The organism is Mycobacterium sp. NGS49 (assembly GCF_059812565.1).
This window is the reverse complement of sequence record NZ_JCALCX010000032.1, coordinates 1-57,671: the sequence shown is the minus strand read 5'-3', so window position 1 is coordinate 57,671 and position 57,671 is coordinate 1. Positions and strand designations below refer to the sequence as shown.

At 71.5% G+C, this 57,671-nt stretch carries 33 protein-coding genes and 1 pseudogene (1 of these 34 running past the window's edge); 19 read left to right on the top strand and 15 right to left on the bottom strand.

Features of this window, described 5'->3' with window-relative positions; all coding sequences use genetic code 11:
* Positions 1–449, top strand: the 3' portion of a protein-coding gene (locus AC5Y7D_RS25495) for a hemophore (protein WP_499928601.1). 70 nt of this gene lie to the left of the window's left edge; the window shows 449 of its 519 coding nt (coding positions 71–519); its start codon lies off the left edge, out of view; the stop codon is at positions 447–449.
* 52 nt (positions 450–501) lie between these two features.
* Here AC5Y7D_RS25495 and AC5Y7D_RS25490 read toward each other — a convergent pair whose 3' ends face one another.
* Positions 502–1,677 (bottom strand): lysylphosphatidylglycerol synthase transmembrane domain-containing protein, encoded by a 1,176-nt coding sequence (locus tag AC5Y7D_RS25490; RefSeq protein WP_499928600.1) that lies wholly within the window; start codon positions 1,675–1,677, stop codon positions 502–504.
* Between the two features lie 183 nt (positions 1,678–1,860).
* Between AC5Y7D_RS25490 and AC5Y7D_RS25485 the strand changes: the two genes are divergently transcribed.
* Positions 1,861–2,994 carry an AI-2E family transporter gene (locus AC5Y7D_RS25485; RefSeq protein ID WP_499928599.1) on the top strand — a complete coding sequence of 378 codons (1,134 nt, stop codon included), beginning with the start codon at positions 1,861–1,863 and terminating at the stop codon, positions 2,992–2,994.
* 10 nt (positions 2,995–3,004) lie between these two features.
* Here the strand turns inward: AC5Y7D_RS25485 and AC5Y7D_RS25480 are convergent, their stop codons facing one another.
* The 4 genes from AC5Y7D_RS25480 to trmB all read right to left on the bottom strand — a co-directional run bounded on the left by AC5Y7D_RS25480 (position 3,005) and on the right by trmB (position 7,987).
* Positions 3,005–3,475 carry an Rv1419 family lectin gene (locus AC5Y7D_RS25480; RefSeq protein ID WP_499928598.1) on the bottom strand — a complete coding sequence of 157 codons (471 nt, stop codon included), beginning with the start codon at positions 3,473–3,475 and terminating at the stop codon, positions 3,005–3,007.
* A gap of 108 nt (positions 3,476–3,583) precedes the next feature.
* Positions 3,584–6,409 (bottom strand): trehalose monomycolate exporter MmpL3, encoded by a 2,826-nt coding sequence (gene mmpL3, locus AC5Y7D_RS25475; protein ID WP_499928597.1) that lies wholly within the window; start codon positions 6,407–6,409, stop codon positions 3,584–3,586.
* A gap of 49 nt (positions 6,410–6,458) precedes the next feature.
* The gene (locus tag AC5Y7D_RS25470; protein ID WP_499928596.1) at positions 6,459–7,196 is read right to left on the bottom strand and encodes an NYN domain-containing protein; all 738 of its coding nucleotides are present in this window, start codon (positions 7,194–7,196) and stop codon (positions 6,459–6,461) included.
* A 29-nt stretch (positions 7,197–7,225) separates the two neighbouring features.
* On the bottom strand, positions 7,226–7,987 hold the full coding sequence (gene trmB, locus AC5Y7D_RS25465; RefSeq protein WP_499928595.1) for a tRNA (guanosine(46)-N7)-methyltransferase TrmB: 762 nt from the start codon (positions 7,985–7,987) through the stop codon (positions 7,226–7,228).
* Positions 7,988–8,108: 121 nt separating this feature from the next.
* On the opposite strand from trmB, the gene AC5Y7D_RS25460 reads away from it, so the two are divergent.
* The 3 genes from AC5Y7D_RS25460 (at position 8,109) to AC5Y7D_RS25450 (ending at position 12,578) form a co-directional block, all read left to right on the top strand.
* Positions 8,109–9,077, top strand: coding sequence for a hypothetical protein (locus AC5Y7D_RS25460; RefSeq protein WP_499928611.1), 969 nt, complete (start codon positions 8,109–8,111; stop codon positions 9,075–9,077).
* The gene (locus AC5Y7D_RS25455) at positions 9,074–10,603 is read left to right on the top strand and encodes a hypothetical protein (RefSeq protein ID WP_499928594.1); all 1,530 of its coding nucleotides are present in this window, start codon (positions 9,074–9,076) and stop codon (positions 10,601–10,603) included. The genes AC5Y7D_RS25460 and AC5Y7D_RS25455 overlap by 4 nt, the downstream gene beginning before the upstream one ends.
* Before the next feature lie 145 nt (positions 10,604–10,748).
* On the top strand, positions 10,749–12,578 hold the full coding sequence (locus tag AC5Y7D_RS25450; RefSeq protein WP_499928593.1) for a phosphoenolpyruvate carboxykinase (GTP): 1,830 nt from the start codon (positions 10,749–10,751) through the stop codon (positions 12,576–12,578).
* Between the two features lie 29 nt (positions 12,579–12,607).
* On the opposite strand, the gene AC5Y7D_RS25445 is transcribed toward AC5Y7D_RS25450, so the two are convergent.
* Positions 12,608–13,891 (bottom strand): glycosyltransferase, encoded by a 1,284-nt coding sequence (locus tag AC5Y7D_RS25445; RefSeq protein WP_499928592.1) that lies wholly within the window; start codon positions 13,889–13,891, stop codon positions 12,608–12,610.
* Between the two features lie 461 nt (positions 13,892–14,352).
* Between AC5Y7D_RS25445 and AC5Y7D_RS25440 the strand changes: the two genes are divergently transcribed.
* Entirely contained in the window at positions 14,353–15,573 is a 1,221-nt protein-coding gene (locus tag AC5Y7D_RS25440) for a calcium:cation antiporter family protein (RefSeq protein WP_499928591.1), read from the top strand.
* Between the two features lie 16 nt (positions 15,574–15,589).
* Here AC5Y7D_RS25440 and AC5Y7D_RS25435 read toward each other — a convergent pair whose 3' ends face one another.
* Together AC5Y7D_RS25435 and AC5Y7D_RS25430 are read right to left on the bottom strand one after the other, a co-directional pair.
* Complete coding sequence (locus AC5Y7D_RS25435) at positions 15,590–16,567, bottom strand: nicotinamide-nucleotide adenylyltransferase (protein ID WP_499928590.1); 978 nt, start codon at positions 16,565–16,567, stop codon at positions 15,590–15,592.
* The gene (locus AC5Y7D_RS25430; RefSeq protein ID WP_499928589.1) at positions 16,564–18,057 is read right to left on the bottom strand and encodes a B12-binding domain-containing radical SAM protein; all 1,494 of its coding nucleotides are present in this window, start codon (positions 18,055–18,057) and stop codon (positions 16,564–16,566) included. The genes AC5Y7D_RS25435 and AC5Y7D_RS25430 overlap by 4 nt, the downstream gene beginning before the upstream one ends.
* Before the next feature lie 188 nt (positions 18,058–18,245).
* On the opposite strand from AC5Y7D_RS25430, the gene fadD4 reads away from it, so the two are divergent.
* Positions 18,246–19,769 (top strand): fatty-acid--CoA ligase FadD4, encoded by a 1,524-nt coding sequence (fadD4, locus tag AC5Y7D_RS25425; protein ID WP_499928588.1) that lies wholly within the window; start codon positions 18,246–18,248, stop codon positions 19,767–19,769.
* Between the two features lie 2 nt (positions 19,770–19,771).
* Complete coding sequence (locus AC5Y7D_RS25420) at positions 19,772–20,710, top strand: enoyl-CoA hydratase/isomerase family protein (RefSeq protein ID WP_499928610.1); 939 nt, start codon at positions 19,772–19,774, stop codon at positions 20,708–20,710.
* Here AC5Y7D_RS25420 and AC5Y7D_RS25415 read toward each other — a convergent pair.
* Complete coding sequence (locus tag AC5Y7D_RS25415; protein WP_499928587.1) at positions 20,704–21,084, bottom strand: CD225/dispanin family protein; 381 nt, start codon at positions 21,082–21,084, stop codon at positions 20,704–20,706. The genes AC5Y7D_RS25420 and AC5Y7D_RS25415 overlap by 7 nt on opposite strands.
* Positions 21,085–21,184: 100 nt before the next feature.
* Complete coding sequence (locus AC5Y7D_RS25410) at positions 21,185–22,318, bottom strand: acyl-CoA dehydrogenase family protein (RefSeq protein ID WP_499928609.1); 1,134 nt, start codon at positions 22,316–22,318, stop codon at positions 21,185–21,187.
* A gap of 157 nt (positions 22,319–22,475) precedes the next feature.
* Here AC5Y7D_RS25410 and AC5Y7D_RS25405 point away from each other — a divergent pair, with 157 nt between their 5' ends.
* The gene (locus AC5Y7D_RS25405) at positions 22,476–23,483 is read left to right on the top strand and encodes a MaoC family dehydratase (protein ID WP_499928586.1); all 1,008 of its coding nucleotides are present in this window, start codon (positions 22,476–22,478) and stop codon (positions 23,481–23,483) included.
* Positions 23,484–23,501: 18 nt separating this feature from the next.
* Here the strand turns inward: AC5Y7D_RS25405 and AC5Y7D_RS25400 are convergent, their stop codons facing one another.
* Both AC5Y7D_RS25400 and AC5Y7D_RS25395 read right to left on the bottom strand, forming a co-directional pair.
* Positions 23,502–39,995, bottom strand: coding sequence for a PE family protein (locus AC5Y7D_RS25400; RefSeq protein ID WP_499928585.1), 16,494 nt, complete (start codon positions 39,993–39,995; stop codon positions 23,502–23,504).
* 298 nt (positions 39,996–40,293) lie between these two features.
* The gene (locus AC5Y7D_RS25395; protein WP_499928584.1) at positions 40,294–43,035 is read right to left on the bottom strand and encodes a PE family protein; all 2,742 of its coding nucleotides are present in this window, start codon (positions 43,033–43,035) and stop codon (positions 40,294–40,296) included.
* Positions 43,036–43,382: 347 nt separating this feature from the next.
* Between AC5Y7D_RS25395 and AC5Y7D_RS25390 the strand changes: the two genes are divergently transcribed.
* Entirely contained in the window at positions 43,383–44,546 is a 1,164-nt protein-coding gene (locus AC5Y7D_RS25390) for a CoA transferase (protein WP_499928608.1), read from the top strand.
* Complete coding sequence (locus AC5Y7D_RS25385) at positions 44,540–45,853, top strand: amidohydrolase family protein (protein WP_499928583.1); 1,314 nt, start codon at positions 44,540–44,542, stop codon at positions 45,851–45,853. The genes AC5Y7D_RS25390 and AC5Y7D_RS25385 overlap by 7 nt, the downstream gene beginning before the upstream one ends.
* Here the strand turns inward: AC5Y7D_RS25385 and AC5Y7D_RS25380 are convergent.
* On the bottom strand, positions 45,838–46,761 hold the full coding sequence (locus AC5Y7D_RS25380; protein ID WP_499928582.1) for an alpha/beta hydrolase: 924 nt from the start codon (positions 46,759–46,761) through the stop codon (positions 45,838–45,840). The genes AC5Y7D_RS25385 and AC5Y7D_RS25380 overlap by 16 nt on opposite strands.
* A 211-nt stretch (positions 46,762–46,972) precedes the next feature.
* Between AC5Y7D_RS25380 and AC5Y7D_RS25375 the strand changes: the two genes are divergently transcribed.
* From AC5Y7D_RS25375 to AC5Y7D_RS25340, 8 genes are all read left to right on the top strand, one after another.
* Positions 46,973–47,638, top strand: coding sequence for a class I SAM-dependent methyltransferase (locus AC5Y7D_RS25375; protein WP_499928581.1), 666 nt, complete (start codon positions 46,973–46,975; stop codon positions 47,636–47,638).
* Positions 47,635–48,891, top strand: coding sequence for a molybdopterin-dependent oxidoreductase (locus AC5Y7D_RS25370; protein WP_499928580.1), 1,257 nt, complete (start codon positions 47,635–47,637; stop codon positions 48,889–48,891). The genes AC5Y7D_RS25375 and AC5Y7D_RS25370 overlap by 4 nt, the downstream gene beginning before the upstream one ends.
* Positions 48,888–49,397 carry a hypothetical protein gene (locus AC5Y7D_RS25365; RefSeq protein WP_499928579.1) on the top strand — a complete coding sequence of 170 codons (510 nt, stop codon included), beginning with the start codon at positions 48,888–48,890 and terminating at the stop codon, positions 49,395–49,397. The genes AC5Y7D_RS25370 and AC5Y7D_RS25365 overlap by 4 nt, the downstream gene beginning before the upstream one ends.
* Positions 49,398–49,437: 40 nt before the next feature.
* The gene (locus AC5Y7D_RS25360; protein ID WP_499928578.1) at positions 49,438–50,637 is read left to right on the top strand and encodes an alpha/beta hydrolase fold domain-containing protein; all 1,200 of its coding nucleotides are present in this window, start codon (positions 49,438–49,440) and stop codon (positions 50,635–50,637) included.
* A 43-nt stretch (positions 50,638–50,680) separates the two neighbouring features.
* On the top strand, positions 50,681–52,090 hold the full coding sequence (locus tag AC5Y7D_RS25355; RefSeq protein WP_499928577.1) for a WS/DGAT/MGAT family O-acyltransferase: 1,410 nt from the start codon (positions 50,681–50,683) through the stop codon (positions 52,088–52,090).
* 49 nt (positions 52,091–52,139) lie between these two features.
* Positions 52,140–52,928, top strand: coding sequence for a crotonase/enoyl-CoA hydratase family protein (locus AC5Y7D_RS25350; RefSeq protein WP_499928607.1), 789 nt, complete (start codon positions 52,140–52,142; stop codon positions 52,926–52,928).
* Positions 52,929–53,036: 108 nt separating this feature from the next.
* Positions 53,037–54,524: a class I adenylate-forming enzyme family protein gene (locus tag AC5Y7D_RS25345; RefSeq protein WP_499928576.1), complete on the top strand. Its 1,488-nt coding sequence runs from the start codon at positions 53,037–53,039 to the stop codon at positions 54,522–54,524.
* Positions 54,521–54,817 (top strand): hypothetical protein, encoded by a 297-nt coding sequence (locus tag AC5Y7D_RS25340; RefSeq protein ID WP_499928575.1) that lies wholly within the window; start codon positions 54,521–54,523, stop codon positions 54,815–54,817. Before AC5Y7D_RS25345 ends, AC5Y7D_RS25340 begins: the two co-directional genes overlap by 4 nt.
* Positions 54,818–54,834: 17 nt before the next feature.
* Here AC5Y7D_RS25340 and AC5Y7D_RS25335 read toward each other — a convergent pair whose 3' ends face one another.
* Positions 54,835–56,760, bottom strand: coding sequence for a PE family protein (locus AC5Y7D_RS25335; protein WP_499928574.1), 1,926 nt, complete (start codon positions 56,758–56,760; stop codon positions 54,835–54,837).
* 178 nt (positions 56,761–56,938) lie between these two features.
* Positions 56,939–57,671, bottom strand: a pseudogene (locus tag AC5Y7D_RS25330) (PE family protein); the annotation flags it as partial.

The following is a 57,671-nucleotide window of genomic DNA, read 5'->3' as shown; positions in this document are numbered from 1 at the left end:
CCGCCAGTCTTGTTTCCGGGGCTCCGGCGGCGACGGGTTCGACGGACCCGTGCGCAGCGAGCGAGGTGGCCCGCACGATCGGCGCGGTCGCCAAGTCGACCGGGGACTATCTGGATTCTCACCCGGAGACCAACCAGGTGATGACGAGCGCCCTGCAGCAGCAGGCCGGCCCCCAGTCGCTGGGTTCGCTGAAGACCTACTTCGAGGCCAACCCCAAAGTTGCACTGGACATGCAGGGACTGGCCAACCCGCTGAACAAGCTCGGTACGCAGTGCAAGTTGCCGGTCTCGTTGCCGCAGGCGCTGAGCCTGGTGCAGGCGGCGCAGAATGGCGGGTTGCCGGGCCTGCCGACCGGCGGGGCACCCGCGGCCGGCACCGGCGGGGCACCCGCGGCCGGTACCGGGCCGATGCCCGCGCCACTTCCGGGGCCGCCACCGCAGGCCCGGTGAGGTCTTCGAGGGTGCGGCCGGCCCCACATTGACCGCGCAAGCCTCAGCGCGGTCAGTTCGGACGATCCGGCGGCGGCAGCGGCCCCTGCAGTGCCGAGTCGGCCGGGTCGGTGAACGCGTGCAGGTCGGGCAGCCGTAGCTCCGGGTCGGTGGGCGGGTCGTCGTCGGAATCGGCGGCGCTGAGCTTCTCGGTGCGGAACACGAAGAAGAACACCACCCAGCCGATCGCGGCGATGAACAGCCAGCTGATCAGCCGGTAGATCAGCATCGCCGAGATCGCGTTCGGCAGACTCATGCCGCTGGACACCAGACCGGGCACCAGAACCGCCTCGACGACCAGCAGCCCGCCGGGCATCAACGGAATCGTCCCGACCGCGCGGGCCGCCGCGTAGGCGACCGTCAGCCCCGCCACCGACGCGTGATCACCGGCGGCATACGCGGCAAACCCGAGGCACGCGACGTCGGCGATCCAGTTGAGCAGCGACCAACTGAATGCCACACCCAGATCGCGCCGGCTCAAGCTCACCGATTCCAACTGCATCAGGATCTCGCGCCACTTCTCCAGACCGGTGTCGGCGGGCCGGCCGCGGATCGAATTGACCCATGACAACACCTTGCTGCCGATGCCTTCGATCAGCTCCGGGCGCGACGCCACCGCCTGCGCCAGCAGCAGCAGCGCAACGAAGCCACCCAGGGTGAACAGCAGCGAGAAGGGGTTGTTCTTGGCGCCCAGGAAGAACGCGCCGCCCAACCCCAGTACGGCCAGACCCACCGCCTGCAGTGCCCCGGACATCACCAGCTGCCACGAGGCCACCACGGTCGAGGCGCCCCAGATGCGCTGCTGGCGTAACAGGAAGGTCGCCGAAATCACCGGACCGCCGGGCAACGTGGTGCTCAGCGAGTTCGCGGCGTAGAAGGCCGCTTCCGAGCGCAGCTGTTTGACATGCACGCCCGCCGAGCGCAGCAGAGTGCGCTGAATCTGAGCGAAGCTGTGCATCGACGCGGCGGCGGCGGCCATCGCGGCGACCAGCCACCACCACTTGGCTTCAGCCAAGCTCGTCCACGCCTTGGCCAGCTGGTCGCGCACCAGAACCACCTCGACGCCGAGCACGATCACCACGACGGACAGGACCACCCACCGCAGCCACCAGTGCTTGCCGCGCGGCGCCGTCTCACCCCGGGTGAGTCGCAGCCCGGCAAACTTGCGCGGCGCGGCGTCAGATGACATCGCTTTAGGGTAGCCGTGTCGAAGTCGGGCGCATCCTCGCACGTCGGTGACGTGTCGGCGTTGTTCCTGGCTCGTAACCGGATCGTGGTGCCGGGGTTTGCGGGCGATCGCCGCCACGTCCCGCCGGCAGGCTGCGCAGCGCGTCCGTTCCGACGCGCAACCCCGCCCGGTTACGCTGGCCGAATGTCGGCAAGTGGGGACGACGAAGCCGTTAGCACTCTGGTTCGCAAGGCCGCGGCCTGGTCCTGGCGGCTACTGGTCATTCTGGCTGCGGGCGTTGCGGTGCTGTGGGTGGTCGCCAAGCTGGAGATCATCGTGGTTCCGGTGCTGCTGGCGCTGATGCTCAGCGCTTTGCTGGTACCGGCCGTCGACTGGCTGGACCAGCACGGTCTGCCGCGCGGTGCCGCCGTAACGGTGGTGTTGCTGAGCGGGTTCGCGATCCTGGGCGGCATCCTGGCCTTCGTCATAAGCCAGTTCATCGTGGGTGTGCCGGACCTGGTCAAGCAGGTGGAGCAAAGTATCGACAGCAGTCGCAAGTGGCTGATCGAAGGGCCTGCGCACCTACGCCGCGACCAGATCGACAACGCCGGCAATGCGGCGATCGAGGCGTTGCGCAACAACCAGGCGAAGTTGACCAGCGGTGCGTTGTCCACCGCCGCCACCATCACCGAGTTGGTCACGGCGGCCGTGCTGGTGCTGTTCACCCTGATCTTTTTCTTGTACGGCGGCCGCAACATCTGGCAGTACGTCAAGAAGGTGTTCCCGGCCCACGTGCGCGACCGCGTCCATCAGGCCGGTCACGCCGGGTACGGCGCCCTGACCGGATATATCCGCGCCACCTTCCTGGTCGCGTTGACCGACGCGGTCGGGGTGGGGGCCGGGCTGGCGGTCATGGGTGTGCCCCTCGCGCTGCCACTGGCGTCCATCGTCTTCCTCGGTGCTTTCGTGCCGCTGATCGGTGCCCTGGTGTCGGGTTTGCTGGCCGTCGTGGTGGCGTTGCTGGCCAAAGGCATGTTCTACGCGTTGCTCACGTTCGGATTGTTGATCGTGGTGAACCAGCTCGAAGCGCATATCCTGCAACCGCTGGTGATGGGCCGTGCGGTGTCGATTCACCCGCTGGCGGTGGTGCTGGCGATCTCCACCGGCGGGGTGCTGGCCGGCATCGTCGGCGCGTTGCTGGCCGTCCCGACGGTGGCGTTCCTGAACAACGCGATGCAGGTGCTGCTGGCCGATGACCCCGAAGTCGAGGCGCAACAGCAGCAAGACGACGAAGAGGCGTCAGCGATCCTGCAGGCGAGTCCGGACCAGCCTGGCTAGCGCCGCCTGGCTAGGAGATGAGATTCCAGCCCTGATCGACTCCATCGCCGCAGAAGCGGGTGGACACCCAGGTCCCGGGATTCGGGCCGCCGAGCACGGTGAGGCAAGCGTCCAGGCCGCCCGTGACGTGGCCATTCGGCTGAGCGGTCCAATGTTGGGCAAACGAGTTCAGGCACGGCCCGAGGTGCGCCGTCCAGCGGTCCCCGGGCTCGGTGAGGCAATTCCCGGGAAACTGCACGCTCTCCAGCTGATCACCGTTTTGATTCCAACGCTGAAAGTCCGTCCCGTTGCACGGGTTGACCACCACCGGGGGAATCCAGCTGCCGCTCGGAGCGTCCAGACACACATTGCCCAACCGGCTCTGCAACACCACCGGGCCGTCGGCCCTCGCCGGCCCGGCGCTGTGCACCGCGAAACCCGCCAGGACGCCGGCGATGACAAGCGCCCGGCCTACGCCACCTGTTGACCGTGGTCTATGCATCCCGCAGATTCTGCGCCAGACAGGGTCCGGGCATCGCGAAAGCGCGCAAATGTCCGCGAAATGCGGCGTGTCGTCAGACAACCGCGGACGCTCACCAGGCCGCGAAGGCTAGATCCGGCCCTCGCGCCGCAGCAGGTCCTGCGCGGACACCCCGCCGCCGCCGGTACGACGTCGGCGCCCGGTATCCACGGTGCTGTCCTCCTGGATGGCACCGGCATTCAGCTTCTCGGTGGCCGTCTCGGAATCGTCGCCCTCGGCCCGCTGGGCCGGGATGGCGGCGGTCTTGTCGGCCGGGTCATCCGGCGCGGGCTCCGGCCGGCCGCCGGCCGCGGGCATCTTGTTGGTCTCGCCGGCTGAGGGCGCCGGCGGCGTGGCCTTGGGTGCGGGCCCTCGCCCGGACGGACGCGGCGCGGGGCCGTTGCGGGTCGGCTGAGGTGCGGCGAGACGAGTGGTCGGTGCCTCGGTGGCTTGCGCAGGGGTACGGACCGGAACCTGCGGCGCCGAGGCCGGCCCGTTCTGTGCGGGTCCCAGTTCCGGGCGAGTCGCCCGGGTCAGCGCGGTCGGGTGCGTCGGGTCGTGCGGTTTGCGCGAGTCGGCGCCGGCGGCGACCAACCCGGCGGTCACCGGCGGCCGCACCTTGCTGGCCGGCCGCTTGCGCTCGTCGGGCAGCTGGATCTCACCCAAACCGATGCGATTCTGCAGGCGTCTCATCCACCGCGGCGCCCACCAGCAGTCGTCGCCCAGCAGCTTCATCACCGATGGCACCAGGAACATCCGGACCACGGTGGCGTCCAGCAGCAGCGCCGCCATCAGGCCGAACGCCAGGTACTTCATCATCACCAGGTCGGAGAACACGAACGAGCCCGCAACCACGGCAAGGACCAGCGCGGCCGCGGTGATCAAGCGACCGGTGGTGGCAGTACCGATCCTGATCGACTCTTGCGTGGACATGCCGCTTTCGCGTGCCTCGACCATGCGGGAGACCAGGAACACTTCGTAGTCGGTGGCCAGGCCGTAACCGACCGCGACCACCAGAGCGATGATCACCACCATCAACGGGGTGGGCGTGAAATTCAACAGTCCTGCGCCGTGCCCTTCGATGAATATCCACGTCAGAATGCCCATGGTGGACCCCAGCGTCAGCACGCTCATCACCGCCGCCTTGATCGGCAGCACCACCGAACCGAAGGCCAGGAACATCAGAACCATGGTCGTGCTGATCAGCACCAGCACCATCAGCGGCGCCTTGTCCACCAGGCTGTGAATCGAGTCCTGTTCCAGCGCCGGCGTACCGCCCACGAGTATCTCGATGCCCTTGGGGGGTGTGATTGCGCGTAGCTCTTCGAGCTTTTTGGACGAGTCGGCGGGGTTGACCAGCCCGTTTTGCAGCACTCGAACCGAAGGGTCCTTCGATCCGCCCGGTGCCTGCGGGCGTTCCTGCCACATATTCGTCGGGTCGTTGTCCTGCTCGATGAACCCGCTGATCTGCATCGCTTTACTGCGTACGTCCGCAACCTGCTGGTCGGTGACGGGCTGATGGTTGGTCGACTCGATCACCAGTGTCAGCGGGTTCGTCCGGTAGCCGGGGAAGAGCTTGTCGAAGTGTTCCTGCGACTGGCGCGCCGCGTTGTTCGGCGGCAGGTATTTCTCACTCATGCCGCCCAGCGACATGTTGCCCAGCGGGATGATCAGCAAGATCATGCCGACGACGATCGGGATCGCGAATGCCAACGGGCGCTTCATCACGAAGTTCGTCAGCTTGCCCCAGAAGCCGGCCTCGACCTCTTCGCGGGTCTTGGTCTTCTGCAGCCGGTCGGCCAGCCAGTTCAGGTAGGCCCGCGAGACCTTCCAGTTGCGCAGGAAGGGCACCCGGAAGGCGGTCCGCACGCCGAGCGCGTCCACGTGCTTGCCGAGAACACCCAGGCAGGCCGGCAGCAGCGTGATGGACAGGATTGCGGCCAAAGTGACCGCCGTGATCAGGGCGTAGGTCAGCGACTTCACGAAACCCTGAGGCAGCAGCAGCAGGCTGGCGCCCGAAGCGGCGATCAGCACAGCCGAGAACACCACGGTCCGGCCCGCCGTCATCACCGTGCGTCGTACCGCGGCCTCCGTGTCGTAGCCCTCGGCGATCTCCTCGCGGAACCGGCTCACCACGAACAGCCCGTAGTCCACAGCGATGCCGAGACCGATCAGCGAGACCACCGGCTGGGCGAAGAAGTGCACCGGCCCGAACATCGCGATCACCCGCAAAATGCCCAGCGAGCCGGCGATGCTCAGACCGCCGACCATGACGGGAAGGCAGGCTGCGACCGCGCCGCCGAAGACCAGGAACAGGACCACCGCGACCAGCGGCAGCGCCAGCACCTCCATGCGGCGCTGGTCGGTGGCGATGGTACCGGTCAACGCGCTGGCGACCGGTTGCAGGCCGGCCAGCTGGACGGTGCCCCCGTCGAGCTTCTGCAGGGCCGGTTCGATGTTCTTGTAATTGGTCAGGATGGTGTCGTCGTCATCGCCCTTGAGCGGGATCGATACGAATGTGTACTTCTTGTCGTCGGTGGCCATGCCCTTGATGACCGGGCTGGGGCTGTCGGGCGCCCGCAGGAAGCCGGCCCAGCCGAACACCTCTTTGGGGTGGTCCGAGACGAATCGGTTCAGCTCGTCGGTGATCTTCTTCGACCACGCGGGGTCGGTGACGGTCTTGCCGTCGGGCGCATGGAATATCGCGACGACGTGGCCGGTACGGTCGCGGCCGTAGACCTGGTCGCCGAGAACCGACGCTTTGACCGACTGGCTGCCGTCGTCATAGAAACCGCTCTGCGTGACGTGCTTGCCGAGGCTGAGACCGAAGATGCCGCCACCCAGGCATAGAGCCACCGTGACCCCGATCACGATGTACCGGATCCGGTACACAGTTCGACCCCACCAGGCGAACACGTAAGCTCCTTACTGGATCTCTAGCGACCCGCGTATTGATGTTTGGTTGTCATACGCGCGAGGTCAACAGCGACGACAGCGGCCGGAACGGCTGCAGCCAAGCCCCCTGCTCAGGCAGCGAATCTAGGCCGATCCGCGGCAGTGGCTCCCGGAAAACACCTGCAATGTCCTCCAGGTCGACGAACTCCAAGGTATCCGACGCTAGCGCCCAACTGGCGTGTTCACGAAATCCGAGCACTTGAACTGGCGTTCCGGCGCGGGCAACCGCTTCCAGCGGCAGCCGGAACGCCTGACCGTCGGCGGATGCGACCACCAGCCCCGCGAGACCCTGGTGGAAGCGTTGGTCGATGTGTTCGAGCATGTCGCGGTCGACGTCGCTGTCCTCGTCGATCTTGGGTTTTGCGAAGACGGCGAACCCCACGTTGCGCAGAGCGTCCACCCAGGGCCGGACCACTTCGGCGCTGCCCGGCGCGATATTGGTGAACACGGTGGCCTCCGGCTCGACCCGGACGTCCTCGGTGCCCGAGAGCGCGGCGGCGACCTCGGCGGTGCGGGCCAGCAGCCACCGGCCCAGCGCGTCGAAACGGGGTCGTTCCGCACCCGTGGGGCGGCGACCCAGGATCGAACCCAGCCCCATGTCCAGGTTCGGGGCGTCCCAGACGAGCAGCACACGCCGGACGGGTTTCGCCAGGCCGGCCAGGCCCTCCTGTGACAGTTCCGGTGCCAGCATGGACGTGCGGGCCAGCGGTTCAGCGGCTTGCGCGGCGACTTCTTCGGTAATGCTCATACGCTCACTTGTTTCGGGCCGGTGTCATGTCAAACCCGCTTCCAGACGAACTCGTAGACGCTGCTGCCCGCTTCTTGAGCTTTTGTCTCGTACTTGGTGATGGGACGACTGACGGAGATCGGAAGTGATTCGGAATCAGGGTCGACGCGGACGAGTCGTGGCTCTGCGTTATCCATCTCAGCGCCCACCGCGGCGATGTGCTCGGCGTAGCCGGGATGGTCGGTCGCGGCGTGCAGCACACCGCCAGGGAGTAGCCGATCGGCGATGAGAGAAACCGTGCCGGATTGGATAAGGCGGCGTTTGTGGTGGCGTGCCTTCGGCCACGGGTCGGGGAAGTAGATTCGGACGCCGGTCAGCGACTGCGGCGCGATCAGGTTCTTCAGCACGTCAATCCCATTGCCCCGGATCAGCCGGATGTTGCTCACCCGCTCAGAGTCGATGGCGCACAGCAGTTGCGCCAGGCCCCGGCGGTAGATCTCCACCGCGATCACGTCGATATCGGGCTCAGCCTGCGCCATCGCCAGCGTCGACGTACCGCTGCCGCATCCGATCTCCAACACCAGCGGTGCGCTGCGACCGAACCAGGCCGCGGTATTGAGGCGGGCGTCCAGGTCGGGCTCGGTGTCAGCCTGCCGGCCGAGCTCCGGCCACAGCCGCTCCCAGGTCTGCCGCTGCGCGTCCGACAGTGCCGAACGCCGTGACCGGAAGCTGGTGGCAGGCAGATAGCCCCAGGGCGCGTCGGGCCGGAACCCCACCCCGGGTTGCGCATGCATCCGTCCATCGTGGCCCATGAACGCCGGGTGTAGCCGCCTCTGGTCCAGATTGATACCCAACAGTTGCCTTCGGCTGGTATCGGGGAACACCTGGCTCGCGCCCGGTCGGCTCAAATGCCACCATTCGGTGGGGGTGCAGATCGAGAGGCAGGGGGCAGACATATTCGTCGACGAGTTGACACGATTCGCTCAACAGTCCGCTGACCAGCGGGTTACGGCGATCGCCGAACGGGTCGACGCGCCGCTGCGGGTGACGGTCCGCGGGCGCAGGGGGGTCGGTCGCAACACGGTCGCGCGCGCTTTGAGCCGATGGTTCACCGTGGTGGAAAGCGGCGCCGACCTCGAAGTCTGCGTCATTGCCGAGGTCGTCAAGCCGGAGGACCCGGTGGCGGGATCGGTGCTGGCGGTGCTGAACAAGGCGGATCTCACCGGATTCGGCGGGGACGGCCCGATGGCCGCGGCGAGCGCGCGTTGTGCCGAGTTCTCGGGGCGACTGGGGGTTCCGGTGCTGCCGATGAGCGGATTGATCGCCGCGGCCGGCGACCTGGATGCGACGTCCTGGGCGGCGTTGCGCGCGCTGGCGGATGGGCCCGCCGACTGCCTGGCCGGATCGTTCGAGGGTTTTCTGGCAGCGCAGGTGGCGGTGAGGGTGGCCTTGCGGCGCCAGTTGCTGGAGAACGTCGACCTGTTCGGGGTCGCGTTGGCGATCGCCGTGCTGCGCCGGGGCGGTGGGCCCGCGCAGGTCCGGGCGCTCTGGCGCCGGGTCAGCGGTGTCGACCAGGTTGTCGACCGGCTCGTCGCCGCCGGCGCGCCGGCACGGTACCGCAGGCTGCTGGACGCCGTCACCGAACTGGAGGCACTGGCGGTCTCGGAGCCGGTCATCGGCGACTTTCTGGACTGCGACGACACCGTCGTCGCCCGGATGGCCGCCGCGCTGGACGCCGCGCGGGCGCGCGGGCTGCCGCCCGGGCCGGACCCGCCGTTGCAGCGGGCGCTGCACTGGCAGAGTTTCAGCCGCTGCGCGCGCGATGGTCTGCACCGAACCTGCGGCGCCGACATCGCCAGGGGCGCGCTGCGCTTGTGGTCGGCCGGGCGGGGACCGCGATGACGGCAGGTGCCCCCGACAACCCGGCGGCTCGGGTGGACGCCGTCGTCGCGGCCGTCGCGCCGAAACTGACTCCGCCGGTCGTCAATCGGCGCGACGTGGTGCTGGTGACGGGACCCTGGCTGGCCGGGGTCAGCAGCGTGGCCGCGGCGTTGCGGCAACGGATCGGGCACCGCACCTTCGTGGAATCGGGTGACCTGGTGGCCGGCCAGGCCCCGATCGGGGTGGTGTTCGTGGTCTCGGCGTCGGCCCCGATGACCGATTCCGACTGCCTGCTGCTCGACGCCGCGGCCGAGAACACCGACGCGGTGGTGGCGGTGGTTGCCAAGATCGACGTGCACCTGCACTGGCCCGACGTGCTGCGTGCCAACCGGGACACGCTGGCCCGGCACGCGCCGCGCTACGCCAGGGTGCCGTGGGTCGGTGCGGCCGCCGCACCCGAGGCGGGCGCTGCTCAGGTCGACGACCTGCTCGACGCCGTCGCGGCGCTGCTCGCCGATGCCGATCTCGCCCGTCGCAACCGGCTGCGGGCCTGGGAATCGCGGTTGCAGAAGGTGGCGCAGCGGTTCGATCGGGACGCCGACGGTGCGGGCCGGCGGGCCCGCGTCGACGCGCTGCGCGACCAGCGCAGCACGGCACTGCGGGAGCGGCGGCAGTCGCGCACGGAGCGCACCATCACGCTGCGCGGCCAGATCCAGCAAGCCCGCGTTCAGTTGTCCTACGCCGCGCGCGATCGCACCGCCGCCCTGCGCACCGAACTGCAGGAGGAGGTCTCGGCTCTGTCCCGACGGCACGTGCCCGGCTTCGCTGCGGCTGCCCGGACCCGGCTCGACGAAGTGGCCGGCGAGATCGCCGCGGGCATCGACGTGCAGCTGGGCGAGCTCGCCGCGGACATGGGTGTGCCGCTGGATCTGCCGCCCATCCGGACACCGGCCGTCCCGGTGGCAGCGCCGCCACTGAAGTCACGCCGGCTGGAGATGCGGCTGATGATGGTCTTCGGCGTGGTGTTCGGGCTCGGAGTGGCGCTGACGCTGAGCCGGTTGCTGGCGGGGCTGGCTCCCGATGTGCATCCGGGGCTCGCACCGCCCGTGGTGGGAGCCGGAATCGCCGCGTGTCTGGCGGTGGGTCTGTCGACGACGGCGTGGGTGGTCAGCGTGCGCAGCCTGCTCAGCGACCGCGCCGTGCTGGAACGCTGGGTGGGTGACGCGACGTCATCCCTGCGTGCGGCCGTCGAGCAGCTCGTGGCCGGGCGCGTCGTGGCAGCCGAATCGCTGCTGAGCGCCGCGATCGCGGCCCACAACGAGGCCGAGAGTGTCCGGGTGGCCGATCAGGTCAGCCTGATCGACGGGGAACTGCGCGAACACGCCCTCGCGGCGGCCCGGGCCGCCGCGGTGCGGGACCGGGAGATGCCGACGGTTCGGGCCGCACTCGAGGCGGTGCGTGCAGAACTGGGCGAAACGGGTAAACCTCCCGGGCCGGCGGTGGTGCGCGCCAGAGCGCCGGTGAGGTACGGAAACAGACCTTTCTGAATCGGTCTTGTGAGCAGGCTTATACCCTCCTGGGACTTACGCGACAACTTATGCGCGATAATCTGAATAAGAAAGCGCTAAGTGTGCTGAAGACGCATGCCACTGGAACCGACGATTACCGAGCAGCAGAATTCAGGAGAGTTCGATGACCTCAGCGACCATCCCCGGCCTGGACACCGCACCCACCAACCATGAGGGGCTGCTGTCCTGGGTGCAGGAGGTCGCCGAGCTCACCCAACCCGACCGGGTGGTCTTCACGGACGGCTCCGAGGAAGAGTTTCAGCGCCTCGCCGACCAACTGGTCGAGGCCGGCACGTTCACCCGGCTCAACCCCGAGAAGCACCACAACTCCTATCTCGCGTTGTCCGACCCGTCCGACGTCGCCCGGGTGGAGTCGCGCACCTTCATCTGTTCGGAGCGTGAGATCGACGCCGGTCCGACCAACAACTGGAAAGACCCGAGCGAGATGCGCTCGTTGATGAAGGACCTCTACCGCGGCTGCATGCGCGGCCGCACTATGTACGTGGTGCCGTTCTGCATGGGCCCGCTGGGCGCCGAGGACCCCAAGCTGGGCGTGGAGATCACCGACTCGGAGTATGTGGTCGTCTCGATGCGCACCATGACCCGGATGGGCAAGGCCGCCCTGGAGAAGATCGGCGACGACGGCTTCTTCGTCAAGGCGCTGCACTCCGTCGGCGCCCCCCTGGAGGAGGGCCAGCAGGACGTCCCCTGGCCGTGCAATGACACCAAGTACATCACCCACTTCCCGGAGACCCGTGAGATCTGGAGCTACGGGTCGGGGTATGGCGGCAACGCGCTACTGGGCAAGAAGTGCTATTCACTGCGCATCGCCTCGGCGATGGCCCGCGACGAGGGCTGGCTGGCCGAGCACATGCTGATCCTCAAGCTGATCTCGCCCGAGAACAAGGCGTACTACTTCGCCGCGGCGTTCCCCTCGGCGTGCGGCAAGACCAACCTGGCGATGCTGCAACCCACCATCCCGGGCTGGCGTGCCGAGACCCTCGGCGACGACATCGCCTGGATGCGGTTCGGCAAGGACGGCCGTCTCTACGCCGTCAACCCCGAGTTCGGCTTCTTCGGGGTGGCGCCGGGCACCAACTGGAAGTCCAACCCCAACGCGATGCGCACCATCGCCGGCGGCAACACCGTGTTCACCAACGTCGCGCTGACCGATGACGGCGACGTGTGGTGGGAGGGGCTGGAAGGCGACCCGGACCACTTGATCGACTGGAAGGGCAACGACTGGTACTTCCGCGAGACGGAAACCGCGCCGGCCCACCCGAATTCGCGGTACTGCACCCCGATGTCGCAGTGCCCGATCCTGGCGCCGGAGTGGGATGACCCGCAGGGTGTGCCGATCTCGGGGATCCTGTTCGGTGGCCGTCGCAAGACCACGGTTCCGCTGGTCACCGAGGCCCGTGACTGGCAGCACGGTGTGTTCATCGGCGCCACCCTGGGCAGCGAGCAGACCGCGGCGGCCGAGGGCAAGGTCGGCAATGTGCGCCGCGACCCGATGGCCATGCTTCCGTTCCTCGGCTACAACGTCGGGGACTACTTCCAGCACTGGATCGACCTCGGCAAGAACGCCGACGACTCCAAGCTGCCGAAGATCTACTTCGTCAACTGGTTCCGCCGCGACGACGACGGCCACTTCCTGTGGCCCGGATTCGGCGAGAACAGCCGGGTGCTGAAGTGGATCGTCGACCGGATCGAGCACCGGGCCGGCGGGCGGACCACGCCGATCGGCACCGTGCCCGGCGTCGAGGACCTGGACCTTGAAGGCCTGGACGTTACCGAGGCCGACGTCGCCCATGCGCTGAAGGTCGACACCGAGGAGTGGCGTGCCGAGCTGCCGCTGATCGAGGAGTGGCTGGAGTTCGTCGGCGAGAAACTGCCGACCGGAATCCGGGACGAATTCGACGCGCTCAAGGAACGGCTGCGCGAAGCGGAGTAGTTCGTGAAAGACCGGCGCCGAGCGCTCAGTCAAGTTCGGTTTCGGCAGTAACTGCCCATCAGGTCATCGAAGACGGCCAGGAATTCGCGTGCGCCCTCGAGGTCGTCTTGTATCTGCGCGGCCAGGCGCTTCGCAGCATGCTGGACCCCTACGGCTCGCACCCGTTCGACGGCATCGCCGATCGCGGTAGCGGTCATGCGGTGCCGGGGGATCAGCTCACCGACTCCCAAACGATGAAGTGACCGGCCCCAAAAATGCTGGTCGAACGCTTGGCTGCACACGACGGAGGGTGTCCCGCTCGCGACCGCACTGGCCACTGTGCCGGCGCCACCGTGGTGCACGATAGCCGTGCACCGTGGGAACACCGCGTTGTGATCTACCCCCGACACGATCCGGATCCGGTCGGACGGCTCCGCCGTCGGCATCGGCTGCGACCAGCCGGTTGCCGCCACAGCGCGATAGCCACGGGACGCGCAGAGCGCATCAAAACCTTCGACCAGCCGGCTGAACTCCGGCACTGGCATGCTGCCGAAGCCCAGGTAGATCAACGGTTCGTCGGTGCTGTCGATCCACTGGTCCAGCGTGCTGGGCGGGTACAGAGCCTGCTGCTGGGTAGGGCGGATGAAACCGATCCGGCGGCAGTTGTGCTGATCGCGCTTATTGCGTGCCACGATCGCCGTTCCGAATGCCTCGACGACCAGGTGATCGCTTCGTCGGAAGGCAGTCGATGCCCGCACCAGTCGGCGCGGGTAATCGATCCGCCGCGCCAGATTTCGGGAGTCCCGCAAGGTGCTCATGTCGAATCCCCAATCCGCGAGCCAGTAGGTGAGCTTGGACATCGGATAGGGCAGGCGTTGCGCGTGGGGACCCAGCAGTGGGTGGCCCATGGGTGCGTAGGGCGACGTTGGAAAGAAGTGCACCGAGACGATCGGCGTGCCGGAAGCATGAGTGATGAGGGCCACTTTCTGCTCGAGCAGTCGTCCCGTGATCACACAGTCGGCGCCGCGGCACAGGGCGATCAAGCCTTCGTCGATTTCCGGACTGTGTTTCTGGAAAACCTCACCCATGGTCCGCAGTTGCGCGACGGTCCCACCTTCGAAGAAGGCCTTCCGGGTGATCGGAGAGATGAGTACGTCGTGGACGTCGAGCGCGGTGTAGACGAATGGGGTGAACCCGCAGCGCTGAACGAGAGGGGCCAGATCAGCGGTGACGCCCAGGGTCACGTCGTGGTTCGCCTCTTGGAGGCGTCGCGCGATCTCGATGAGGGGCAGCACGTCTCCCTGGGAACCCAGACATGCGATCGCAACCCGCATCCGATATCCCTTCGTCGTATCGCCGCCCGGAGGCGATCGAGCCCTAGGATCCTCGAGCGGAGTTGATGGTACGTAACGGATGCGCGAACGGCATTCCGAAGGTTTCTACACCGGTCGCCCCGCGCCAAGAAGAGCTTTGCCTAATCCGTTCTTTCGCCTTGCCGAACTATCGGTTTTGGCCCATTTGCCAGCTAATATCAGTCGGCAATAAGTCCGAATTCGTAGCTCCGCTAAGTTGCTATTGGTGCAGAAGCGCAGTTAGTCTCGGTAGCAGCGAAGGGGAGTAGTTCCAGATCGTCGGCGCGCAGCCGGTGACTGCGGATGATCGACATACTGGCGATTTCGGTCGCCCGGTCATCCACCGGGGAGATCCCGGCGAGCGAGACCTTCGGCCGACCAAAAGTCGGTCCGAGGTCTCGCCGTCGCCGAAGCCCCGGATCGCAGGAACCGAAGGACGCGAGATGGCTCTGATCGCCGAACGCCGTCGGACCCGGACACCCGCGGACGCGCTGGTGCGTTCGCTGCTCACCACGTTGATCTTCATCGCGCCGGCCCTGGTCGTGCGGTGTGCCGGGCTGCATCCGACGCCGGTGCTCTCGTTGGTGATCTACGGTGCGGCCGTGGTCGCCGCAAGTTTCCTGTTGGCCTGGGCGGCCGAGGCGGCGCAGCTCGACGTGTCCGGCGGTCTGGCCATCGCGGTGCTGGCCCTGATCGCGGTGCTGCCGGAGTACGCCGTCGACCTCTACTACGCCTACCGGTCCGGCTCCCACGCCGACTACACCCAGTACGCAGCGGCGAACATGACCGGGTCCAACCGCCTGCTGATGGGGCTGGGCTGGCCGGTGGTGGTGCTGGTGGCGCTGTGGGTGGCCCGCCGGATGGCTGGCCCGGCGACAGCGCTGCGCCTCGAGCGCGGCAACCGGGTGGAGCTCGGGTTCCTGCTGGTGGCGGGCGTTGTTGCGTTCGTCGTGCCGGCCACGGGACGCATCCATGTCACGCTGGGTGTCGCGCTGCTCGCCTGGTTCGGCTTTTATCTCTACCGGCTCAGCCGCGGCGTCGTGGAGCAGCCCGAGCTGATCGGCACCGCCGCGGCGCTGGGGTCGCTGCCGGACCGCGCACGCCGGGCGGCCGTCATCGCTTTGTTCGCGGCGGCCGCCGCGGTGGTGCTGGTCTGCGCCCAGCCCTTTGCGGAGAGCCTGATCGATGCCGGGGGCCGGCTCGGGATCGACCGTTTCCTGCTGGTGCAATGGCTGGCGCCGCTGGCGTCGGAAGCGCCGGAGTTCGTCATCGCGATCCTCTTCGCCGCCCGGGGCAAGGGGACCGCGGCGATTGCGACGTTGATCTCTTCCAAGGTCAACCAGTGGACGCTGCTGATGGGCTCGCTGCCGATCGCCCACCTGGCCGGCGGCGGCGGCACTGCGCTGGTGTTGGACGGCAGGCAGGTCGAGGAGATGCTGCTGACCGCGAGCCAGACGCTGATGGGTGTGGCTTTGGTCCTGGCGCTGCGCTTCCACCGCTTCACGGCATGGGCGTTGCTGGCGCTGTTCGCAGTGCAGTTCCCCCTGGCCTCGACCGAGGCCCGGATGGTGCTGAGCGGGGTGTACGCGGTGGTGGCACTCGGGGCCCTGTTGGTGAACCGCCGGTACGTGTGGCCGACGCTGCGCGCGCCGCTGCGCGGCTGAGCCCAGGGAATTCACCTCAACGACGCCGGGCACCTGAGCCAAGTTGTTCGACGGCGCGCAACGCCGTCGCGACCCGCTGCTCCAGGCTGCCGCTGACCACCACGAACGTGCGTCCCGCGGCGCGCAGCGCCCGCTCGCAGCGCGCGAAAAAGGAGCCGCTGTCGCCGGGCGGACCGGGCACGCGGTCGGTTTCCGACGGCGGATCGGGTGCGGTGAGTAGCGTGAGATCGTAAGGGCGCCAGGCCAGATCGGTGAGTTCTGGTGGGCAGCTGCCCAGCAGGTGCTCGGCCCACACGGTCGTCACCAGGGGGTCGGTGTCGCAGATCAGAATGCGGTCGGCGTCGCGCGCCAGGGCTTCTTCCGAAGCGATCTGTCCGCGCACGATCTCGGTCCAGTCCGGTCCCACCCCCGCTCCCCGGTTGAGTTCTCGTAGGGTCTCGGCCCGCGCCGGCACACACTTGGTGCCAAGCCTCTCGGCGAGCGTCCGCGCGAGGGTGGTCTTCCCGGTGGATGCGGGCCCGATGATGCTCACACGTCTGACGAATGCGGGCCGCACGCAACGTGGGATGTGGTGCCAGTGGGCAAACGGGTCCGCCCGGATATCCGTGGCGCTCACCGGAACGACGGTGCGACCGTGATCGACCGCGACGAAACGCGCTCCCAGGAGCTCGGCGAAGTCCGCGTTGTAGGAGTCGGCCCCGAACACGAAGTCGGGGCGCTTCGGCAGCACTCGCTCCAGGCTCGCCTTCCAGATGTGCCAGAAGTCCGGGTGCTCGTCCGGACGCTGCGGATTCTCGTTGGCGAGGTGGACCACGCGATCGAAGGGGAAGAGCTCCTGCATCCACGCGACGCGCTGGGTGCCCGGAATCGGCTCTGCGGCCATCGACCCGACGACGATGGTCAGGTCATTCACCCACTGCCGGGCGAACTCGCAAAGATAGACGTGTCCCGCGTGGGGCGGCATGAACTTGCCCAGCACCATCCCGTGGGTCAAGACGGCGTCCTCGACGTGACCCCCACGGCCGGCGTGCCCGGTGCGACACCAAATTCAGCTCGGTCGGCAATTTCAGCTCGGTCGGCGAGGACATCGTCCCAGGCGTCGAGCCGCGAAAAGAAGTATGCCTCAGCCCCGTCGTAGCTGGGCGGGGTGTCGGACTCGATATGGGCGACGATGTCGGCGTAGGCACGCGACGCTTCCGGATCGACGAATTCCCATTCGCCCAGCGGCCATTCGGCGGTGAGATAGCCCGCTGCCGAATACGTCTGGTACAGCGGCGTTCCCGGATACGGGGTAATCCGGCTCATCAACTTTCGGGGCATCGCATAGTTTGTCGCCCGAAGCAGGCGTGCCGTCTCGCGCAACTCGTCGGGCTGCACAGTCGGGTGGAACATGATGGTCCCCGGAATGACCTGGATGCCCAGTGCCTGCAGCGATCGAATCGTCTCGGCGGGATCCTGACCCCGAGTGAGGATCTGCTTGCGGTAAGCGCGCAGCTGATCGTAGGACCCCGTCTCCAGGCCGATGAACACCCTGCGCAGGCCCGCGGTGTGCAGGTGCTTGAACAGGTCCAGATCGACAACCGAGTCCAGCCGGATATCCACCATGAACTTGATCTCGATGCCACGGCTGACGATTGCGTTGGCGAAGTCCGCGGCGCGTTGTTGCGAACCGGGGTGCTTCGAGACGAACAGGTCGTCGGTGATGCAGGCGAACTCGATGCCGAAGTCCGCTATCAGGTATTCGATCTCGTCAACGACCGAGTCGACCGACTTCGCTCGGTAGCTGTCCTTGCCGAACATCGCCGATGCGGCCCCGGTTCCGCAGAAAGTACAGCGGTACGGGCATCCGCGGGTGGTGAACAGGGCGGCCGAGAAGCCGTCGGCAAGGACGGTGGGCAATTCGTCGCGCGCCGGCCGGGGCAGCTCGTTGAGGTCGGTCAAGACGGAGGGTGAACACACGACCCGTCCCATCTCATCGCGGCGGGCCAGGCCGGGGATGTCGTCAACCGCGGCATCATTGGCCACAGCCGCGGCCAATTTGGTGAAGGCGGCCTCGGCGTCTCCCACGATGACGAAGTCGAAGCAGTCATGCTGGCGCAGGATGCGCTCGTAGTTGAGTGTGGCGATCACATTCCCGATGACGATGTGCACGCCGTCCCAGGCTTCCCGCGTGCGCTGCGCCAACCACAACACCTCTGCGAAGGTATCGATGCACGAGAAACCGACCAGCCGCGGTGGGCCCGAGGAACGAGCGCAACTCTGCATGGCCAGCCACGTCTCCGCCACGGACGCGTGGCCGGCGACCAAGCCGTCGACAGTGCTGATGTCGATCCCGTGCGCCGCCGCGTAGGCCTTGATCGACATCAGCCCGAGGTGCTCCATGGGCAGGGAGCAATACTGCCGCGGATCGCCGAGTTTGACTGCGCTGACGAAAGATCGCCCGCCCTCGCGGGCGCCGGGAGGATTGACAAGAAGAATCGTCACGTCAGAACTCCGCGAAGTCACTCGGCTGTTGATGATCGCGCTTCACTCCCGGTCTCCACGGCCCGAACCGGGTAGACAGAGAGCGCAATCGTACCGTCGGGAATGCCCGATTTGTCCGTTTCGGCCCGCATATCGTCATCGCGGCCGGACCTTGATCGGCGCGGCCGTCTCCGACGTACAGTCGGCCCATGCAGATTCGTCCGCACGCACAGGCCCATCCCGACAAGCCTGCCGTGATCCTGTACCCGTCGGGCACCGTGGTGACCTTCGGCGAACTCGAGGCGCGCGCCAACCGGCTGGCGCACCACTTCCGGCAGGCGGGGCTGCGCGAGGGCGACGCGGTGGCGATCCTGATGGAGAACAACGAGCACATGCACGCGGTGATGTGGGCGGCGCGGCGGGCCGGCCTGTACTACGTGCCGATCAATACCCATCTGACCGCGGCCGAGGCGGCCTACATCATCGACAACAGCAACGCCAGGGCGATCGTGGGCTCCGCGGCGCGGCGCGGGCTCTGCGCACAGCTTGCCGGCCAGCTAGCGGGGGGCCTCCCCGCACTGCTGCTGCTCGCCGACGCCGACCTGGACGGCTGGCAGCGCTACCCGGAATGCGTTGCAGATCAACCGGATACACCGATCGCCGACGAGATCGAAGGCGATCTGTTGCAGTACTCGTCGGGCACCACCGGGCGCCCGAAGGGCATCAAACGCGAATTGCCGCACGTCCCACCGGAAGAAGCCCCGGGCATGATGTCGGCGCTGGTCGACTTCTGGATGGATCCCGACACGGTGTACCTGAGCCCGGCGCCGCTTTATCACACAGCGCCGTCGGTGTGGTCGCTGACAGTGCAGGCGGCCGGTCTCACCACCGTGGTGATGGAGAAGTTCGATCCGGAGGGGACGTTGGACGCGATCCAGCGCTACCGGGTGACCCACGGCCAGTTCGTGCCGGCCATGTTCGTGCGAATGCTCAAACTTCCTGAGGCCGTGCGTAATTCATACGACCTGAGCAGTCTCAAGCGGGTCATGCATGCCGCCGCGCCCTGCCCGGTGCTCATCAAGAAGCAGATGATCGAGTGGTGGGGTCCGATCGTCGACGAGTACTACGCGTCCTCGGAGGCGATCGGTTCGACACTGATCACCGCCGACGACTGGCTGGCGCATCCCGGATCGGTGGGCAAACCGATGGCGGGCGCGGTGCACATCCTGGACGAGGACGGCAGGGAGTTGCCGCCGGGCCACCCGGGCGAGATCTACTTCGAGGGCGGGTACTCCTTCGAATACCTCAACGATCCGTCGAAAACCGCTGCCGCACGCGACGCGCACGGCTGGATGACCGTCGGGGACATCGGCTTTCTGGACGAGGAGGGCTACCTCTACCTCACCGACCGCCGCCATCATATGATCATCTCCGGCGGGGTGAACATCTATCCGCAGGAGGCCGAGAACCTACTGGTCACCCATCCAAAAGTGTTGGACGCGGCCGTATTCGGCGTTCCCGACGACGAGATGGGACAGCAGGTGATGGCCGTGGTGCAAACCGTCGACCCGGCCGACGCCACCGACGCATTCGCCGACGAGCTCTCGGGTTGGTTGCGCGAACGTCTGGCGCATTTCAAGTGTCCGCGCGCGATCGCTTTCGAGACCCAGCTGCCGCGTACCGACACCGGCAAGCTCTACAAGAACGAGCTGATCGAGAAGTATTCGGTGTGAACCTGCGGGTGGTCGACCTGACCGGTGCGCCCGATCCCGATGTGGATGTGCCGCCGGGAGTGATCGTCGCGTTCGGCAACCCACACGGTGAGTACTGGCTGGAAACGGCGACTTTCACCCTCAGCGAGCAGCCGAGTGCCGATCGCCGGGTGATCACCGTCGACTCCGTCCCGCAGGCCGTGGCCGAACTGGCGCGGCGTTGCCGTCAGTGGCCACACGCCAGTGCGGTCTGTGACGACGTGCTGCGTTGGGTGGCTCCGGGCGGCGCCACGCCGGCCGGCGTGGTCACCGAATCGCTGGCCTACTCGACGTTGCAGGCCGGCCCGGAGTTCGCCCGCTGGCTGGCCGCACGCGGACCGGTCCGCCGCCTTGAGAGTCCCGATCCCGTTGTGCTGCAACGAGATGGCGACACGCTCCGGATCACGTTCAACCGTCCGGGCCGGCACAACGCCTTCTGCACCTATACTCGTTCGGCGTTGCTCGAGGCGCTGTCCGTTGCGCAGCTGGACTCGTCGGTGACCGCAATCGTGTTGAGCGGCAACGGACCGTCGTTCTGCAGCGGCGGCGACCTCGCCGAGTTCGGCACCTTCGCCGACCCGGCCGCCGCCCACCTGGCCCGCACCCGGCACAGCCCGGCTCTGGTGCTCGACGAGCTCACCGCGCGACTGGGGCGGTCCTGCCGGGCGCAGGTGCACGGCCAGGTGCTGGGCAGCGGGCTGGAAATGGCCGCGTTCTGCGGGTGGGTGGAGGCCGCGCCCGACGCCGTGTTCGGCCTGCCCGAGCTGGGCCTGGGTTTGATCCCCGGCGCGGGCGGCACGGTCAGCGTGACGCGGCGCATCGGGCGTTGGCGCACTGCCTATCTGGTGCTGTCCGGTCGTACCATCGACGCCGAGAAAGCGCTGGCGTGGGGGCTGGTGGACGAGATCGGCTTTGCTCAGTAACCGGAATACGTGGTGTAGGTGGTCGACGGCGCGTTCGAGACGGCCACCGCGATCAGCACGATGTAGAGGATGATCGACACCACGATCACGATCGCGCCGACGATGGCGCTGATGATCGCCCACTTCTTCGCGTTACGCGACGCCTCCTGCGCTTCGCCGTAGCGGCCCTGCGCCCACAACCCGGAGACCTTGGTGGAGTAGACGATCGACACGATGCCGGCCGGGAGACAGCACAACACGGTGCTCAGGATCGCCCACACCAGGTAGTTGTCCGGCTCGGGCTGTCCCCCGTAGGCGGGCGGGACTCCGTAGCCCGGCGGCGGCTGTCCCTGCCAACCCGGGTTGGCGCCGTAGGGGTCCGACGGATAACTCATGGCCGCTGCCTTCCCTTGGGTCGCCACTTTGCTGGTGCCTCGCGGCGGATAAGTCACGCAAATATAGCGCACGCGGTGCTCGCCGGGCAGTGTGAAGCGGTCAGATCCCGCCGCGGGACACCAGTTGAGCGGCGATGACGTTGCGCTGGATCTCGTTGGTGCCCTCGCCGACGATCATCAGCGGAGCGTCACGGAAATATCGTTCGACGTCGTATTCGGTGGAGTAGCCGTAGCCGCCGTGGATCCGCACCGCGTTCAGCGCGATCTCCATAGCCACCTCCGAGGCGAACAACTTGGCCATGCCGGCCTCCATGTCGCAGCGTTCGCCGCTGTCGTAACGCTGCGCTGCGTAACGGGTGAGCTGTCGGGCGGCGGTGAGTTTCGTTGCCATGTCGGCCAAGTAGTTGCCCACCGCCTGATGCTGCCAGATCGGCTTGCCGAAGCTCTCACGTTGCTGGGCGTATGCCAGCGCATCTTCCAGCGCCGCGGTCGCCACGCCCAGCGCCCGTGCCGCCACCTGGATCCGGCCCGTCTCCAGGCCTTTCATCATCTGCGAAAAGCCCTCGCCCGCAACGCCGCCCAACACGGCCGAGGCCGGGGTCCGGAAGTCGTCGAACGAAAGCTCGCAGGACTCGACGCCTTTGTAACCCAACTTGGGCAGGTCGCGCGACACCGTCAGCCCCGGCCCGTGCTCGACCAGCAACACCGAGATGCCCTTGTGCCGCGGTGTGGCGTTCGGGTCGGTCTTGGCCAGCAGAGCGATCAGCCCGGAGCGGCGCGCGTTGCTGATCCACGTCTTGGAACCGTTGACCACCAACGTATCCGGGCTCGCCGCAGCCGCCAGCGCGGTGGTGGTCATGTTCTGCAGGTCGCTGCCGCCACCGGGTTCGGTGAGCGCCATCGTTGCGCGCAGTTCACCAGTCGCCATGGGCGGAAGGTACTTTCGCCGCTGCTCGGCGGTGCCGAACAAGCTCAGCAGCTTGGCGACGACGGTGTGCCCGCCCATCGCACCGGCCAGACTCATCCAGCCGCGCGCGAGTTCCTGGGTCACCTGCACGTAGCAGGGCATCGATACCGGTGAGCCGCCGTACTCCTCGCCGATGGCCAGGCCGTAGATGCCGATGCGCTTCATCTGCTCGATCCAGGCTTCGGGGTAGGTGTTTGCGTGCTCGACGTCGCGCACGGTGGGCCGCACGTCGCGGTCGATGAACGCTCGCACGGTGGCCACCAGCATCGCTTCGTCGTCGTTGAGTTCAGTGCTCACCGGTTCCTCCCCGTTGTCGGCCGAGGGTGAACGTGGCGACGTCCAACCGGCGTGTCGCGTCGTCATATTCACTCTCGGCGAGGCGCGTGTTGACCCTCGCTGAGACAGCCTGCCAGGCTGTCATTTCGTGACGGACGGGTATACGGCGGTGCGTGCGGGCGGGCCCTTCTTCGACGACCTCGTCGTAGGGCAGGTGTTCGACTGGGCGCCCGCCCTCACCCTGTCGCCGGGGCTGGCCGCCGCCCACCAGGCCATCATCGGCGACCGGCTGCGGTTGGCCCTGGACGCCGATCTGTGCGCCGCCGTGACGGGCGCACCGGCCACCCTGGCGCACCCGGGCCTGGTGTGCGATGTGGCGATCGGACAGTCGACGCCGGCGACGCAGCGGGTCAAAGCCAACCTGTTCTACCGGGGGTTGACCTTTCACCGGTTCCCGGTGATCGGCGACACCCTCTACACCCGCACCGAAGTCGTGGGGCTGCGTGCCAATACGGCCAGGCCCGGCCGGGCTGCCACCGGGATGGCGGCGCTGCGCATGACGACGATCGACCAGGCCGACCGGTTGGTGCTCGACTTCTACCGCTGCGCGATGCTTCCGGCCGGCCCCCAGTGGGCGGCGGAAGCCGATCCCGGTGACGACCTGTCCGTTTTCAGTGCGACGCCGCCGGCCGTGGATCCCACCGAGGGTTGGGATGCCGCGGCATTCCGCCGCAAGGTGCCCGGTCCGCACTTCGACTCCGGCCTGGAAGGCGCCGTGCTGCACAGCACCGGCGATGTGGTGAGCAGTGCCCCCGAGCTCGCCCGCCTCACCCTCAACATCGCCGCCACACATCATGATTCGCGGGTGGGCGGACAGCGGCTGGTGTATGGCGGGCACACCATCGGGCTGGCGTTCGCGCAGGCCAACCGGCTGCTGCCGAACCTGGCCACGGTGCTGGGATGGGAATCCTGTGACCACACCGGCCCGGTGTACGAGGGCGACACCTTGTTCAGCGAGCTGCACGTGGAGTCCGCGCAGAGCACCGCCAACGGGGGAGTGCTGGGGCTGCGATCGCTGGTGTACGCGGTCAGCGACACCGTCGACGTGCCGGACCGGCAGGTGCTGGACTGGCGCTTGCGCGCGCTGCAGTTCTAGAGACCCGCCGGGCCGTCCCTACGGGGTGCCCGGGTCGCCCGGACCACCCTGGCTGCCGTTGTTGCCGGTGCCGTCGCCCTGACCGCCGGCGCCGCCGCTGCCGGCGGTACCGCCGCTGCCGGACAGCCCCAACGAACCGTTGCCGCCGGGGATACCGGCCGGAGCCAACCCGCCGGTGCCGAAGGCGCCGCCGTCACCGCCCTGGCCCCCACTGGGGCCCTTGCCGCCGTTGCCACCGTTGCCGTTGGTTCCCGGGGCGGCGTTTCCGCCGACGCCGCCGGTTTGGAGGGCAAGGGCGCTGCCGCCATTGCCGCCCTTACCGCCGCTGCCGCCGTTGCCGCCGTTGCCGGACGTGGCCCCACCGCTGCCGCCGATCCCGCCGGCGCCGCCGCCGCCGCCCTTGCCGCCGGTACCGCTGTCACCGCCGTTGCCGCCGTCTGGGTGGCTCAAGGTGCCGGTAGCGCCGTTACCGCCGGTGCCGGGTGCACCGCCGGTGCCTCCGGCGCCGCCCGTCCCGCCAGTGCCGCCGTCACCCGCGCCGAGGGCGTTCCCGCCCTTGCCCGCGGCCCCGCCTGCTCCGCCGATGCCGCCGTTGCCGCCCTTGCCGCCGGCGCCGTCGTTGACGGCGAAGGTGGCGTCGCCGGCAGCGCCGTTGCCGCCCAGGCCGCCGGTGCCGCCGGTGCCGCCATTACCGCCGGCGCCGCCGTTTCCGGAGATCGAGCCGCCCAGGCCGCCGTTGCCGCCCAGACCGCCGGAGCTGCCGGTGCCGCCCGTGCCGCCGTCGCTGCCGGCCAGGGCGCCGTCGCCGCCCGGCGTGCCGATGGCACCGTTGCCGCCGCTGCCGCCCTTACCGCCGTTGCCGACCGAACCGCCGTTGCCGCCGTTGCCGCCGTTGCCGCCGTTGACGCCCGCCGTGGTGGAGTTCCAGCCGTTGCCGCCGTTGCCGCCGTTGCCGACCGGGCCGGTGACCGAGGCCCCGTTGGCGCCGTTGGTCGCGGCTCCGGAGCCGGTGCCTGCCTTGCCGCCGGTGCCGGCCGTGCCGGCGTTGCCGCCGTTGCCGCCGAGGCCACCGTTGGGGTTGGTGGCGTTGGTCGCGTCGGCGCCGATGCCACCGTTGCCCGGCGTACCGGCGTTGCCGCCGTTGCCGCCGTTGCCGGCCGTGCCGATGCTGCCGGCGTTACCGGAGCCGAGCACCGTGCCCGCGGCTCCCCCGTTGCCGCCGGTGCCGCCGGCGCCGCCGTTGCCGCCGTTGCCACCGTTCTGGCCGCCACCGATGCCGTTGGTGTAGCTGTTGCTGTTGGCTACGCCGGCGGCACCCGATGTGCCGGAACCGCCGTTGCCGCCGTTGCCGCCGGCGCCGCCCGCCCCGCCGTTGCCGGCGTTGCCGGAGGTCGATCCGCCGTTGCCGCCCTTGCCGCCGGCGCCGCCGCTGCCGCCGGGGTTGCCGGTGCCTCCGTTGTTGCCGGTGCCGGAGGCGTTGCCGCCGTTGGTTCCGGCCCGCCCCGCGCCGCCGTTGCCGCCGTCGCCGCCGTTGCCGATGTTGCCGCCATTGCCGCCGTTGCCGCCGGCACCGCCGTTACCGCCGGCGGTGGTGTTGCTGAAGCCCGCGCCACCCTTGCCGCCGTTGCCGGCCGGGGCGACGACCGCGGCGCCGTCGGCGCCGTTGGTCCCGCCGGACCCGGTACCGGCCAGGCCGCTGGTGCCCTTGGTTCCGGCGTTGCCGCCGTTGCCGCCGTTGCCGCCGTTGGGGTTGGTGGTGTTGGTGGCGTCGGCACCGGCGCCGCCGTTGCCGGGGGTTCCGGCGTTGCCGCCGTTGCCGCCCGACCCGCTGAGGCCGTCGGTGCCCTTGGCGCCGCTGGTGACCGCCCCGGCGAGCCCGGCGTTGCCGCCGGCGCCGCCGTTGCCGCCGTTGCCGCCGTTGCCGCCGTTCTGGCCGGCTCCGGTGCCGGTGGTGTAGGGGTCGCTGTTGGCGACGCCGTTGCCGCCGTTGCCGCCGTTGCCTGCGTTTCCGCCGTTTGCACCGGCGCCGCCGTTGCCGCCGTTGCCGCTGTTGCCGGAGATCGTGCCACCGGCGCCGCCGTTGCCGCCGTTGCCGCCGGATCCGCCGGCCTGGCCGTTGGTACCGGTGACGCCGGGTCCGCCGCTGCCGCCCGGGGTGCCGGCCACACCGTTGCCGCCGGCGCCGCCGTCGCCGCCGTTGCCGTAGGTGCCCCCGCTGCCGCCGTTGCCGCCGCTGCCGCCGTTGGCGCCCGCGACCGTGGGGTTGAAGCCCGCCCCGCCCTTGCCGCCGTTGCCGACCGCGCCGCTGAACGCCGGACCATCGGTGCCGTTGAGGCCATTGAGGCCGTCGACGGAGCCCTTACCGCCGGTTCCGGCCGTGCCGGCCTTGCCGATCGACGCGGTCCCGCCGTTGCCGCCGTTGCCGCCGTCGGGGTTGGTCAGGGTGCCGTTGGCACCGTTGCCGCCGATGCCGGGGGTGCCACCCGCGGCACCATTGCCGGCATTGCCGCCGTTGCCGCCGATGCCCGCGGTGCCGCTCTGCGCAGTGCCGCCGGCCCCACCGTTGCCGCCGGAGCCGCCGGTGCCGCCCGCCCCGCCGTTGCCGCCGTTCTGGCCGCCGCCGATGCCGGTGCCGTAGGCATTGACGTCGGCGATGCCGGCCGAGCCGTTGACGCCGTTGCCGCCCTTGGTGGCGTTGCCGCCGTTGCCGCCGCTGCCGCCGTTGCCGCCGTTGCCGAAGTCGACGCCGCCCTTGCCGCCGGCGCCGCCGTTGCCACCGGAGCCGCCGGACCGGCCGTCGGTGCCGGCGGCGCCCGGATTGGTGCCGTTGGTGCCCGCGACGGTGGCGGACACACCGTTGCCGCCGTTGCCGCCGTTGCCGCCGTTACCGAGGTTGCCGCCGTCGCCGCCCGCGCCGCCGTTGCCGCCACTGCTGCCGGCGGTGAGCGCGTTGTAGCCGGCGCCGCCCTGGCCACCGTTGCCCACCGGCCCGGTCACGCCCTGGCCGTTGGTGCCGGGCGTTCCGTTGGTCGAACCGGTGCCGATGGTGCCGGCCTTGCCGGCGGTCCCGGCGTTGCCGCCGTTGCCTCCGGCGCCGCCGTCGCGGAACGTGGCGGTGCCGGTCGCGCCCGCGCCCCCGTTGGCCGGGGTTCCGGCGTTGCCGCCGCTGCCGGCGTTGCCACCGGTCCCCGTGGTGCCGGCGCTGCCGGAACCGTTCTGCAGCAGCCCTGCGCTGCCGCCGTTGCCGCCGCTGCCGCCGTTGCCGCCGTTGCCGCCGTTGCCGCCGGCCTGGGCGGCACCGCTGTTGATCCCGGCGGTGCCGTACTTGCCGATCACACCGTTGCCGCCGTTGCCGCCGTTGCCGGCGTTGCCGCCGTTGCCGCCGTTACCGGCGCTGCCGAGAACGGTGCCGCTGTTGCCGCCGGCGCCGCCCTTGCCGCCCGATCCGCCGGCCTGACCGTCGGTACCGCCGGCGCCGAAGGCCTTGCCGTTGATTCCGGCTTTGCCGGCGACGCCGTCGCCGCCGTCGCCGCCGTGGCCGCCGTTGCCGTAGTTGCCGCCGCTGCCGCCTGCGCCGCCGTCGCCGCCGCTGACTCCCGCGGTGGTGGCGTTGAAGCCGGCCCCGCCGTTGCCGCCGTTGCCGGACGGGCTGGTGGGCAGGCTGCCGTTGGCCCCGGCCGTGCCGCCACCGGTGCCGATGCCACCGGTGCCGCCGAGGCCGATGGTGCCCGCGTTGCCGCCGTCGCCACCCTTGCCGCCGTTGGGAGTGCCGGCGCTGCCCGCCGCGCCGCTGCCGCCGTTGCCGCCGAGCCCGGCGTTGCCGCCGCCGCCTCCGTTGCCACCCGCACCCGTGGTGCCGGCGCCGCCGACCGCTCCGGCATTGCCTCCGGTTCCGCCCTTGCCGCCGGTTCCGCCACTTCCGGCGTTGCCGCCGTTGGCACCGGCCACCGTCGCGTTGTAGCCATCGCCGCCGATTCCGCCGTTGCCGCCCTTGCCGCCGACGCCGCCCGCACCGCTGACGCCGGCGCTGGAGCCGCCCTTGCCGCCGACGCCGCCGCTGCCACCGTCGCCGCCGGTACCGCCGGTGCCGCCGTTGGGGGTACCGATGGTTCCGGCCGTGCCGGTCGCGCCGTTGGCGCCGTTGCCGCCGGCGCCGCCGACGCCACCGTTGCCGTACTGGCCGCCGTCGCCGCCGGTGCCGCCGTTACCGCCGGTCACGCCGGCTGTGGTGGGGCTGAAGCCGGCGCCGCCGGCGCCGCCGTTGCCGGCGATGGTGGTGGGAATGGTGCCCGCGATGCCGTTGGCGCCGTCGGGTGAACCCTTGCCGCCGTCGCCGCCGGCGCCGCCGCTGGCGCCGGGGTTGCCGCCGTTGCCGCCCTTGCCGCCGGTGGTGTTGCCGGAGGTGCCGGCCGCGCCGGTGCCGCCGTTGCCGCCGAGGCCGGCGTCGCCGCCGTTGCCGCCGTTGCCGCCGGCGCCCTTGGTGCCGTTGAAGACTGCGCCCGCGTCGCCGCCCTGACCGCCCTTGCCGCCGATACCGCCCTGGCCGCCGTTGCCGCCGGCGCCGGAATTGGTCGGGTAGGCGCCGGTCTGCCCGGCACCACCGGTGCCGCCCTGGCCGCCGATGCCGCCGTTGCCGCCGCTGCCGCTGTCGCCGGCGATGGTGCCGCCGTCGCCGCCCTTGCCGCCGGCCCCGCCGGTGCCGCCCGTGCCACCGGTCAGGCCGTTGGCGCCGGCGGTGCCCGGAGTGGCCCCGGTCACGCCCTTGCCGCCGGTGAAGCCGTCGCCGCCGTCGCCGCCGTTGCCATAGGCACCCGCGTTACCACCGCTGCCGCCGGCGTAGCCGGTCTGGCCGGCACCCGGGACGCCGAAGGCGTCACCGCCGTCGCCGCCGTTGCCGGTCGGGGTCGTGGGGGTGCTGCCTGACGTGCCGTCGGTGCCCGCGCCGTTCAGGCCCGCGGCACCGGTGCCGCCGCTGCCACCCTTGCCCGGGTCGGCGCCGTTGCCCCCGTTGCCGCCGCCGTTGAAGCCGTCACCGCCGGCGCCGCCCTGCCCGGAGACACCGCCGTTGCCGCCGTTGCCGCCGTTGCCGCCCTTGCCGGCGTTGGGGCCGATTCCAGTCGGGTCAGCGGCGCCGTTGCCGCCGGCGCCGCCGTCCGCGCCGTAACCGGCGTTGCCGCCGTCGCCGCCGCGGCCGTTGAGCGTGCCGCTCTTGCCGCCGGCGCCACCGTCGCCACCCTTACCGCCGTTCTGGCCGTCGGCTCCGTTAGCACCAGGCGTGGCTCCGTTATTGCCGGTCTTGCCCGCCGCCCCATTGCCGCCGTAGCCGCCGTCGCCGCCGTCGCCGTACAGGCCGCCGTCGCCACCCTTGCCGCCCTTGCCGCCGTCCGCGCCCGGCACGGTGGCGTTGTAGCCGTCGCCGCCGCGGCCGCCGTTGCCGGAGACATTGGTGGGGGTGCTGCCGGCGGTGCCGTTGCCACCCTTGGTGCCGTTGACAGACCCGGTGCCGCCCGCGCCGCCGAGCCCGCCGCCGGCGCCCGTGCCCGGGTTGCCGCCCGTGCCGCCGTCACCACCGTCGGGGTTGGCAACGGTGCCGTTGGCGCCGTTGCCGCCGTTGCCCTGGGTGCCGCCGTTGCCGCCGTTGCCGCCCTGTCCGCCGTTGCCGCCCGTCCCGACGGTGCCCTTGGTGACGGTGCCGGCATTGCCGCCGGCGCCGCCGCCGCCGCCCTGCCCACCGTTGCCGCCGGTGCCGCCGTTCTGTGCGCCGCCTATTCCGGTGCCGTAGGCGTCGGTGTTGGTGACGCCGTCGGCTCCGTTGAGGCCGTTGCCGCCGTTGCCGCCGTTGCCGCCCCTGCCGCCGGCGCCGCCGTTGCCGCTGTTGCCCGAAATCGAGCCGCCGGCGCCGCCGTCGCCACCCTTGCCGCCGGCGCCGCCGGCCTGACCGTTGGTGCCGCTGTTGCCGGTGTTGCCGGTGTTGTCGCCCGCCTTGCCGTCCGCTCCGTTACCGCCGGAACCGCCGTTGCCGCCGTTACCGACCGAGCCGCCGGCGCCGCCCTTGCCGCCGTCTCCACCGGCGGCGCCGAGTGTGGTGGCGCTGTAGCCGACGCCGCCGCTGCCGCCGTTGCCGGCCGGGCCGGTCACTGCTGCGCCCGAAACGCCGTTGGCGCCCGGATTGCCGTCGACGAAGCCCTGGCCGGCGGCGCCGCCGATGCCGCCGGCGCCCACGCCACCCGGGTTGCCGCCCTTACCGCCTGCGCCACCGGTGATGCTGCCGGCGATACCGGCCGCGCCGTTGCCGCCGTTGCCCGGGGTACCGGCCGCGCCGCCGTTACCGGCGTTGCCGCCGTCGCCGCCGACGCCCTGGGCGCCGTAGGGCCCCGCGCTACCGCCCTGGCCACCCGCGCCGCCCTTGCCGCCGGCGCCGCCCGTGCCGCCGTTGCCGCCGTTCTGGCCGCCACCGGCTCCGTTGTCGTACAGGTCGACGCCGGAGATGCCGTTGGCACCGGTCACCCCGGCACCACCCTTGCCGCCGTCGGCTCCGGCACCGCCCTTGCCGCCAGCCCCGCCGTCACCGCCGTTCACGCCGCCGGCGCCACCCGCGCCGCCCTTGCCGCCGTAACCGCCGGCCTGACCGGTGTCACCGTTGTCGCCGGAGCTGACTCCGGCGTTTCCGGCGTCGCCGGCGACACCGTTGCCGCCGTCGCCGCCCCGGCCGCCGTTGCCGATCGAGCCGCCGGCCCCGCCGGCTCCACCGTCACCGCCGTTGGCGCCGGCCGCGGTCGAGGTGAATCCCGCGCCGCCGTTGCCGCCGTTGCCGGACGGGACGCTGACCGCAGCGCCGTCGTTGCCGGCATTGCCGTTGGTGGAGCCGATGCCACGGGTGCCGCCTGCACCTGCTGTGCCGGGGTTACCGCCCTTACCGCCGGCGCCGCCGGTGGTGTAGACGGCGTTGCCGTCTGCCCCGTTGCCGCCGTCGCCGGGGGTTCCGGCCGCGCCGCCGTTGCCAGCATTGCCGCCCGTTCCGGTGGTGCCCTTGGTGCCGTGCGCCGAGAGGCCGCCGAGGCCGCCGTTGCCGCCGTTGCCGCCGGCCGCGCCGTTGCCGCCGTTGCCGCCGTTCTGGCCGGCACCGTCGCCGTTGCCGTAGGGGTTCTGTCCGGCCACTCCGGCGCCACCGGTCACGCCGGCCCCGCCGCTACCGCCGTCACCGGCGTTGCCGCCCTTGCCGCCGGCACCGCCGTTACCGGCGATCGACCCGCCGTTGCCGCCGTTGCCACCGTCGCCGCCGCTACCGCCGGCTGTCCCGTCGCCGCCGCTGCTGCCGAAGTTGGTGCCGTCTTCGCCGTCGATGCCGGCCAGCCCGTAGCCGCCGTCACCGCCCCGGCCGCCGTTACCGACGTTGCCGCCGTTACCGCCGGTCCCGCCGTCGCCGCCGTTGCCACCGTCGAGGGTGGCGCTGTATCCGGTGCCCCCGTTGCCGCCGTTGCCGCCGCTAATGGGGGCGGTGCCGTTGCTGCCGGTGCCGGGGGTACCCGAACCGGTGCCTACGGCACCCCGGGTGCCGGCGACGCCGCGGTTGCCGCCGTTGCCGCCGGCGCCACCGTCGGGGTTGGCGGCGGTGCCGTCGGCACCGTTACCGCCGTTGCCGCCGGCGCCACTGTTGCCGCCGTTGCCGGCACTGCCGGCAGCGCCGGTGGTCAAACCGCTGCCGCCGTTGCCGCCGTTGCCGCCGCCACCGCCGTTGCCGCCGTTCGCACCGTTGCCGCCGGCACCGTTGTTGGTGCCGACGACGCCGTTCACACCGGACCCGCCGATGCCGCCCGTGCCACCGTTGCCGCCGTTGCCGGCGTTGCCGCCGGTGCCGCTGGCGGCTTGGGTTCCGGTGCCGCCGGCGGTCTTGCCGCCGGCCCCGCCGTTGCCGCCGTTGCCGCCGTTGCCGCCGGCTCCGCCGTTGCCGCCGGCCTGACCGCCACCGACACCGGTGGTGTAGGGGTTGAGGCCACCCTTGCCGTCGGCGCCGTTGAGCCCGGTACCCCCGTTGCCGCCGCTACCCCCGGCACCGCCGTTGCCGCCGACACCCGCGGTGCCGGAGATCGAGCCGCCGTTACCCCCGGTACCGCCGGATCCGCCCGAACCGCCGGCTTGACCGGGGTTGCCACTGTCGCCGAGGTTGACTCCGCTGGTCCCGGCTAAGCCGGCCACGCCGTTGCCGCCGTTTCCGCCTACACCGCCGTTGCCGACGTTGCCGCCGGCGCCGCCGTTGCCGCCGTTGCCGCCGTTGGCACCGGTGACGGTGGAGGTGAAGCCGTTGCCGCCGTTCCCGCCGTTGCCGCCGCTGGTGGGCGCGGTGCCGTTACTGCCGGCGGTTGCCGCGCCGGTACCGGTGCCCGCGCTGCCGCCGGTGCCTGCGGTGCCGCGGTTACCGCCGTTGCCGCCGGTGCCGCCGTTGGGGTTGGCGGAATTGCCGTCGGCGCCGTAACCGCCATTGCCGCCGGCGCCGCTGTTGCCGCCGTTGCCCCCGCCGCCCTTGGCGCCGGTGCTCGATCCGGTGCCGCCGTTGCCGCCGGCACCGCCGTTGCCGCCGGCACCGCCGGCCGCGCCGTTCCCGCCGGCGCCACTGTTGATTCCGGCCACACCGGCCGCGCCGGCGCCACCAATGCCCCCGGCACCACCGCTGCCGCCGCTGCCTGCCGACCCGCCGACGCCGTTGGCCGCCTGGGCGCCGAGTCCTGCTGCCGCTTTGCCGCCTTGGCCGCCGTTGCCGCCGCCGCCGCCGTTGCCGCCGATCCCGCCGCTGCCGCCGGCCTGGCCGCCACCGGTACCGGTGCTGTAGAGGTTCTGGCCGGAGACGCCCACGGCGCCGTTGAGGCCGATTCCTCCGGCGCCGCCGTTTGCGCCGGCGCCGCCGTTGCCACCGATTCCACCGGAGCCGGAGATGGAGCCGCCGTTGCCACCGGTCCCGCCGGCACCACCCGTCCCGCCGGCCTGACCCGCGCTGCCGCTGCTGCCCGAGTTGCCGGTGTTGGTACCTGCCAGACCGGCCACACCGGCGCCGCCGTTGCCGCCGGCACCACCGTTACCGACGTTGCCGCCGGCACCGCCGTTGCCGCCGGCACCCCCGTTGGCACCCGTGACCGTCGAGGTGAAGCCGCGGCCGCCGTTGCCGCCGTTGCCGCCGCTGGTGGGCGCGGTGCCGTTGCTGCCGGCGGTTGCCGCGCCGGTACCGGTGCCCGCGCTGCCGCCGGTGCCTGCGGTGCCGCGGTTGCCGCCGTTGCCGCCGGCGCCGCCGTTGGGGTTGCCGGAGATACCGTCGGCCCCGCTGCCGCCGTTGCCGCCGGCACCGCTGTTGCCGCCGTTGCCGCCGGCACCCTTGGCGCCGGTGCTGGATCCGGTGCCGCCGTTGCCGCCGCTGCCGCCGTTACCGCCGTTGCCGCCGGCCGCGCCATTGCCGCCGGCGCCACTGTTCGTACCCGCCACCCCGGCCGCGCCGGCGCCGCCGATACCGCCCGTGCCGCCGTTGCCGCCGCTGCCGGCGTTGCCGCCGGTGCCGCTGGCCGCCTGGACGCCCAGCGCCGACTTGCCGCCTTGGCCGCCGTTGCCGCCACTACCGCCGTTGCCGCCGGCCCCGCCGTTGCCGCCGGCCTGGCCGCCACCGATGCCGGTGGTGTAGGGATTGTCGCCCGCTGTGCCGGCAGCCCCGTTGACGCCGATTCCGCCGGCGCCACCGTTTGCACCGGCGCCACCGTTGCCACCGAGCCCGCCGGAGCCCGAGATGGAGCCGCCCTTGCCGCCGGCGCCGCCGGCTCCGCCGGATCCGCCGGCCTTCCCGGTCCCACCGCTGTCGCCGAAATTGACGCCGTTGCTGCCCGCATCACCGGCCACGCCGTTGCCGCCCGCGCCGCCGTTACCGCCGTTGCCGACGTTGCCGCCGGCGCCGCCGTTACCGCCCGCGCCGCCGTTGGCGCCGGCGAGGGTGGAGGTGAAGCCGGTGCCGCCGTTGCCGCCGTTGCCGCCGGTGGTGGGGGCGATGCCGTTGCTGCCGGTGCCCGGGGTGCCCGAGCCGGTGCCGACGCTGCCCTTCGTGCCCGCCACACCGCGGTTGCCGCCGTTGCCGCCGGCACCGCCGTTGGGGTTGTTGATGGTGCCGTCGGCACCATTGCCGCCATTTCCTCCGGCGCCGCTGTTGCCGCCGTTGCCGGCACTGCCGGCATTGCCGACGGTCACACCCGTGCCACCGTTGCCGCCGCTGCCGCCGTTTCCACCGTTACCGCCGCCGGCGCCGCTACCGCCGGCGCCGCTGTTGGATCCGGACACACCGAGCGCACCCGCGCCGCCGGCGCCACCGTTGCCGCCGCTGCCGCCGTTACTGGCGTTGCCGCCGCTGCCGTCGAGGCCCTTGGTGGCCGGGGTCAAACCGCCGGTGCCTGCGGCGCCACCGGCGCCGCCGTTGCCGCCGTCGGCCCCGTTACCGCCGACGCCGCCGTTGCCCCCGGCCTGGCCGCCGCCGATGCCGGTGCCGTACTGGTCGGTTCCGGACACGCCATTGGCGCCCGAGGCGCCCCCGCCGCCCTTACCCGCGGTGCCGGCCGCACCACCGGATCCGGCGTTACCACCATTGCCGGCCTTGCCCGCGATCGAGCCGACGCCCGCCTTGCCGCCGGCCCCACCATCACCGCCGGCCCCGCCGGCTCCGGCGTTGCCGCCGTTCTGGCCCGCTCCCACGCCAGTGCCGTACTGGTCGACCCCGGCCACCCCGGCACCGCCGTCGATGCCGGAACCGCCCCGGCCGCCGGCCCCGCCCCTGCCGCCGGCCCCGCCGTCGCCGCCGGTAGTGCCGGTGCCGCTGGCCGTACCGCCTTGCCCGCCAGCGCCACCCTTACCGCCGACGCCGCCCGTGGTGCCGTTGGGAGAAGCTGAATTGAAGCCATTGTCGCCGATCGAGCCGGCTGCGCCGTTTCCACCGGCGCCGCCGTGGCCGCCGTTGGCGCCGAGTCCGTTGGCGCCGCTGGCGCCGTTGCCGGCCGGCCCGCTACCGCCGGTGCCGCCTTGGCCGACCGCCCCGGCGTTGCCGCCCTTGCCGCCGGCGCCGCCGTCGAGGGCCCCGCTGATGCCGTCGGCGCCGCGGCCACCATTACCGGCGGTGCCGGCGTTGCCGCCCGCGCCGCCGGTGCCGCCGGTGCCGTCGGCGCCCGCCGTCGCCCCGGAACCACCGGCCTGACCGCCGGTGCCGCCGGTGCCGCCGGCACCGCCGGTGCCGCCGGCCCCGCCGTCACCGCCGTTTTGGCCGGCGCCGAAGTCGGTCCCGGCCACGCCGTTGGCCCCGGACAGTCCGGCACCGCCGGCGCCGGCCGCCCCGCCGGCGCCGCCACTGCTGGCCGCGCCACCGTTTCCGTTGGCTCCCGCGCTGCCGCCGGCGCCCGCACCGGCCTGACCGCCGACACCACCCTTGCCGCCGTCGGCGCCGTGGCCACCGGCGCCGCCGTCACCGCCGGCGAAACCGTTGCCGTTGGTGGCGGCGGTGCCCGCTGCGCCCGCCGCGCCGCTGCCGCCCTTGCCGGCCAGCCCGGCGTCGCCACCGCTACCGGCCGCGCCGCCGCTGCCGGCTTTGCCCGCGGTGGGTCCGGCGCCGGCGTTACCGCCCGCGCCGCCGTCGCCGCCGGCGCCGCCGTTACCGGCGTTGCCGCCGGCCTGACCGGAACCGCCGACGCCGTTGGTGGGCACTGCGTTGCCGCCGTCGATGCCAGAGCCGCCCTTGCCGCCGGCCCCGCCCTTGCCGCCGGTGCCGCCGTCGCCGCCGGTGGTGGTGGTGCCGCTGGCGGTGCCGCCGTCCCCGCCGGCCCCGCCCTTGCCGCCGACGTCACCGTTGGTGCCGTTCGGGCTGGCCGCATTGACCCCGTTGGCGCCGGGGGCCCCGGCCAGACCGTGGCCGCCGTCACCGCCGCGCCCGCCGTTGGCGCCCAGCCCGTTCACACCGTTGGCGCCGCTACCGGCCGGTCCGGTGCCGCCGGTGCCGCCTTGGCCGACCGCCCCGGCGTTGCCGCCCTTACCGCCGGCGCCGCCGTCGATGGCCCCGCTGATGCCGTCGGCGCCGCGGCCACCGGCACCGGCGGTGCCGGCGTTGCCGCCGGTTCCACCGGCGCCGCCGCTGCCGCTGGTGGCGGTGGTGGCGCCGTTGCCGTCGAGGCCGGCTGTGCCGCCGCTGCCGCCGTTGCCGCCGCGGCCGCCGGCGCCGCCGTCACCGCCGGCGGTCCCGGCGCCGTTGTTGACCCCGGCGATACCGGCGGCGCCTTGCGCCCCGGCGCCACCGTGACCGGCCGCGCCGCCGGCGCCGCCACTGCTGGCGTTGCCGCCGGTGCCGAAGGCCCCGTTCTGGCCGCCCCCGCCGATACCCGCCTGGCCTGCGGCCCCGCCGGCGCCGCCGTTGGCGCCGTTGCCGCCGTCACCACCGGCCCCGCCGGCCTGCCCGCCGCCGATACCGGTGCCGTACTGGTCGACTCCGGCCACTCCGGCCGCGCCGCCGGCCCCGCGGCCGCCCTTGCCGGCCAGCCCGGCGTTGCCGCCGGCCCCGGCGTCCCCGCCGCTGCCGGCTTTGCCCGCGGTGGGTCCGGCGCCGGCGTTACCGCCCGCGCCGCCGTCTCCACCCCTGCCGCCGGCCCCGGCGTTACCGCCGTCTTGGCCGCCGCTGACACCAGTGCCGTACTGGTCGACCCCGGCCACCCCGATGTCGCCGTCGCGGCCGCTGCCGCCCTGGCCGCCGGCCCCGCCCCGACCCCCGGCCCCGCCGTCGCCGCCGACGGTCGCGGTGCCGCTGGCCGTGCCCCCGGCACCACCGGCGCCGCCCTTACCGCCATCCCCACCGGCCCCACCACTGTCTCCAGCGTTGCCACCGTCTTTACCCACGCCACCGGCCAGACCATGACCGCCATCACCACCGCGCCCACCATTGGCCCCGGCCCCGTCCTGACCGGCCAGGCCGTTGCCGGCCGGCCCGCTACCGCCGGTGCCGCCTTGGCCGACCGCCCCGGCGTTGCCGCCCTTGCCGCCGGCGCCGCCGTCGAGGGCCCCGCTGATGCCGTCGGCGCCGCGGCCACCATTACCGGCGGTGCCGGCGTTGCCGCCCGCGCCGCCGGTGCCGCCGGTGCCGTCGGCGCCCGCCGTCGCCCCGGAACCACCGGCCTGACCGCCGGTGCCGCCGGTGCCGCCGGCACCGCCGGTGCCGCCGGCCCCGCCGTCACCGCCGTTTTGGCCGGCGCCGAAGTCGGTCCCGGCCACGCCGTTGGCCCCGGACAGTCCGGCACCGCCGGCGCCGGCCGCCCCGCCGGCGCCGCCACTGCTGGCCGCGCCACCGTTTCCGTTGGCTCCCGCGCTGCCGCCGGCGCCCGCACCGGCCTGACCGCCGACACCACCCTTGCCGCCGTCGGCGCCGTGGCCACCGGCGCCGCCGTCACCGCCGGCGAAACCGTTGCCGTTGGTGGCGGCGGTGCCCGCTGCGCCCGCCGCGCCGCTGCCGCCCTTGCCGGCCAGCCCGGCGTCGCCACCGCTACCGGCCGCGCCGCCGCTACCGGCCGTTCCGGCTGCACCGCCCAGGCCGGTTCCGCCCGCGGCGCCACCCTTGCCGCCATCGCCGCCGGCACCGCCGCTACCGGCATTGCCACCGGCCTTGCCGGCACCGCCGTCACCGCTGGTCAGCGCGCCGCTCTCACCGTTCTGGCCGCTGCCGCCCTGGCCGCCGCCGCCGCCCTGGCCACCGGCACCGCCGTTACCGCCGTGGGTGCCGGCACCGCCCGCGGCACCACCGGCTCCGCCGTCGCCGCCCTTTCCGCCCGCGATTCCGTTTTCGCCCGATTCGCCGGGGTTGAGTCCGTCCTTGCCGGCCGACCCGGCCGCACCGTTGCCGCCGCTGCCGCCGTTCCCGCCGTTGCCGATGTTGCCGCCGTCACCACCGGCGCCGCCACTACCGCCGTTGGTGCCGGCCACGGTGGCGCCGTATCCCGCGCCACCGTCGCCGCCATTACCTGCCGGACCGACCACTGCTGCGCCATTGCTGCCCTTGGCGCCCGCGCCGGTGCCGCTTCCATTAGCTCCGCCGTCGCCGCCGGCTCCCGCGGCGCCGGCGTTGCCGCCCTTGCCCCCTGCCGCGCCGTCGACGTGGTTGACATCGCCGCCCGCGCCCACACCACCGTCGCCGGGCCGACCGGCCGCGCCGCCGTCACCGCCTGCTCCGCCGGCTCCCGCGGCGCCCGCGGCGCCCTTGCCCAGCACCGTGCCCGCCTTGCCGCCCGCGCCACCGCTACCGCCGGCACCGCCGTCGCCGCCGTTACCGCCGGCCTGACCGGCCTCGCCCGCGGTGGTGCCGGACTTACCGTCTATTCCGGCACCACCGGCGCCGCCGTCGCCACCGACACCGCCGGCGCCGCCCGCCCCGCTGTTACCGGAGATCGAGCCACCGTTGCCGCCGGCGCCACCGCGACCGCCGGATCCACCGGCCAGGCCATTGGTGCCGCTGTCGCCGAAGTTGCCGCCGCTGCTGCCTGCCTGGCCCGCCGCGGCGTTACCGCCGGCCCCGCCGGCGCCACCGTTGCCGTAGTTGCCCCCGCTACCGCCGTTGCCGCCGTTGCCGCCACTGGCGCCGGCGACTGCACCCAGGGATGCGTCGTAGCCCGCTCCGCCGTTGCCGCCGTTGCCACCCGCACCGGTGACGGTGCTGCCACTCTTGCCATGCGCGCCGGTGACCGATCCGGAGCCACCGGTGCCACCCGCGCCACCGACGCCGTTGTTGTTGCCTCCGTTGCCCCCGTTGCCGCCGTGGGGGCTGGTCGCGCTGCCTGCCGCACCGTTGCCGCCGTTACCGGCGATCCCGCCGGTGCCCCCATCGCCGCCCGCCCCGCCGCGGCCGGTGATACCGGACTCGCCGAACAGCAGGCCGCCGCGGCCCGCGGCGCCGCCATTGCCGCCATTGCCACCGATAGCGCCCGCGCCGCCATCGCCGCCGTCGGCGCCGTTGCCGCTGGGATAGGTCCCGTCGGCGCCGTTGGCGCCTTGCGTACCGGTACCGCCCTTACCGCCTACGCCGCCGTTGCCGCCGTTTCCGCCGTCGCTGAACAGCAGACCGCCCCTACCGCCGGCACCGCCGTGGCCACCGTGGCCGCCGTTGACGCCGGTCGTTCCCGCTCCGCCGTTGGCGCCGTTACCGCCGACACCACCATTGCCGTACAACCAGCCGCCGTTGCCGCCGGCGCCCCCGTTACCGCCAAGGTTGCCCAAGCCACTGGATCCGCCGCTGCCGCCGGTACCGCCGGTGCCCAACAGCCAGCCGGCGTTGCCGCCCAGTCCGCCTGTGCCGCCGGCCGCGGCACCTCCTCCGCCAGTGCCGCCCGCTCCACCGGTCCCATAGAACCCGCCCGAGCCGCCGGCGCCACCCAGGCCGCCGTTGCCGCTCTGGCCGATACCGCCGGCGCCACCCGCACCGCCGGTGCCGCCGGACAGCCACCCGGCGTCGCCACCCGCGCCGCCGCTGCCCCCGCTCGTGCCGGTACCGCCGCCGCCGCCGGCACCACCGGAACCGGCGAACAGGCCACCGTGACCACCGTGGCCGCCGAGGCCGGCCTGGCCGCCGACAGACGGTCCGGCGCCGCCGGATCCGCCGGCGCCACCCGAGCTGAGCAGGTAGGCGTCACCGCCACGGCCGCCGGCTCCCCCGAAGCCGGTGGGACTGGTGTTGGCGCCGCCGGCCCCGCCCGTGCCGCCGTCGCCGTACAGGTAGCCGCCGTGGCCACCGGATGCGCCCGCGCCACCGTTGGCACCCGCACCGCCGGCCGCGCCGCTCCCACCGGCGCCGATGAACCAGGCCCGGCCGCCCGCACCGCCGGCGCCGCCGGTCCCCATACCGTTGAGGTTTGCGCCGCCTGCCCCGCCGGCACCGCCGCTGCCGTACAGCCACCCGCCGGCCCCGCCGGCCCCCCCGGCGCCGCCATTGCCGGTTGCCGAGGAACCGCCGGCACCGCCGACGCCGCCGTTGCCGATCAGTCCGGCACTGCCGCCGGTACCGCCGGCCTGCCCGGTTGCTCCCGCCGCACCGGCACCGCCGTTGCCGTAGAGCAGGCCACCGGCTCCGCCGGCCGCCCCGGGTGTGCTGCCGTTTGCCCCATCACCGATTAATGGACGCCCCAGGAGTGCCTGCGTGGGGGCGTTGATCACCCCGAGCACCGCCTGCTCCAGCCCCGCCAGCGGTGCCGCGTTGACGGCCTCGGCCGCAGAATAGGCTCCCGCGCCCGCAGACAAGCTCTGCAGGAAGCGGCTGTGGAATGCGGCGGCCTGCGTGCTGATGCTCTGATAGGCCTGCCCATGGTTGCCGAACAGGGCCGCGATGGCGGCGGACACCTCGTCCTGCGCCGCGGCCACCAGCTCGGTGGTGGAAGCCGCTGCGACGGCGTTTGCCCGCTCCAGGGTGGCCCCGAGACCGGAGAGGTCCGACGCTGCCGCTGACAGCACATCCGGCGATGCAATTACGTACGACAAGGGAACCGCCCGTTAACTAGGTCACAACCAAAGAGGTCGTGTACATGTCCCCCGGTCATGCTTATCGGCTTAGCCGATACGACGATAACTGGAAATCAGGAAGAACAAACTGGCTTTTGCCTAAAAAGGCACTAAGTCATCCAAAAAGTTTTCAACGAGTGGTCTACGCCACAGTCAGGCCATTGGAGATCGGCGTTTCGTGCGCATGCGGCGCCATGTACGGGAAAACCCAGTACTCGCGGTCCTCAAACGCGCCCGGTAACGGCGACGGAGCTGCGGTCGTTCGCATAACCGCCGGTCAGGCAGAACTTCCGGGAGCTCCGGACTGGCCGAATATGCCGCCGCGACCGCCGCCGCCACCGCTTCCGGTGGTCCCGTCCGGAGTGCCGCTGCCACCGCTGCCACCGCTGCCACCGTTTCCGCCGTTGCCGATGAAGGTCGAGTTGCCGCCGCTACCCCCGTTGCCACCGGGGCCACCCGCAGCACCGCTCAGGTTGTCGCCGCCGGCCCCGCCCACGCCGCCGGCGCCGCCGTTGCCGTAGATGAATCCGCTGTTGCCCGCGGCGCCGCCATACCCGCCGGCAGCTCCCGCTCCGCTGGCATCGGTTCCGTCGCCCGCGGCACCGCCGGCCCCGCCGGCGCCGCCGTTGCCCAGCAGGAATGTCGATGCGCCGGCGCCGCCGTGACCGCCCGCACCGCCGGTCGCGGTGGGTCCGCCGACGCCCCCGGCGCCGCCCGCCCCGCCGGAGGCGCCGTTGCCGAAGATGAATCCGCTGCCGCCGGCATTGCCACCTCGGCCACCCGCGCCGGCCGCGCTGTCGACGGCATCGCCGCCGCTGCCGCCGGCGCCGCCGCTGCCGCCGCTGCCGAAGATCCTGGCCGTGCCGCCGCTGCCGCCGCTCCCGCCGTTACCGGCCGCCGCGAGGAGGGTGTCGTGCCCGCCTGCGCCGCCCGTTCCGCCGTCCCCGCCGAGGCCCCAGATCCAGCCGGCGTCCCCGCCGGCGCCGCCGGCGCCGCCGTTTCCGGAACCGGCAGTGGTGACCAGTCCGGCGCCGCCGGCACCACCGTTGCCGCCGAAGCCGAACAACAGTCCGGCGCTGCCGCCGGTGCCGCCGGCGAAGCCGTTCCCGTCGGCGATCGTCGATATGCCGGTACTGCCCGCGCCGCCGTTCCCGCCGCTGCCGAGCAGCCAGGATCGTCCACCGGCGCCGCCGTTGGACGCAAGCTCGACGCCCCCGTTGCCGCCGTTGCCGCCATCGCCGAACAACAGTCCGCCGTTGGCGCCGGAGCGGCCGGTGCCGCCGTCGCCGCCGCTGCCGATCAGTAGTCCTGCCCGCCCTGCGGTGCCGCCGATCACGCCGTTTCCGCCGTTGCCGCCGTTGCCGAGCAACCAGGAGTTTCCACCGCCGCCACCGATGCCGTCACCGGCTCCGCCGGCCCCGCCACTTCCGCCGGCCGCGCCGCTTCCGAGCAGGAACCCGGCATTGCCGCCACCGCCGCCGTTGCCGCCGAGGCCGTTGGTGCTGCTTCCGCCGCTCCCGCCGATGCCACCCCTGCCGAGTAACCAGGCGTTACCTGCCGTGCCGCCGTTGCCCGCCGTGCCGCCGGCGAAAGTAGTCGAACCGCCGTGTCCGCCGGAGCCGCCGGTACCCAGTAGGAAGCCGCCATTGGCCCCGACGCCGCCGGCCCCGCCGACACCACTGACGCTGCTGCCCCCGGACCCGCCGGAGCCGCCTTCGCCCAGCAGCCAGGCGTTACCGCCGGCCCCGCCGGCCCCGCCGGCCCCGCTGCCGCCGAGGTTGGCCCCGCCGTTGCCGCCTACGCCGCCGCTACCGAGCAGCAGACCACCTGTTGCTCCGGCGCCGCCGGCGCCTCCGGAGCCGCCCATGCTGCTGCCGCCGGCCGCGCCGTTGCCGCCATAACCGATCAGAACGGCGGCCCCGCCCGCTCCACCCGCGCCGGCGTCGGCGCCGGCGCTGCTTCCGCCGGCTCCGCCGTGCCCGCCGAGACCCACCAGCCAGGCGTTACCGCCGATGCCGCCGGCGCCGCCGGCGCCGCTGCCCGCGGCGTCACCGCCGGCGCCACCCGAGCCCGCAATGCCCAGTACGGCGTTGCCACCGGCGCCGCCGGCGCCACCCGCGCCGAGCAACGTGCCGTCGCCGCCGGCGCCGCCGAATCCGGCATTGCCCAACAGCCCGGCGTTGGCGCCGGCACCGCCCGTTCCGCCGGCACCGTTGCCCAGGGCGCTGCCGCCGGCACCGCCGAATCCGCCGTTGCCGTACAACAGGCCGGCGCCACCACCGGCCGCCCCGGCGCCGCCGTCAGCGGTCAGGCTGGACCCGCCGATCCCACCGGCCCCGCCGCTGCCCAGCAGACGCGCCGCACCACCGACTCCGCCGAGGCCGCCGACGCCCAGTCCGCCCGTGTTGCTTCCGCCGGCGCCGCCGGCGCCGCCGTTGCCGTACAGCCAGCCGCCAGTGCCTCCGGCGCCACCGGCCCCGGCACTGCCCGTCGCCGAATTTCCGCCGGCGCCGCCGGCGCCGCCGTGGCCGATCAGTCCGGCCGATCCGCCGGCCCCACCGGCTGAGCCCGCCGCGCCGGATCCGCCGTTACCGCCGCTGCCGTACAGGTAGCCGCCTGGTTGACCGGCGCCACCGATCCCGTCGATGCCGTTGGCGCCGTCGCCGATGAGCGGGCGTCCGAACAGCGTCTCGGTGGGCCAGTTGACCAGGTCGATCAGCGGCTGCAGCGGAGATGCGGCGGCGGCCTCGGCGGCGGTGTAGGCAGTCGCGCCGGACGAGAGGGCCTGGATGAAACGGGTATTGAAGGCCGTCGCTTGTGCGCTGATGCTCTGGTAGGCCTGGCCGTGGGTGCCGAACAGCGCCGCGATCGCGGCTGATACCTCGTCCTGCGCTGCGGCCAGCACTTCGGTGGTAGACGCCGCCGCGGTCGCGTTGGCCTGGTCCAGCGTCGCGCCCAGACCTGCCAACTGCGACACCGCTCCGGAGAGCAGCTCCGGCGTTGCAACTACGTAAGACATGGGAACCACCAACTAGCTAGGACGACCACAGAGGTCGTTGAGGGTCCCCCGGTCATGCTGTTCGGCTAAGCCGATACGAACCATAGCGGGATTTGCCGCAAAACAAACTAGCTTTCTGTTAAATCAACCTAAATCGGTCAATTGGTCTCGCAAAGACGTGACTAGCATCACATGGGTAACACCGTCGCGGCGACAACCGGTGAATCTTCGGTTCTGACGCCGAGACTATGACTGTCGGTACTGCCGGTCCACCTCGATCACCGGCCGAATCTGCTTCGGTGCAGGAGCTTCGAGGCCCCCCGGGCCAGACCCAGGCGCCCCCGAGCAACCATGGTGTGGTGAGTTCGATGCCGCCCCGGTGTGCCAACGAGCATATCCGCGCCTGGGGGCACAGTGGCCTGGCCTACCTCACCGGTCTGCCCGGCGGCACCCCCGACTTCTCCCGCGCCAACGTCCTCGGCAAAGCCCGCGCAACGGCTCCGGACGCCGCGGCCCTGCTGACCGGCCGCGCGGGCCTGCTCGGCCTGACCCGCACGGGGCGGGTATCGGCCGGCGGCGCCACCCGGTTGATGGCCGCACGTGACGCCTGGTGTGCGATGACGCTGTCCCGGCCCGACGACGTCGCCGCCGTTCCCGCCCTGCTGTCCACGGGCACCACGACGCCAGACCCATGGGCGGCGCTGCAGCGCTGGGCGGCTGACCGCCCGGCGGCGGAGGTCGTTGAGCGCGCGGCGCTGCTCGACATCCCGGCGGCCGTGCTGGGGGAGGCCGTCGCGGCGCCACCGCGGATCCGCGCGACGGCTCCGCGCGCACCGGCCACCGGTGCCGCCGGGCTACTGGTGGCCGACCTGTCCTCGATGTGGGCGGGCCCGCTGTGCGGGCAGTTGCTGGCCCGGGCGGGTGCCACCGTGGTCAAAGTGGAAAGTCCCGTTCGGCCCGACGGCACCCGGGCCGGCAACCGCACCTTCTTCGACTGGATCAACGGCGGGAAGCTGTCCTACTGCCTGGACTTCGACCGGCAAGCCGAAGAGTTGCGAAACCTGCTGGCGGTTGCCGACATCGTGATCGAAGGGTCGCGGCCGGACGCACTGCCGCGCCGCCGCCTGGGTCCCGACGACGTGGCGCCGCGGACCGGCCGAATCTGGCTGCGGATCAGCGGTCATGGGCAGGGATCGCGACGGCCGGCCTTCGGTGACGACGCCGCGGTGGCCGGCGGCCTGGTCGGCGCCGGTCCGGTGTTCTGCGGTGACGCCATCGCCGACCCGTTAGCGGGGCTAGAGGCCGGTCGCGCGGTGTTGGACTCGTTGGGTCGCGGCGGCGGCGAACTCATCGAGGTCGCGATGGCCGCGGTCGCCGCGACCTACGCGGAGCTGCCCGCCGGCCCGGTGCAATCCCACCACCGGGTGCTGCGCCCCGCGGCGCCCGAGGTGACCGGCACGGCCTCCGGGTTGGGGGCCGACAATGACCTGGTACGCCACCTGGTGGCCGAAAGGCGTTGTCTGCCATGCTGATCAAGCGGGCCACCCTCATCGATGGAACCAGCACCGACATCCGGGTGGGTGCCCGCATCGAAGAGGTGCGCCAGGGCCTGGCCCCGCGGCCGGGCGAGGGTGTGCTCGACGCCGGCGGCGGTACCGTGCTGCCCGGCCTGCACGACCACCACGTGCATTTGCATTCGGCCGCGGCCGCATTGGATTCGCTTGCCGTTGGGCCGCCCAGTGTGCGTACCAGAGATCAACTGGTGCACACCCTCGCCAATGCCGTGCCGGGCCCCGACGGCTGGATCCGCGCCGTCGGCTACCACGAATCGGTCGCCGGAGAACTGGACCGGACCACTCTGGATGCGGTGCTGGCCGATGTCCCGGTGCGGGTTCAGCACCGCAGCGGAGCGTTGTGGATGCTCAACTCCGCCGCGTTGGGACGCGTCGGCCTCGCCGGTCACCCCGACGGCCGGTTGCGCGCCGCCGATCCGTGGTCGCGGGCGCTGCGGGACGCGGCGCTGCGGCGGGAAACGGATCTGGCCGAACTGAGCCGGCGAATCACGGCGACCGGCGTGACCGGAGTCACCGACGCCACCCCCGACCTCGACGTCGAGGGTCTGGTGTCGCTGATGATGGCGCACCGCAGCGGCGAATTCCGGCCCGGTATCCGGGTGTTGGTGCCGGGCAAGATGATCCTGCACGACGACCGGCTGGACTTGGACGCGCTGACGCAGTGGATCGCCGACCGGCATCGCGTCGGTCAGCCCGTCGCGGTGCACTGCGTGACGGCAGCTCAGCTGCTGGTGACGATCGCCGCGTTGCGCGCCGCCGGAAGCCATCCGTTGGACCGCATCGAACACGCCGCGGTGGTACCCGACGACAACCTTGGTGAGCTGGCCGACCTCGGAGTCACCGTCGTCACCCAGCCCAATTTCGTTGCCGAGCGCGGTGATCAGTACCTGGCCGAGGTCCCGGACCACGAACAAGACCAGCTCTGGCGGGTCGCCTCGCTGCGTAAAGCGAACATCCCCGTCGCGCTGTCCACCGACATGCCGTTCGGCAACGGCGATCCATGGGCGGCGATGCGGGCCGCGGTGTCGCGCACCACGCCGAGCGGCGCGGTGCTCAACGCGAGTGAACGTGTCTCGCCCCGAACGGCTTTGACCATGTTCCTGGGCTGGTCGGACCGGCCGGACCGGCCGCGCACCGTGGAGATCGGGGAACCGGGGGACCTGTGTGTGCTGTCCGAGCCGCCCCTGACGGTGTTGGCCGAGTTGGATGCCGCGCTGGTGGCGGCCACCCTCATCAGGGGCGAACTCGTCTACTTCGCGATGTGACCGGTCAACACCGGCCGCAGCGCGTCGCACTGCATCCGGAAAAACTGTTGCGACACCGGCAGTTTCGCCGCCACCAGGTCGAAGCCGTGGAACGCCCCGGGAATGAGTTCCACCTGGCACGGCACGCCGGCCTCGGCCAGTCGCCGTGCGTACTCGACGTCCTCCTCGTGGAAGAGGTCGTGGGTGCCGACGCCGATCCAGGCCGGCGCCACCCCGCTCAGGTCGGCGCGCCGGGCAGGCACCGCAACCTCCGGGTCGGCGCCGCCGAGATAGGAGGTCCAGCCGAATCGGTTCGCGCGCGGATCCCACAACCGGTGATTCGGGTCGGGGGGCGCGGCCGAACTGCGGTCGTCCAGCATGGGATAGACCAACAGCTGGAACACCGGCGCGACGGAGCCGGGCTGGGAGCGCCGGTCCCGGGCCAGCAACGCCAGCGCGGCGGCCAGTCCGCCGCCGGCGCTGGCCCCGCCGATCGCCACCCGGGCGGAATCCACCGCCGGCAGGGTGGCCAGCCAGCTCAGCGCCGCGTAGCAGTCCTCGAGCGGGGCGGGGTAGGGGTGCTCGGGTGCCAGCCGGTAGTCCACCGAAGCCACCGTGATGTCCAGCTCTTTGCTGAACCGCAGGCATAACGCGTCGTCCTGCTTCGCCGAACCGAACACGTATCCGCCGCCGTGGATCCACAGCAGCGCGGGGGCCGGTTCGGTGCGGCCCGCGGGCCGGTAGAGCCGGACACCGCCGCCCGAGGCCAGCGTGAGCACTTCGACGCCGGTCGGCGTCGGGCCCAGGGTCATCAGCCTGGTAACCCGCCGCATCAGCGGCAATAGCCGGGGACCGGCCAGTCGCCGCGGTGCCAGGCGCGCAATCCGGCGCAAGTCGGGGTGGACATCGTCATTCACAGCGGCCGACACTGTTTCAGTATCCAACTCGGTCAATCTGGCGGTGCGTCGGCACCGAATCACCAAGGTGAACATTTCGCGTTCGCCGAGCCAAAGCATTGACAGCGGCGGGTGTAGCCGGCCGGGGAACCGGGTATCGAAAGTTCTGTCGGTGGACGCGGTTTTGCCAGGGGCCGCTGCGCGTTCGCGCAACGTGGTCGATCACGATGCGAGGAGCGGGTAAATGCTTGGCCATCTGTACGAGCGGGCGCTCGGTGGTGAACGTTGTTGGATCCGGCACGACGACGGCGAGGTGCGCCCGCTGCCTGCTCACCGCTGGCTGCCCGCCGCCGATCGCGCCACCGACGAGCAAAGCGCCGGCGAACGGGCCTGCGACGAGGCGTTCGATGAGGCCGTCGCCCAGTTGTGCAGCGGTCCGACCATCGAATTGGGATGCGGACCGGCACGGCTGGTGGCGCGGCTGGTGCAACGGGGCATACCGGCCCTGGGTATCGACCGTTCGGCCACCGCGATCCAACTTGCCAGCCGGTGCGGCGCTCCGGCACTGCTCGGCGACGTTTTCGAGCCGCTGCCCGGCACCGGCCGCTGGCAGACGGTGTTACTGGTCGACGGCAACGTCGGTCTGGGCGGTGACCCGAGTCGCATCCTGGGCCGGGCCGCCGAGTTGCTGGGCCGCGGCGGCCGGTGCGTCGCCGAGTTCGATACCGGCGCCGTCGGAATCCAGGGGCGTTGGGTGCGGCTGGAGTCCGGTCGTGAGGTCGGCCCCTGGTTTCGCTGGGCATCGGTCGGTGTGGACAGCGCCGCCTCGCTTGCGGCGCAGGTTGGCCTTACGCTGACGGGCGTGCGGATGATCGGCGGGAGGGTGATCGCAACGCTGGCTGCGCTGTGAGATCACTAGCGAAACGTTTCAGCAGCCCGCTGCGCGGACCCTGGCTGACGTCGGTGTTCGGGTTGGCGCTGCTGGTCGCCCTGCCGATCGTCATCCTCACCGGCCTACTGTCCTATATCGCCTACGCCCCGCAATTCGGCCAGGCCATCCCGGCCGACGTGGGCTGGCTGCGGCTGCCGCTGTTCAGCTGGCCCACCCGGCCGTCCTGGCTCTACCGGCTGACCCAGGGACTGCACGTGGGTCTCGGGCTGCTGATCATTCCGGTGGTGCTGGCCAAGCTGTGGTCGGTGATTCCGAAACTGTTCGACTGGCCGCCCGCCCGCTCGCCGGCCCAGCTGGCCGAGCGTGTCTCGTTGCTGATGCTGGTCGGGGGCGTGCTGTTCGAGATCGTCACCGGTGTGCTCAACATCCAGTACGACTACATCTTCGGGTTCAGCTTCTACGACGCGCACTACTTCGGAGCCTGGGTCTTCATCACCGGATTCCTGATGCATATCGCGCTCAAGATTCCGCACATGATCGCCGGGCTGCGGTCGTTGTCGATGCGAGAAGTCTTGCGCACCAACGTCGCCGACACTCGCGCACAGCCACCCGACGCGCATGGGCTGGTGGCCGCCGAGCCGGCGGAGCCGACCATGAGCCGGCGCGGCGCGCTGGCCCTGGTGGGCTCCGGCGTGCTGCTGCTGGCGGTGCTGACCGCCGGACAGACGCTCGGCGGACCGGCGCGCAGCGTCGCGCTGCTCATGCCTCGCGGCCGGCCGGCTCCGGGGCGCCGGGATTTTCCGGTCAACAAGACCGCGTCGGTCGCCGGCATCACCGAGGCGGCGGTGGGGCCCGACTGGCGATTGACGTTGCTGGGCGGGCCCGCCGAGGTGGTGCTGGACCGCGCCGCGCTGGGCCGGCTGCCACAACGCACCGCACGGCTGCCGATCGCCTGTGTCGAAGGGTGGTCGACGGTGCAGACCTGGAGCGGGGTGCCGTTGGCCGACCTGGCGAGGTTGGCGGGCGTGCCGGCTCCGGGCTCGGCGCACGTGCGGTCGCTGCAGCGGGGCGGCGCGTTCGGCGAGGCGACCCTGGCGGCAAACCAGGTCGCCGACCCGGACGCGCTGCTGGCCCTGCGGGTCAACGGCGAGGACCTGCCCCTGGATCACGGCTATCCGGCGCGGATCATCGTGCCCGCCCTGCCCGGTGTGCACAACACCAAATGGGTCACCGCCATAAATTTCAACGCGTCGCAAGGTCACATGAAATGATCTCGCGGCCAACACTTTTCACCCGATTCTATGGTGCCCACCCGCTGCATCTGCTGACCATGCTGGCCGGGTTCGCGCTGCTGGGCTATGTGCTGGTCGCCCTGCGGCCGGCCGCGCTGTGGAATCCGGGCACCTGGTGGCAGTCGGTCGCCGTCTGGTTCGCGGCCGCGGTCATCGCGCACGACCTGGTGCTTTTCCCGATCTGCGCACTGGCCGACGCGCTGATCGGCCGCCTGGCGGGACGCCGAGGCGGGCTGCGCACCCCAATAGTCCCGGTCCGCAACTACATTCGCGTTCCGGCGCTGGGCGCCGGGCTCACCCTGCTGGTCTTCCTGCCCGGCATCATCGAGCAGGGCGCCAACACCTACCAGGCGGCGACCGGTCAGACCCAGCAGGCGTTCGCGGGCCGATGGTTGCTGCTGGTCGCCGCGTTGTTTGCCGGCAGCGCCCTCTGCTTCGTCGCAAGACGACTCGTGCTGCGCCGGCGGTGCAAAGAAACCCGCTGATGCTGGGTTACTCCCGGTCGGTAGGGGTACGCTCCCCTCCATGACGGCGACTGGACAGTCAATATCCTGCGTCAAGAGGATGCTGCGGGCCGGTCCGGCCGACTATCTGCTGGCCATGAGCCGGGCCGGGGCGTCGTTGCCGCTGGTCGGCAAGAGTTTGGAGCCGTTGGGCACCCTTGCCGCGGTGAGCCTCTGGGGCATGCGTTTCGCGCCCGAACTGGTGTCCGCATCGGCCAAGGGGAGGTTCGCTCCGGGCAGCGGTGAGCTGCGCCGTCGCGAGCGGGAGAGCACTCACGAGGTATCCATCGCGGCCCTGCGTGGAACGGTGTCGCCGGAAGAACTGGACGGCGAATGGCCCGTCGCCAACCCCGGCCCCCCGTTCTGGGAGGCGCTGCGCCGCAGCAAGTACCTGCACCGGCGCGGTGTCCACTACGGCGACCAACCCGCTCAGAGGCTGGATGTCTGGCGGCGCAAGGACCTGCCCGCCGAACCCGCGCCGGTGCTGATCTTCGTGCCCGGCGGGGCCTGGGTGCACGGCAGTACCCAGATGCAGGGAACCGCGCTGATGTCCCGCCTGGCCGAGCAGGGCTGGGTCTGCCTGGCGATCAATTACCGGGTCTCGCCGCATCACCGCTGGCCGCGCCACATCACCGACGTCAAGACCGCGATCGCCTGGGCGCGCGCCAACGTCGACCGGTTCGGTGGCGACCGCAACTTCGTCGCGGTGGCCGGTTGTTCGGCCGGCGGACACCTGGCGGCGCTGGCCGGACTCACCGACGATGACCCGAAGTACGGGGCGAAGCTGCCCGACGGCGCGGACAGCTCGGTGGATGCGGTGGTGGGGATCTACGGCCGGTACTGCTGGGAGGACCGGTCCACGCCCGAGCGGGAACGGTTCGTGCAGTTCCTCGAGCGCGTGGTGGTCCAGCGCTCGATCTCCCGCCACCCCGAGATCTTCCGCGACGCCTCGCCGATCGCCCGGGTGCACCGGGATGCCCCGCCGTTCCTGGTGATTCACGGTAGCCGCGACAGCGTGATCCCGGTCGCGCAGGCGCGTAGCTTCGTCGAGCGGCTGCGTTCGGTGTCGGCTTCGCTGGTGAGTTACGTGGAGCTGCCGGGGGCCGGCCACGGTTTCGACATGCTCGACGGGCCGCGGGCGGGCGCGATGGCCCACGCTACGTCGCTGTTCTTGAACCAGGTGCACCGCACCCGGGCGCAGTTCGCCAAAGAGGTCATCTGAAGGCGCGCCGATTGTAAGGTCGAGCTGTGGGTAGGGGGCTGCAGTGAAGCGGCTGAGCGGCTGGGACGCGGTGCTGCTCTACAGCGAGACGCCGAACGTGCATATGCACACCGTCAAGGTCGCGATCATCGAATTGGATCCGGCCAGCCGGGGTTTCACCATCGACGCCTTCCGTCAGGTGATCGCCGGCCGGATGGACAAGCTGGTCCCGCTGGGTTATCAGCTGGTCGACGTCCCATACAAGTTCCACCACCCGATGTGGCGGGAGAACTGCGAGGTTGACTTCGACTACCACATTCGTCCGTGGCGGTTGCCGGCCCCGGGCGGTCGCCGGGAACTCGACGAGGCAATCGGCCAGATCGCCAGCACCCCGCTGGACCGTGCTCATCCGCTGTGGGAAATGTATTTCGTGGAGGGCCTGGCCAACGACCGGATCGCGGTGGTGCTCAAGATCCACCACGCGCTGGCCGACGGTGTCGCCTCGGCGAACCTGATGGCACACGGCATGGACCTGGTGCCTACTCCGCAGGCCGGTTCGTACACACCCGATCCGGCGCCCACCAAGCGCGAACTGATCAACACGGCATTCGTCGACCACATGCGTCACATCAAGCGCATTCCCGGCACCCTCGCCTATACCGCGCGGGGCGTCGGCAGGGTGCGGCGCAGCTCGCGCAAGCTCTCACCCGAACTGACCATGCCGTTCACCCCGCCGCCCACCTTCATGAATCACATGCTCACCCCGGAGCGCCGGTTCGCGACCGCCACCCTGGCGTTGGCCGACGTGAAGCAGACCGGCAAGAAGCTCGGCGCGACGATCAACGACATGGTGCTGGCCATGTCCAGTGGAGCGCTGCGCAACCTGCTGTTGCGATATGACGGAAAAGCGGTGCCGCTGCTGGCCTCGGTGCCGGTCAGTTTCAACTTCGATCCAAATCGGATCTCCGGCAACTACTTCAGCGGAATGATGGTCGCGTTGCCCGCCGATGTGGACGATCCACTGCAGCGGGTGCGGGCAGCGCACGACAACGCGCTGTCCGCCAAGGAAAGCCACCAGTTGCTGGGCCCGGAATTGATCAGCCGCTGGGCCGCCTACTGGCCGCCGTCGGGTACCGAAGCCATGTTCCGCTGGTTGTCCAGCCGCGACGGGCAGAACAAGGTCCTCAACCTGAACATCTCCAACGTGCCAGGTCCCCGCGAACGCGGCCGGGTGGGCGGGGCGCTGGTGACCGAGATCTACTCGGTGGGTCCGCTGACGGCAGGCAGTGGCCTGAACATCACCGTGTGGAGTTACGTCGATCAGCTCAACATCTCGGTGCTGACCGATGGCGCCACCCTCGACGACCCGCACGAGGTGACCGATGCGATGTTGGCCGAGTTCGTCGAAATACGCAGAGCGGCAGGGCTTTCCGAAGAGCTGACGGTCGTGGAAGAAGCGATGGCGCAGGCGTGAGCCGGCGTTACACGCACCGGCGGATTCGTCACGCCCTCCGACCGCTACCATCGGCTCTGTGAGCGACGAAGCCAACACCGAACCCGAGGTCCTGGTCGAGCAGCGGGACCGGATCCTGATCATCACGATCAACCGCCCCAAGGCCAAGAACGCGATCAACGCGGCCGCCAGTCAGGGTCTGGCCGACGCCATGGATCGGCTGGACGACGACGCCGACCTCTCGGTGGCGATCCTGACCGGTGCGGGCGGCTCGTTCTGCGCCGGCATGGATCTCAAGGCATTCGCCCGCGGCGAGAATGTCGCTATCGCCGGCCGCGGCCTGGGCTTCACCGAGCGGCCGCCCGCCAAGCCGCTGATCGCGGCGGTCGAGGGGTACGCCCTGGCCGGTGGCACCGAACTGGCGCTGGCCACCGATCTGATTGTGGCGTCGAGGAACTCGGCATTCGGCATCCCGGAGGTCAAGCGCGGCCTGGTGGCCGGCGGCGGTGGCCTGCTGCGGTTGCCCGAGCGCATCCCGTACGCGATCGCCATGGAGTTGGCGCTGACCGGTGACCAACTGTCAGCCGAGCGTGCACACGAACTCGGCATGGTCAATGTGCTGGCCGAGCCCGGCGGGGCGCTGGACGCCGCCATCGCGCTGGCCGAGAAGATCACCGCGAACGGTCCACTCGCGGTGGCCGCCACCAAGCGCATCATCACCGAATCCCGGGGCTGGCCGCTGGAGAGCCGGTTCACCAAGCAGATCGAGATCCTGGCGCCGATCTTCATGTCCAACGACGCGAAGGAGGGCGCAATCGCCTTCGCCGAGAAGCGCCCGCCGCGCTGGACGGGCACCTGAGCCGGTAGCGCGAACTGTCGGCGTGGCCGGCATCGCTCAGCTCGGCCCACCCATGGGTTACACTATAGCCTAGATTTGTAAAGGGCGGGGTTCCCAGAAGGATCGAGGATGAGCATTTCGTTGCTGCTCGAAATGGCTGTGTCGGGCCATCCGGACCGCACCGCCGTGGTCTCGGGGGACCTGCGGTTGACGACGCAGCAGCTCAGCGATCTGGCCGATGGCGGCGCCGGCGTTCTGGCCGCGTCCCGGGCGCAGCACGTCGTCTACGTCGGCGCCGGCGGTGCGCTGCTGCCGCTGCTGATCTTCGCCTCGGCGCGGGCCGGGCTGCCCTTCACGCCGATCAACTACCGGCTCTCCGCGCAGGGCATCCAGGCCCTGATCCACCGGTTGCCCGAACCGCTGGTGGTCGTCGACGACCGGTACCGGGACATGATCGGCGACGCCCGGGCGCTGAGCTCCGGGGACTTCCTCACGCTGGCGCGCGGCGCCGAGGCGGCCGCTGAGTTCGCCGACCCGGAGTCGGTCGCCGTGGTGCTGTTCACCTCCGGCACCACGTCGCAACCCAAGGCCGTCGAGCTCACCCACAACAACCTCACCAGTTACATCACCGGGACGGTCGAATTCGATTCGGCCGCAACGGAGGACGCCGCGCTGATCTGTGTGCCGCCGTATCACATCGCCGGGGTCGGCGCCGCGCTGTCCAACCTGTATGCCGGCCGGAAGATGGTGTATCTGCCGAACTTCGACCCGCACCAGTGGGTGCGGCTGGCCAACGACGAGCGAGTCACCACCGCGACGGTGGTGCCGACCATGCTGGACCGCATCATCACGGTGCTCGAGACCGGCGAGCACAAGCTGACCGCGCTGCGCAACCTTGCCTATGGCGGCTCCAAAGTGGGCCTGCCGCTGGTCCGCCGGGCACTCGAGCTGTTGCCGGACGTCGGCTTCGTCAACGCCTACGGACTCACCGAAACAAGCTCGACGATCGCCGTGCTCTCACCCGATGACCACCGTGCGGCGCACCGCGCCGCCGACGCCGTGGTCGCCAGGCGGCTGGCATCGGTGGGCCGCCCGGTGCCCGGCATCGAACTGCAGATCCGCGCCGAGGACGGCACCGTGCTGGGCCCGGGGGAGACGGGGGAACTGTTCGTGCGCGGCGAGCAGGTGTCCGGCCGCTACACCGGGATCGGTTCGGTTCTCGACGAAAATGGTTGGTTCCCAACCAAAGACATCGCCACGGTGGATGAGGACGGCTACCTGTTCATCGGTGGCCGCAGCGACGACACCATCATCCGCGGCGGTGAGAACATCGCTCCGGCGGAGCTGGAGGCGGTGCTCGTCGAGCACCCCCACGTGCGCGACGTGGCGGTGGTCGGCGTCGAGGATCCGCAATGGGGCCAGGCGATCGTCGCCGTGGTGGTGCCGCGCGACGGCGTCGACCCCGACCCCGAAGAGCTCCGGGAATATGTCCGAAAGAGTTTGCGGGGGTCCCGCACGCCGGACCGAGTAGTGTTTCGCGACGAGCTGCCTACGACCGCCACCGGCAAGGTACTTCGCCGGGAGATCATCGAGAACCTAGCAGGGGTGCAATCATGATCAAGAATGGAACCCGACTGGCCAGCCAGGTGTGCGAAACCCAAGTTATCGTGGTGCGCAGCGCCGACAGCCTCGACGACCTGCGCTGCGGCGGGGCGCCGATGGTGGAGATGGGCGCGCAGCGCTCCGGCGAACTCGATCCGGCGTTCGCTGACGGCAGCGTGATGGGCAAGCGCTATGTCGACGAGACTGGCGCCGAGGTACTGGTGACCAAGCCCGGTGCGGGCAGCCTCAGCGTCGGCGACACCAAGCTTTCGCTCAAGGAGGTCAAGCCGCTGCCCGCCAGCGACTGACCCACGCCCTCGACAGTTCAGGCGCCGTCCAGGCCGGCTGTCCCGTCGACGCCGACCCACGATCCACCGCTGCCGCCCTTGCCGCCGTTGCCGCCTGACCCGGGCGTGCTGAACCCAGAAATCCCGCCGTTGCCGCCGTTGCCGCCGTTGCCGCCGTCACCGATGAGCTTCGCGTTGCCGCCGTTGCCGCCGTTGCCGCCGGTGCCGCCGGGCTCTAAGTCGCCAACTCCGCCCGTGCCGCCGGTGCCGCCGGCCCCGCCATCGCCGTACAGCAGGCCGGCGGCTCCGCCGTTGCCGCCGTTGCCGCCATTACCTGCCGGAGTATTGCCGACATTAGCGATGTTGCCGTTGCCACCCGCTCCACCATGCCCACCACTGCCGATCAGCCAGCCGCCGTTGCCGCCGTTGCCGCCGTTGCTTCCGCTGATGCCGGCTGCTGTCCCGCTTGCGCCGGCTCCGCCATGGCCGCCATTGCCGATTAGTCCACCATTCCCGCCGTTAGCACCCGCCGAGTTGAGGCTGGTCGCGCCGTTGCCGCCGTTGCCGAACAACCATCCGCCGTCAGCGCCTTCGACCAAGACGCCATTTTGCGACCCAGCGCCCGCGCTGCCACCATCGCCGATCAGCAGTCCAGCCCTGCCGGGAGCGCCGCCCTGGCCACCGGCCACGGTGTCGCCGCCGTCGCCCCCGCTGCCGAACAACAACCCGCCATTGCCGCCGGCGCCCCCGCTGCTGCCGAGGACGATCGAGCTGCCGCCGCCGCCGTTGCCGCCCTGGCCGAAGAGCCAACCGCCGTTGCCGCCGGAACCGCCCACACCTCCGAAACCGGCCGGCCCGCCGCTGCCGATCAGGACGGCGTTGCCGCCGTCGCCGCCGATTGCTGCGCTGGCGCCGCCAATCCCGCCATCGCCGAATAGCCAACCGCCGCGGCCCCCGACTCCGCCGTTGCCGCCAGCGCCACCGTTGGACCAGTTCCCGCCGCTTCCGCCGACACCGCCGTAGCCGATCAGTCCGGCATCGCCGCCGGCGCCCGCGCGACCGCCGGTGGCGGTGGCGGAGTCCCCGCCCCAGCCGCCATCCCCGCCGGAGCCGTACAGCAGCCCGCCGATGCCTCCCCTGCCTCCCGCACCGCCATTGCCGCTGGTGGCGCCTCCTCCAGTGCCGCCGGTACCACCGCTGCTAAAGAGTCCGGCGTTGCCTGCCAAGCCGCCGTTGCCGCCGGTGCCGGTGGTGGCGCTGCCGCCGCCGCCGCCTGAACCGGCGCTGCCGAACAGCCCGGCGTTACCGGCGAATCCGCCGTTACCGCCGTCGCTGCCGACTGCGGTGGTTGCGCCGCCCTGACCACCGTTCCCGCCGTTGCCGAAGAACAGGCCGCCCGCGCCGGCATTGCCGCCAGCACCGCCGGCGCCGGTGGCGCTACTGCCGCCGGCACCGCCGTGGCCGCCATTGCCGACTAATCCAGCGGCGCCGCCGCTACCTCCTGCCAGCCCGCTGCCCGCCAGTTGGTTATAGCCACTACCACCATTGCCGAAGAGCAACCCGCCGGCGCCTCCGTTTGGGTTGTTTGCGGTCCCGTCGGCGCCGTTGCCGATCAGCGGGCGGCCCAACAGCGCCTGGGTCGGCGCGTTGATGACGTCGACCAACGGTTGCAGCGGCCCGACGTTTGCGGCTTCGGCGCTCGCGTACCCGGCTGCTCCTGAACTTATTGCCTGCGCGAACTGCCGGTGGAAGGCCGTCGCTTGGGCGCTGACCGCCTGATATCGCTGCGCATGGGCACCGAAAACGGCTGCCACCGCCGCGGAAATCTCATCGGCGCCCGCGGCCAGCACTTCTGTGGTCGGCAACACCGCTGCCGCATTCGCTGCTGTCATCACCGAACCGATGTTCGCCAGATCTGCAGCCGCAGAACTCAAGAATTCCGTCGATGCCAAGACGTACGACATCCGTTCACCTCCCGACAGGCGACCATTGATCTCGCGGCAGCCTAACGCGAATTATGCAGCGCTTTGCGGCTTTTGAAGAATCGCGAACAGTGGCCGACGGGCTGACGACTACAGGGCACTGGCGGGCAGAAATCTGCGGCATAACCCCAGGCCCACAGCCGGCCGCGCCCTCGTGGGATCAGCCGTTGGGCCCGGGTGCCCCGGACAGTCCGAGCAGTCCCGCGGTGCCGCCGGCCCCGCCCTTCCCGCCCGTTCCGGCAATGGTGCCGGTGCCACCGGCGCCACCGCCCCCGCCCGGCCCACCGTTGCCGATGAAGAACGCGCGGCCGCCGTCTCCACCGTCCCCACCGGTCCCACCGGCACCGCCAAAGCTCTGGCCACCGACGCCGCCCCAGCCGCCCCACCCGCCGCTGCCGAACAGCATGCCGCCCTCGCCGGCGTCGCCGCCGTTACCGCCGGAGGCACCGATCCCAACGGGGTTGATGCCGGCGCCACCGGCACCGCCGAACCCGCCATCCCCGCCCTGGCCGATCAACTTGCTGTTGGAGCCCTGCCCGCCAAAGCCGCCGGCGCCACCGGCGGTGGTGGCACTGCCGATGCCGCCGTGGCCACCGTTGCCGCCGGAGCCGTTCACGCCGGAAATGATCCCGCTGCTGCCGGCATTGCCGCCGTTGCCACCGCGACCGCCGACAGCGGTACCCCCGGACGCTCCGCCGTCACCACCGTGGCCGCCGTTACCGCTGCTACCGAACAGCCTTGCGGAGCCGCCTTTTCCGCCGTCACCGCCATTACCGGCCGGGCCCAACGGACTGCCGCTGCCACCGTCGCCGCCCAGACCACCCCACCCGCCGTTCCCGTACAGCCACCCGCCGTTGCCGCCGGCGCCGCCGGCGCCGCCGTTGCCCGTCAGT

Bases quoted from the DNA above. Each gene is read 5' to 3' on its own strand.
- AC5Y7D_RS25490 (WP_499928600.1), bottom strand. From the start codon at position 1,677: ATGTCATCTGACGCCGCGCCGCGCAAGTTTGCCGGGCTGCGACTCACC.
- AC5Y7D_RS25485 (WP_499928599.1), top strand. From the start codon at position 1,861: ATGTCGGCAAGTGGGGACGACGAAGCCGTTAGCACTCTGGTTCGCAAG.
- AC5Y7D_RS25480 (WP_499928598.1), bottom strand. From the start codon at position 3,475: ATGCATAGACCACGGTCAACAGGTGGCGTAGGCCGGGCGCTTGTCATC.
- AC5Y7D_RS25470 (WP_499928596.1), bottom strand. From the start codon at position 7,196: ATGAGCATTACCGAAGAAGTCGCCGCGCAAGCCGCTGAACCGCTGGCC.
- trmB (WP_499928595.1), bottom strand. From the start codon at position 7,987: ATGGGCCACGATGGACGGATGCATGCGCAACCCGGGGTGGGGTTCCGG.
- AC5Y7D_RS25455 (WP_499928594.1), top strand. From the start codon at position 9,074: ATGACGGCAGGTGCCCCCGACAACCCGGCGGCTCGGGTGGACGCCGTC.
- AC5Y7D_RS25450 (WP_499928593.1), top strand. From the start codon at position 10,749: ATGACCTCAGCGACCATCCCCGGCCTGGACACCGCACCCACCAACCAT.
- AC5Y7D_RS25445 (WP_499928592.1), bottom strand. From the start codon at position 13,891: ATGCGGGTTGCGATCGCATGTCTGGGTTCCCAGGGAGACGTGCTGCCC.
- AC5Y7D_RS25440 (WP_499928591.1), top strand. From the start codon at position 14,353: ATGGCTCTGATCGCCGAACGCCGTCGGACCCGGACACCCGCGGACGCG.
- fadD4 (WP_499928588.1), top strand. From the start codon at position 18,246: ATGCAGATTCGTCCGCACGCACAGGCCCATCCCGACAAGCCTGCCGTG.
- AC5Y7D_RS25415 (WP_499928587.1), bottom strand. From the start codon at position 21,084: ATGAGTTATCCGTCGGACCCCTACGGCGCCAACCCGGGTTGGCAGGGA.
- AC5Y7D_RS25410 (WP_499928609.1), bottom strand. From the start codon at position 22,318: ATGCTGGTGGCCACCGTGCGAGCGTTCATCGACCGCGACGTGCGGCCC.
- AC5Y7D_RS25395 (WP_499928584.1), bottom strand. From the start codon at position 43,035: ATGTCTTACGTAGTTGCAACGCCGGAGCTGCTCTCCGGAGCGGTGTCG.
- AC5Y7D_RS25390 (WP_499928608.1), top strand. From the start codon at position 43,383: ATGCCGCCCCGGTGTGCCAACGAGCATATCCGCGCCTGGGGGCACAGT.
- AC5Y7D_RS25385 (WP_499928583.1), top strand. From the start codon at position 44,540: ATGCTGATCAAGCGGGCCACCCTCATCGATGGAACCAGCACCGACATC.
- AC5Y7D_RS25375 (WP_499928581.1), top strand. From the start codon at position 46,973: ATGCTTGGCCATCTGTACGAGCGGGCGCTCGGTGGTGAACGTTGTTGG.
- AC5Y7D_RS25365 (WP_499928579.1), top strand. From the start codon at position 48,888: ATGATCTCGCGGCCAACACTTTTCACCCGATTCTATGGTGCCCACCCG.
- AC5Y7D_RS25360 (WP_499928578.1), top strand. From the start codon at position 49,438: ATGACGGCGACTGGACAGTCAATATCCTGCGTCAAGAGGATGCTGCGG.
- AC5Y7D_RS25345 (WP_499928576.1), top strand. From the start codon at position 53,037: ATGAGCATTTCGTTGCTGCTCGAAATGGCTGTGTCGGGCCATCCGGAC.
- AC5Y7D_RS25340 (WP_499928575.1), top strand. From the start codon at position 54,521: ATGATCAAGAATGGAACCCGACTGGCCAGCCAGGTGTGCGAAACCCAA.
- AC5Y7D_RS25335 (WP_499928574.1), bottom strand. From the start codon at position 56,760: ATGTCGTACGTCTTGGCATCGACGGAATTCTTGAGTTCTGCGGCTGCA.